General features: G+C 59.4%; 48 protein-coding genes and 1 pseudogene. 23 read left to right on the plus strand and 26 right to left on the minus strand.

Going from position 1 to position 57,498, the window contains the following annotated elements; genetic code table 11:
• Positions 1 to 283: 283 nt before the first annotated feature.
• Positions 284 to 748: a GNAT family N-acetyltransferase gene (locus AACY11_RS01785; RefSeq protein ID WP_339432015.1), complete on the minus strand. Its 465-nt coding sequence runs from the start codon at positions 746 to 748 to the stop codon at positions 284 to 286.
• 369 nt (positions 749 to 1,117) lie between these two features.
• Here AACY11_RS01785 and AACY11_RS01790 point away from each other — a divergent pair, with 369 nt between their 5' ends.
• From AACY11_RS01790 to AACY11_RS01805, 4 genes are all read left to right on the plus strand, one after another.
• Positions 1,118 to 1,468, plus strand: a complete 351-nt coding sequence (locus tag AACY11_RS01790) for a toxin (RefSeq protein WP_339432014.1) — start codon at positions 1,118 to 1,120, stop codon at positions 1,466 to 1,468.
• Entirely contained in the window at positions 1,458 to 1,772 is a 315-nt protein-coding gene (locus AACY11_RS01795; RefSeq protein ID WP_339432013.1) for a helix-turn-helix domain-containing protein, read from the plus strand. Before AACY11_RS01790 ends, AACY11_RS01795 begins: the two co-directional genes overlap by 11 nt.
• A 175-nt stretch (positions 1,773 to 1,947) precedes the next feature.
• Positions 1,948 to 3,273 (plus strand): OprD family porin, encoded by a 1,326-nt coding sequence (locus AACY11_RS01800; protein ID WP_339432012.1) that lies wholly within the window; start codon positions 1,948 to 1,950, stop codon positions 3,271 to 3,273.
• 202 nt (positions 3,274 to 3,475) lie between these two features.
• Positions 3,476 to 4,258, plus strand: coding sequence for a hypothetical protein (locus AACY11_RS01805; RefSeq protein ID WP_339432011.1), 783 nt, complete (start codon positions 3,476 to 3,478; stop codon positions 4,256 to 4,258).
• A 70-nt stretch (positions 4,259 to 4,328) separates the two neighbouring features.
• Here the strand turns inward: AACY11_RS01805 and AACY11_RS01810 are convergent, their stop codons facing one another.
• The 7 genes from AACY11_RS01810 to AACY11_RS01840 form a co-directional block, all read right to left on the minus strand.
• Positions 4,329 to 4,709: a DUF6124 family protein gene (locus AACY11_RS01810; protein ID WP_339432010.1), complete on the minus strand. Its 381-nt coding sequence runs from the start codon at positions 4,707 to 4,709 to the stop codon at positions 4,329 to 4,331.
• A gap of 511 nt (positions 4,710 to 5,220) precedes the next feature.
• Positions 5,221 to 6,963 carry an ABC transporter substrate-binding protein gene (locus tag AACY11_RS01815; protein WP_339493726.1) on the minus strand — a complete coding sequence of 581 codons (1,743 nt, stop codon included), beginning with the start codon at positions 6,961 to 6,963 and terminating at the stop codon, positions 5,221 to 5,223.
• 48 nt (positions 6,964 to 7,011) lie between these two features.
• Complete coding sequence (locus tag AACY11_RS01820; RefSeq protein WP_339432008.1) at positions 7,012 to 7,284, minus strand: DUF2160 domain-containing protein; 273 nt, start codon at positions 7,282 to 7,284, stop codon at positions 7,012 to 7,014.
• 10 nt (positions 7,285 to 7,294) lie between these two features.
• Positions 7,295 to 8,095, minus strand: a complete 801-nt coding sequence (locus AACY11_RS01825; RefSeq protein ID WP_123450806.1) for a carbohydrate ABC transporter permease — start codon at positions 8,093 to 8,095, stop codon at positions 7,295 to 7,297.
• A gap of 9 nt (positions 8,096 to 8,104) precedes the next feature.
• Positions 8,105 to 8,971 carry a carbohydrate ABC transporter permease gene (locus tag AACY11_RS01830; protein WP_339432007.1) on the minus strand — a complete coding sequence of 289 codons (867 nt, stop codon included), beginning with the start codon at positions 8,969 to 8,971 and terminating at the stop codon, positions 8,105 to 8,107.
• The gene (locus tag AACY11_RS01835; RefSeq protein ID WP_339493727.1) at positions 8,968 to 10,083 is read right to left on the minus strand and encodes an ABC transporter ATP-binding protein; all 1,116 of its coding nucleotides are present in this window, start codon (positions 10,081 to 10,083) and stop codon (positions 8,968 to 8,970) included. The genes AACY11_RS01830 and AACY11_RS01835 overlap by 4 nt, the downstream gene beginning before the upstream one ends.
• Entirely contained in the window at positions 10,083 to 11,177 is a 1,095-nt protein-coding gene (locus AACY11_RS01840) for an ABC transporter ATP-binding protein (RefSeq protein ID WP_339432005.1), read from the minus strand. The genes AACY11_RS01835 and AACY11_RS01840 overlap by 1 nt, the downstream gene beginning before the upstream one ends.
• A gap of 374 nt (positions 11,178 to 11,551) precedes the next feature.
• On the opposite strand from AACY11_RS01840, the gene AACY11_RS01845 reads away from it, so the two are divergent.
• Positions 11,552 to 13,387 carry a sigma-54-dependent Fis family transcriptional regulator gene (locus AACY11_RS01845; RefSeq protein ID WP_339493729.1) on the plus strand — a complete coding sequence of 612 codons (1,836 nt, stop codon included), beginning with the start codon at positions 11,552 to 11,554 and terminating at the stop codon, positions 13,385 to 13,387.
• A gap of 129 nt (positions 13,388 to 13,516) precedes the next feature.
• On the opposite strand, the gene cysS is transcribed toward AACY11_RS01845, so the two are convergent.
• Both cysS and AACY11_RS01855 read right to left on the minus strand, forming a co-directional pair.
• Entirely contained in the window at positions 13,517 to 14,899 is a 1,383-nt protein-coding gene (cysS, locus tag AACY11_RS01850) for a cysteine--tRNA ligase (RefSeq protein ID WP_339493730.1), read from the minus strand.
• A 15-nt stretch (positions 14,900 to 14,914) separates the two neighbouring features.
• Positions 14,915 to 16,612, minus strand: a complete 1,698-nt coding sequence (locus tag AACY11_RS01855) for a glutamine--tRNA ligase/YqeY domain fusion protein (protein WP_339493732.1) — start codon at positions 16,610 to 16,612, stop codon at positions 14,915 to 14,917.
• A 250-nt stretch (positions 16,613 to 16,862) separates the two neighbouring features.
• On the opposite strand from AACY11_RS01855, the gene AACY11_RS01860 reads away from it, so the two are divergent.
• Positions 16,863 to 17,369 (plus strand): peptidylprolyl isomerase, encoded by a 507-nt coding sequence (locus AACY11_RS01860; RefSeq protein WP_042559899.1) that lies wholly within the window; start codon positions 16,863 to 16,865, stop codon positions 17,367 to 17,369.
• Positions 17,366 to 18,076 (plus strand): annotated as a pseudogene (lpxH, locus tag AACY11_RS01865) (UDP-2,3-diacylglucosamine diphosphatase); the annotation flags it as partial. The gene AACY11_RS01860 and the pseudogene lpxH, both read left to right, overlap by 4 nt.
• 54 nt (positions 18,077 to 18,130) lie before the next feature.
• On the opposite strand, the gene AACY11_RS01870 reads toward lpxH, so the two are convergent.
• From AACY11_RS01870 to AACY11_RS01905, 8 genes are all read right to left on the minus strand, one after another.
• Positions 18,131 to 19,660 carry a DHA2 family efflux MFS transporter permease subunit gene (locus AACY11_RS01870; protein WP_339493733.1) on the minus strand — a complete coding sequence of 510 codons (1,530 nt, stop codon included), beginning with the start codon at positions 19,658 to 19,660 and terminating at the stop codon, positions 18,131 to 18,133.
• A 143-nt stretch (positions 19,661 to 19,803) separates the two neighbouring features.
• On the minus strand, positions 19,804 to 21,006 hold the full coding sequence (locus AACY11_RS01875; protein WP_339493734.1) for an HlyD family secretion protein: 1,203 nt from the start codon (positions 21,004 to 21,006) through the stop codon (positions 19,804 to 19,806).
• A gap of 15 nt (positions 21,007 to 21,021) precedes the next feature.
• A complete protein-coding gene (locus AACY11_RS01880) occupies positions 21,022 to 22,491 on the minus strand; it encodes an efflux transporter outer membrane subunit (RefSeq protein ID WP_339493735.1) in 1,470 nt (489 codons plus the stop codon).
• Entirely contained in the window at positions 22,481 to 22,963 is a 483-nt protein-coding gene (locus tag AACY11_RS01885; RefSeq protein ID WP_339493736.1) for a MarR family winged helix-turn-helix transcriptional regulator, read from the minus strand. The genes AACY11_RS01880 and AACY11_RS01885 overlap by 11 nt, the downstream gene beginning before the upstream one ends.
• Positions 22,964 to 23,226: 263 nt before the next feature.
• Entirely contained in the window at positions 23,227 to 24,549 is a 1,323-nt protein-coding gene (locus tag AACY11_RS01890; RefSeq protein ID WP_339431997.1) for an HdeD family acid-resistance protein, read from the minus strand.
• 118 nt (positions 24,550 to 24,667) lie between these two features.
• Positions 24,668 to 28,342 (minus strand): translocation/assembly module TamB domain-containing protein, encoded by a 3,675-nt coding sequence (locus AACY11_RS01895; protein WP_339493737.1) that lies wholly within the window; start codon positions 28,340 to 28,342, stop codon positions 24,668 to 24,670.
• Positions 28,339 to 30,066 carry an autotransporter assembly complex protein TamA gene (locus AACY11_RS01900; RefSeq protein WP_339431995.1) on the minus strand — a complete coding sequence of 576 codons (1,728 nt, stop codon included), beginning with the start codon at positions 30,064 to 30,066 and terminating at the stop codon, positions 28,339 to 28,341. The genes AACY11_RS01895 and AACY11_RS01900 overlap by 4 nt, the downstream gene beginning before the upstream one ends.
• Positions 30,067 to 30,132: 66 nt before the next feature.
• Positions 30,133 to 30,783, minus strand: coding sequence for a GNAT family N-acetyltransferase (locus AACY11_RS01905; protein ID WP_221730419.1), 651 nt, complete (start codon positions 30,781 to 30,783; stop codon positions 30,133 to 30,135).
• A 241-nt stretch (positions 30,784 to 31,024) separates the two neighbouring features.
• Between AACY11_RS01905 and xthA the strand changes: the two genes are divergently transcribed.
• Together xthA and AACY11_RS01915 are read left to right on the plus strand one after the other, a co-directional pair.
• Positions 31,025 to 31,837: an exodeoxyribonuclease III gene (gene xthA / locus AACY11_RS01910; protein ID WP_339493738.1), complete on the plus strand. Its 813-nt coding sequence runs from the start codon at positions 31,025 to 31,027 to the stop codon at positions 31,835 to 31,837.
• Between the two features lie 187 nt (positions 31,838 to 32,024).
• Positions 32,025 to 33,359 (plus strand): phosphate ABC transporter substrate-binding/OmpA family protein, encoded by a 1,335-nt coding sequence (locus AACY11_RS01915; protein WP_339431993.1) that lies wholly within the window; start codon positions 32,025 to 32,027, stop codon positions 33,357 to 33,359.
• Between the two features lie 68 nt (positions 33,360 to 33,427).
• Here the strand turns inward: AACY11_RS01915 and AACY11_RS01920 are convergent, their stop codons facing one another.
• A complete protein-coding gene (locus tag AACY11_RS01920) occupies positions 33,428 to 34,657 on the minus strand; it encodes an acyl-CoA dehydrogenase (protein ID WP_221730422.1) in 1,230 nt (409 codons plus the stop codon).
• A gap of 171 nt (positions 34,658 to 34,828) precedes the next feature.
• On the opposite strand from AACY11_RS01920, the gene AACY11_RS01925 reads away from it, so the two are divergent.
• From AACY11_RS01925 to AACY11_RS01935, 3 genes are all read left to right on the plus strand, one after another.
• Positions 34,829 to 35,758 carry a LysR family transcriptional regulator gene (locus tag AACY11_RS01925; protein ID WP_339493740.1) on the plus strand — a complete coding sequence of 310 codons (930 nt, stop codon included), beginning with the start codon at positions 34,829 to 34,831 and terminating at the stop codon, positions 35,756 to 35,758.
• A 73-nt stretch (positions 35,759 to 35,831) separates the two neighbouring features.
• Positions 35,832 to 36,233 carry a MerR family transcriptional regulator gene (locus tag AACY11_RS01930; RefSeq protein WP_339431991.1) on the plus strand — a complete coding sequence of 134 codons (402 nt, stop codon included), beginning with the start codon at positions 35,832 to 35,834 and terminating at the stop codon, positions 36,231 to 36,233.
• Between the two features lie 66 nt (positions 36,234 to 36,299).
• A complete protein-coding gene (locus AACY11_RS01935; protein ID WP_339466306.1) occupies positions 36,300 to 37,199 on the plus strand; it encodes a hydroxymethylglutaryl-CoA lyase in 900 nt (299 codons plus the stop codon).
• A gap of 665 nt (positions 37,200 to 37,864) precedes the next feature.
• On the opposite strand, the gene AACY11_RS01940 is transcribed toward AACY11_RS01935, so the two are convergent.
• Positions 37,865 to 39,562: an AMP-binding protein gene (locus AACY11_RS01940; protein WP_339493741.1), complete on the minus strand. Its 1,698-nt coding sequence runs from the start codon at positions 39,560 to 39,562 to the stop codon at positions 37,865 to 37,867.
• Positions 39,563 to 39,856: 294 nt separating this feature from the next.
• Between AACY11_RS01940 and AACY11_RS01945 the strand changes: the two genes are divergently transcribed.
• The 4 genes from AACY11_RS01945 (at position 39,857) to AACY11_RS01960 (ending at position 45,521) form a co-directional block, all read left to right on the plus strand.
• A complete protein-coding gene (locus AACY11_RS01945; protein ID WP_339431988.1) occupies positions 39,857 to 41,020 on the plus strand; it encodes an isovaleryl-CoA dehydrogenase in 1,164 nt (387 codons plus the stop codon).
• A gap of 12 nt (positions 41,021 to 41,032) precedes the next feature.
• Positions 41,033 to 42,640, plus strand: coding sequence for a carboxyl transferase domain-containing protein (locus AACY11_RS01950; protein ID WP_339493742.1), 1,608 nt, complete (start codon positions 41,033 to 41,035; stop codon positions 42,638 to 42,640).
• Positions 42,641 to 42,756: 116 nt separating this feature from the next.
• Complete coding sequence (locus AACY11_RS01955) at positions 42,757 to 43,572, plus strand: gamma-carboxygeranoyl-CoA hydratase (RefSeq protein WP_339431987.1); 816 nt, start codon at positions 42,757 to 42,759, stop codon at positions 43,570 to 43,572.
• The gene (locus AACY11_RS01960) at positions 43,572 to 45,521 is read left to right on the plus strand and encodes an acetyl/propionyl/methylcrotonyl-CoA carboxylase subunit alpha (protein ID WP_339493744.1); all 1,950 of its coding nucleotides are present in this window, start codon (positions 43,572 to 43,574) and stop codon (positions 45,519 to 45,521) included. The genes AACY11_RS01955 and AACY11_RS01960 overlap by 1 nt, the downstream gene beginning before the upstream one ends.
• A 39-nt stretch (positions 45,522 to 45,560) precedes the next feature.
• On the opposite strand, the gene AACY11_RS01965 is transcribed toward AACY11_RS01960, so the two are convergent.
• Positions 45,561 to 46,217, minus strand: a complete 657-nt coding sequence (locus AACY11_RS01965; RefSeq protein WP_339466311.1) for a LexA family protein — start codon at positions 46,215 to 46,217, stop codon at positions 45,561 to 45,563.
• Positions 46,218 to 46,347: 130 nt separating this feature from the next.
• On the opposite strand from AACY11_RS01965, the gene AACY11_RS01970 reads away from it, so the two are divergent.
• Positions 46,348 to 46,686, plus strand: coding sequence for a DUF6124 family protein (locus AACY11_RS01970; RefSeq protein WP_339431984.1), 339 nt, complete (start codon positions 46,348 to 46,350; stop codon positions 46,684 to 46,686).
• A gap of 217 nt (positions 46,687 to 46,903) precedes the next feature.
• Here the strand turns inward: AACY11_RS01970 and AACY11_RS01975 are convergent, their stop codons facing one another.
• Positions 46,904 to 47,068, minus strand: coding sequence for a hypothetical protein (locus AACY11_RS01975; protein WP_339466314.1), 165 nt, complete (start codon positions 47,066 to 47,068; stop codon positions 46,904 to 46,906).
• 97 nt (positions 47,069 to 47,165) lie between these two features.
• Between AACY11_RS01975 and AACY11_RS01980 the strand changes: the two genes are divergently transcribed.
• Positions 47,166 to 48,317 (plus strand): M14 family metallopeptidase, encoded by a 1,152-nt coding sequence (locus AACY11_RS01980; RefSeq protein ID WP_339493745.1) that lies wholly within the window; start codon positions 47,166 to 47,168, stop codon positions 48,315 to 48,317.
• A 78-nt stretch (positions 48,318 to 48,395) separates the two neighbouring features.
• On the opposite strand, the gene AACY11_RS01985 is transcribed toward AACY11_RS01980, so the two are convergent.
• Both AACY11_RS01985 and AACY11_RS01990 read right to left on the minus strand, forming a co-directional pair.
• Positions 48,396 to 48,941, minus strand: coding sequence for a cytochrome b (locus tag AACY11_RS01985; protein ID WP_339466316.1), 546 nt, complete (start codon positions 48,939 to 48,941; stop codon positions 48,396 to 48,398).
• The gene (locus tag AACY11_RS01990; RefSeq protein WP_339493746.1) at positions 48,938 to 50,032 is read right to left on the minus strand and encodes a catalase family peroxidase; all 1,095 of its coding nucleotides are present in this window, start codon (positions 50,030 to 50,032) and stop codon (positions 48,938 to 48,940) included. The genes AACY11_RS01985 and AACY11_RS01990 overlap by 4 nt, the downstream gene beginning before the upstream one ends.
• A gap of 157 nt (positions 50,033 to 50,189) precedes the next feature.
• On the opposite strand from AACY11_RS01990, the gene AACY11_RS01995 reads away from it, so the two are divergent.
• From AACY11_RS01995 to AACY11_RS02010, 4 genes are all read left to right on the plus strand, one after another.
• Positions 50,190 to 50,696 (plus strand): sigma-70 family RNA polymerase sigma factor, encoded by a 507-nt coding sequence (locus AACY11_RS01995; RefSeq protein WP_339431979.1) that lies wholly within the window; start codon positions 50,190 to 50,192, stop codon positions 50,694 to 50,696.
• Complete coding sequence (locus tag AACY11_RS02000) at positions 50,693 to 51,448, plus strand: anti-sigma factor family protein (protein ID WP_339431978.1); 756 nt, start codon at positions 50,693 to 50,695, stop codon at positions 51,446 to 51,448. The genes AACY11_RS01995 and AACY11_RS02000 overlap by 4 nt, the downstream gene beginning before the upstream one ends.
• A 176-nt stretch (positions 51,449 to 51,624) precedes the next feature.
• Positions 51,625 to 52,755: a cell division protein ZapE gene (gene zapE, locus AACY11_RS02005; RefSeq protein ID WP_339493747.1), complete on the plus strand. Its 1,131-nt coding sequence runs from the start codon at positions 51,625 to 51,627 to the stop codon at positions 52,753 to 52,755.
• Positions 52,756 to 52,870: 115 nt separating this feature from the next.
• Entirely contained in the window at positions 52,871 to 54,184 is a 1,314-nt protein-coding gene (locus AACY11_RS02010) for a protein kinase (RefSeq protein WP_339431976.1), read from the plus strand.
• Positions 54,185 to 54,242: 58 nt separating this feature from the next.
• On the opposite strand, the gene AACY11_RS02015 is transcribed toward AACY11_RS02010, so the two are convergent.
• Positions 54,243 to 54,947 carry a YebC/PmpR family DNA-binding transcriptional regulator gene (locus AACY11_RS02015; protein WP_339493749.1) on the minus strand — a complete coding sequence of 235 codons (705 nt, stop codon included), beginning with the start codon at positions 54,945 to 54,947 and terminating at the stop codon, positions 54,243 to 54,245.
• Positions 54,948 to 55,168: 221 nt separating this feature from the next.
• On the opposite strand from AACY11_RS02015, the gene AACY11_RS02020 reads away from it, so the two are divergent.
• The gene (locus tag AACY11_RS02020; RefSeq protein WP_339493751.1) at positions 55,169 to 56,566 is read left to right on the plus strand and encodes a type VI secretion system Vgr family protein; all 1,398 of its coding nucleotides are present in this window, start codon (positions 55,169 to 55,171) and stop codon (positions 56,564 to 56,566) included.
• 65 nt (positions 56,567 to 56,631) lie between these two features.
• On the opposite strand, the gene AACY11_RS02025 is transcribed toward AACY11_RS02020, so the two are convergent.
• Positions 56,632 to 57,492, minus strand: coding sequence for a LysR substrate-binding domain-containing protein (locus AACY11_RS02025; RefSeq protein ID WP_339493752.1), 861 nt, complete (start codon positions 57,490 to 57,492; stop codon positions 56,632 to 56,634).
• Positions 57,493 to 57,498: the final 6 nt, after the last annotated feature.

Genomic DNA, 57,498 nt, shown 5'->3' on the forward strand with positions numbered 1-57,498 from the left:
GGAGGGAGCAAAAGCGGAAATGGCCTTGGCGGTGAACGCTTACAACCTCAAGCGAGCGATTAGCGTGCTCGGAGCCCGCCAGTTGATGGCGCTAATGGGCTGAAAGGCCTTTTTTCGTCTGTTGCCCACACAAAAACAAACGCCTCGAACAAGTCGGGGCGTTTTGTTGGGCCTTCATCAGTGTGTTTTCACACAGTCTGTTCGGGTGCCGTTTTTGTTTACAGCATTCATGTAGCAAAAAATAACCTGTGGCGAGGGAGCAAGCTCCCTCGCCACAATCACATTACAGTTTCTTAACCATCGGCACGCACGCCAGTTGCAGGCCCGAAGGCGATTGATAAATCGCACTCCCCTCCCCCATGTAACCGCAGCGCCGGTAAAAATCGGCAGCGTTCAATGTCGCGTCCAGGCAGACCTCTGTCAGCCCCAGCGCCCTCGCCAGATCTTCGAGAAAGTGCAGAACCTGTTTGCCCAGTCCGCGCTGCATGAAATCCGGATGAATGAAGATTGCACCGATTTCACGGTGCTCCAAATCAAGCATTCCGGTGGCCACGGGCTTGCCCTCAACCCAGCCCAGATAGAAGTGCTTTTCCATGAGCGTGTCGTAACCGACCTCAGCCGAGCCCCTGGTCCAGTCGTGCATTTGCTGCTCGGTGTAGGCACCGACGCATTGATGCCTGATCGCCAAGCGTCGTATGTCGAATGCAGTTTGGGCGTCATTCGCGGTGGCTCTTCTGATCTCAAACATCTCTCTCTCCATGAGCCATGTGCAGGCAGGAAATGAAAAAGCCCCGTCCATTTCTGGCGGGGCTTCGGGTACACGTCAAATGACAAAAACGTATGACCTTATGGCCCGCCGGAAGCGGTCATGGAGGCGCACATCATGGTCATTCGATTTTGGGTATTCATGGGGCGATAGTGCTGTGGATTGTTCCGACACGTCAATTGCGAAGTCTCTTCGCTACTCAATTGAACGTTCTTACCACGCTGGTCGATTCGTCCTACAGGTGTTTTTACGACCGGCGTCTACCGTTGAAAAAGGGACGAAAAGCAAGGCTAGGAAGCCTTGACCGATTCGATTTTCGAGACAACACTATACGTAGGTAACGTACAGAACATGGATGCTCTATTTATCGAATTACCTGTGTTTCAGAAGCACCGAGACGACTATCTGGATGACGATCTGTTTCGCAGCTTTCAACTGGAGTTGCTGAAAAATCCGGAAGTGGGCGATCTTATCGAGGACACAGGCGGGCTTCGTAAAATTCGCTTTGGCGACCAACGAAGAGGGAAAGGAAAACGCAGCGGATTACGAGTGATTTACTACTGGTGGTCAGGCTTCGATCAGTTCTGGCTCTTTACCGTCTATAACAAAAACGAGCAGGACGATCTGACGCCTGCCCATAAAAAACTTTTCAGAAAAACACTGGATAGAGAACTCAACGCGAGAAGCCACTATGAAACGTGACATTTTTTCCGAACTGATGGATGGACTCGAAGCACTGGCCGATGAACGCCAAGGCAAAATCACCTTGCGTACCCACAAGGTTCAGTTGCCAAAACTGATGCCAATCACTGCGGAGGAAGTGGTAGCCATCCGTCAGCAACTTAATCTTTCTCGGTCAGTATTCGCGATGTATCTACGCACCAACACGCGAACGCTCGAAAACTGGGAGCAAGGACGAGCAACGCCTAATGCTCAGGCCACGACCCTGATCCGTCTGGTCCAGCGTTTTCCGCAGACAATCGAACAACTCGCAGCCCTGACCTGATATCCAAGGCCTTCGCCCCATCCACATGACGAAATTGTAATTCCCCCATCACCTTGGCGTTATCCGCAGCTTGCAACGATGTCACCCCGCGACCATGCCGGCGGGCGCTTGCCCGTCGAACAATAAAACCCACTCCGAAGCACGTTCCCGTTCTGCCGAACCCAAGGAGTGTTTGATGGTTAACAATACAAAAATGTCGATGGCCGCTTTAGCGGTGGTGGTTGGCTCCGGGCCGTCCATGGTGTTTGCAGAAGAAAAAGCCGAAGGCTTTATCGAAGGCAGCAGCCTGACGGTGCTCAACCGTAATTTCTATTTCAATCGTGAGCACCGCAACGGCCAGTCCAGCCCGACCGGCAACGGTTATTCCGAAGCCTGGTCGCATGTGGTGATCAGCAAGTTCGAATCCGGCTTCACACAAGGCACCGTCGGGGTCGGTGTTGATGCGTTTGCCATGATCGGTTTGAAACTCGACACCGGTGACGGCCACAACGGTGGGCGCAGTTCGTTTGATGTGTTGCCGGTCAACAGTGAAGGCGAGGCCCGGGACGAATACACCAAGGTCGGTGGCGCGGCGAAAGTGCGGGCATTTGATACGGTGGTCAGGGTCGGTGATGTATTCCTGGCCAACCCGGTAGTGGCGGCCGGTGACTCGCGTCTGCTGCCAGAAAGCTTTCGCGGCGTGACGGCGACCAACACCAGTATTGAAGGTCTGTCGGTTCAGGGTGGTCGACTGCACGCGATGAGCCAACCGGTGTCCAGCGACATGCGCGAGAACTTCGCAACCTTCTATGCCGGCCCGGTCAATTCGCCGTGGATTGCTTATGGCGGCGGCGATTACGTGCTGAACAAAAATCTCAGTTTCAGTCTGTACTCCAGTCGTCTCAAGGATGCCTGGAATCAGTACTACGCTGGCACTGCGTGGACGTATCCGCTGTCGGATGACTTGTCGCTGTTTGGTGGTTTGAATTACTACAAGGCTGTCGACGAAGGCAAACAACTGCTCGGCGAGTTCGACAACAACATCTGGAGCGGCCGTGTCGGTGTGAAACTCGGCGCGCACTCCGTCGCCCTCTCCCACCAGCGCAACAACGGCAACGACGATTTCGATTACCTGCGCCAGTCCGACTCGATCTTCCTCGACAACTCCATCCAGTACAGCGACTTCAACTCGCCGAAGGAACGTTCGTGGATGGTGCGTTATGACCTCGACATGACCACCTATGGCGTGCCCGGTTTGTCATTCATGACCCGTTATGCGCGCGACACTGACGCCGATTATTCCAATGCCAACGCCGCGTACATGCGCCGCGATGCCGAGGGCAATCCGCTGACGGATCAGAAGCGTTGGGAGCGCGATATAGAAGTCAAATACGTGGTGCAGAGTGGTTCATTGAAGGACATGTCACTGCGCTTGCGCCAGGCCACCACCCGCGCCACGGCGTTCGAGTCGGATCTGGATGAAGTGCGGGTGATTGTCGAGTATCCGTTGGCGATTCTCTGAGTTCACGAGCAATGCGCATTCACCTTTAGAAGCTCCTTGCTCCTTTAGAAAGAGGTGAATTTTTTGGCGTCCTTTGGGGCGCCTTTTTTATATCTGGTGTGTACCTGAGGTTGTAGCCCTGAAAACTATCAGGTAAAGAGTGGCGTACCGACGCGCCCTGCACCTGAATCGGAGTCAGGTGGATCAACAGCAAGGATTAATTGTGACTGACCTCATTTACCTCTCTGCATGGGGAACTGTCCTGCTGCTGGTTTTTCTCGGCGAGGCAATAACGCTGTTTGCCGCCTACTGGCGGCTCGATCAGATGGAACACCACTTCATCGCCTCTCAATTTGTAGCCACTGATCGCAAGCGTTTGGGCAATGGCCCATTGGGGCGAATGAAGAGAGTAAGGCAGATCGGCGCACTCACCGGCCTTGTCACCTACCCACTGATGCTGGAACGCCCGACGGTCATGGAGGCCGAACGCTTTCCAGTACATCTGAAAAAATGGGGGGCGGTGCCGCGAAGCATCCGGCGAATCGCTTTCATGGGCGCCTGCCTACTTTTACTCTGGCTGGGTTTCGAGCGGTTATGCATGATGCTCTCCACACCGACGAGCGATTTGAAGCGGCTGTACGTGGCCGCATTGATCGCCTGTGTTGTTGTGGCAGTGTTGGCACTGCTCGTGCGGACATACGTCAGTTTTTTCAAACTGGCAGCCATCGAGTCTTTTCTGAAAGAGTCCTACTTCGTCGCTCGCAATCAGCGGGTATTGGGAGACAGCGTTTATGGTCGCTCCTGCCGCCTGTACCACATTTCGAACATTCTCTGTCTGGACTACGGCTATCTGCAGGCAAGTGATCCCGAGGTCATACCCGAGATTGACCGCTTTCCGCTGCCTCTGCGGCGTTGGGTCATTATTCCCGCCCGGATGTTTGGCTACTCTGTTCCGGGTTTTGTCGCGGTTTACTGTGCCGCGATGATCTTTGGCGTCTTTGCCTGAGCGTCAACCTTTGAATAAAACGCGGCCCTGACTAGCGCCGCGTTTTTTCTGCCTGCCTGGACAGATCGGATCAGCCAGCAGGGTCGACGTTATCCAATGCTCTGTTCACCGCCAGTTCACCAAGCATGACGACTTGGGCGATACCGAGCAACGTCTTGCGGTGCGTGCCTTCGAGCAGCGCGGCGAAGTCACCGAGCATGACGCTGGCCGAGGACAGGGACTCGCTGGCGTTGGCCAGCAGGGATTCGGTGTCGGCGGTGGGGTTGACCAGGAACATCTGGTTCTGGACATAGGGCGTGGCCATGATGGCGGCCGTGGGTTTGAGGTAAAAGTCGAGGGCGCGGTCGGCGGCTTCGTGGAGTTTGCGGGTATCTTCGCCCGCGTAGGGGGACGTTGTATGGGCGTGCGCTGGAACGGTTGTTTCCGGGGGATTGGGTGTTGGCTTTTTCATGTTGTTTCTCCTTCTGAACGTTGAAGCTGATCCATTCGGTTCCACGCGAAGGGGTGGCAGCTGTACGCAGGTTGGAACCCGGGGAACGGAGAAACCCGGCAGACTCGAAAGTCTCCCGCGTACAGCCGCCATAACAGACTGCACACCATGAAGGTGGGCAAGCATACGTCATGAAAGACGCTTTGGCGTTGATACGTTCTCCGGGGTTCCAATCCCGATCGCTGATTTGGCAGCGACGTTCACAGCCTAGAGAGCCGACGTCCGACGGACAACCTGAAAACATTGTGGGAAGGTTCTGTATTTTCGGAAAATCTTTAAACATCCCGAATCGAAATACTCCGCCGCGCCAGGACTGTTGTGAAGGCAATGACTTGGGCGAGGACATTACCTATTCGGAATGCGTCGCCGCTCTATTGGATCAACGCGAAACCTGTGGGCGCTCGATGGCGGTGGTTCTGGCACAACTGAAAACGGCACCTTGCGGTGCCGTTTGCCCTTCACTCATCAGCTTTTATTTACGCGCATCTGCCCAGGATTTCAGCAGTTCGTTGTAGCTCACGGTCTCGCCCTTCGGCTTCTCGTTCGCCAGTTTCGGTTTCGGCGCGCCCGGTTGATCGAACCAGTATTGCGCGTCGCGTTCCGGGTTCATTTTCGGTGCGCACGTGGCTTGGGCTTTGGAGCGTTCCAGACGCGACATGATCGCGTCCTGATCCTTGGCCAAACCATCCAGCGCTTGCTGCGGGGTCTTCTCGCCGCTGGCCGCTTCGGCGATGTGGCTCCACCACAATTGCGCCAGACGCGGATAGTCCGGCACGTTGGTCCCGGTCGGGGTCCATTGCACGCGGGCCGGGCTGCGGTAGAACTCGACCAGACCACCGAGTTTCGGCGCCAGATCGGTCATGGCCTGCGAGTTGATGTCCGACTCGCGAATCGGCGTCAAACCGACGATGGTTTTCTTCAGCGATACGGTTTTCGAAGTCACGAACTGCGCGTACAACCACGCCGCGAGTTTCTGTTTCTCCGGCGTGGATTTCATGAACGTCCACGAACCCACGTCCTGATAACCGAGCTTCATGCCCTCCTCCCAATACGGCCCGCGCGGCGATGGCGCCATCCGCCATTTCGGCGTGCCGTCGTCGTTGACCACCGGCAGACCCGGTTTGGTCATGTCGGCGGTGAAGGCGGTGTACCAGAAAATCTGCTGAGCGATGTTGCCTTGCGACGGCACCGGGCCGGACTCGGAGAACGTCATGCCCGCTGCTTCCGGTGGCGCGTACGCCTTGAGCCAATCGACGTATTTGGTCGTGGCAAACACTGCCGCCGGGCCGTTGGTGTCGCCGCCTCGGGTCACGCTGGAACCGACCGGGTGGCAATCCTCGACACGAATGCCCCACTCGTCCACCGGCAAACCGTTAGGCAAGCCCTTGTCGCCGCCGCCCGCCATGGAGAACCAGGCATCGGTGAAGCGCCAGCCCAGCGACGGGTCTTTCTTGCCGTAGTCCATGTGCCCGTAAACACGTTTGCCGTCGATTTCCTTGACGTCTTCACTGAAGAATTTGGCGATGTCTTCATAGGCTGACCAGTTCACCGGTACGCCCAATTCGTAGCCGTACTTTTCCTTGAACCTGGCTTTCAGGTCCGCGCGTTCAAACCAGTCAGCGCGGAACCAGTACAGGTTGGCGAACTGCTGGTCGGGCAGTTGATAAATCTTGCCGTCCGGCGCGGTGGTGAACGAAATGCCGATGAAGTCCTTGATGTCGAGGGTCGGCGAGGTGAAGTTCTTGCCTTCGTTGGCCATCAGGTCGGTGATCGATTCGGTCTTGCCGTAACGAAAGTGCGTGCCGATCAGGTCCGAGTCGTTGACCCAGCCGTCGTAGATATTCTTGTCGGACTGCATCACCGTCTGCATTTTTTCCACCACGTCGCCTTCTTGCAGCAAGTCGTGGGTGAGCTTGATCCCGGTGATTTCGCTGAAGGCCTTGGCCAGCACCTTGGACTCGTATTCATGGGTGGTCAGGGTTTCCGAAACCACCTTGATTTCCATCCCGCGAAACGGCTCGGCAGCCTTGATGAACCACTTCAGTTCTTCGAGTTGCTGATCGGCCGTCAGGGTCGACGGTTTGAATTCGCTGCCGATCCACTTTTTCGCAGCGTCCTCGTAGGCATCGGCCCAGGCCGACGCGCTCAAACCGCTGAGTGCCAGCAAGGCTGCCAATGAAATGCTATGTCGCAGCTTATTGTTTTTGTCGAACATAGAGACCTCCTGTTTAGGATTTCGGAGCACGGTTGTCGAGCGACTCGACTAGCCCCAACGCATCACAGCCAACAGCCACACCAGGGACAACGCGGACGCCACCCAGATGCTCCAGTCGGTGGCGCCGACGACCAGCAAATGCAGGTAGGCGCTGCCGAGAAGACCGATAAACAAGCGATCGCCACGGGTGGTGGCAATCGGCAGAAAACCTCGCCGCAGGACGCTCGGCGAACGCAGCTCCCACGTCGTCATGCCCACCAGGAGCAAGCCTATGACGATAAAGAATGCCGCGGTGGGGGTGGTCCAACTCATCCATTCCATCATCAGCTCCTCAGACCCGGCCGAGGGCAAAGCCCTTGGCCACATGGTTGCGAACAAACCAGATCACCAGCATGCCCGGCAAAATGGTCAACACCCCCGCCGCCGCCAGCACGCCCCAATCGATCCCCGAGGCCGATACCGTGCGGGTCATCACCGCCGCAATCGGCTTGGCGTTGACCGAGGTCAACGTGCGCGCCAGCAACAGCTCGACCCAGGAAAACATGAAGCAGAAAAACGCCGTGACGCCGATGCCGGAACCGATCAACGGGATGAAAATCTTCACGAAGAACTTGGGGAAACTGTAGCCATCAATGTAGGCGGTTTCGTCGATTTCCTTCGGCACGCCGGACATGAAGCCTTCGAGAATCCACACCGCCAGTGGCACGTTAAACAGGCAGTGCGCCAAGGCCACGGCAATGTGCGTGTCGAACAGGCCAATCGACGAATACAACTGAAAGAACGGCAGCAGGAACACGGCCGGTGGGGCCATGCGGTTGGTCAGCAGCCAGAAGAACAGGTGCTTGTCGCCCAGGAAGCGGTAGCGTGAAAACGCATACGCCGCCGGCAGTGCCACGCTCAGGGAAATCACCGTGTTCAGGCTCACGTAGTACAGCGAGTTGATGTACCCGCTGTACCAGCTCGGATCGGTGAAGATCACCTTGTAGTTCGCCAGCGTGAAGTCCTGTGGGAAAAGTGTCAGACCGCCGAGGATTTCGGTGTTGCTCTTGAACGACATGTTCAGCAGCCAGTAGATCGGCACCAGCAGGAACAGGATGTAGACCAGCAACGGAATCAGCTTTCTTTTGCTCATGGCCGGGCCTCAGCGGTTGGCGTCGGAGTGCGTCATGGCGGTGTAGAACAGCCAGGACACCAACAGGATGATCAGGAAGTACACCAGCGAGAAAGCCGCTGCCGGCCCCAGGTCGAATTGGCCTACGGCCATTTGCGTCAGCGTCTGACTCAAGAAGGTCGTGGCATTACCCGGCCCGCCCCCGGTGAGCACAAACGGCTCGGTGTAGATCATGAAACTGTCCATGAAACGCAGCATCACCGCGATCAACAGCACGCTCTTTAGCTTGGGCAACTGAATGTGACGGAACACTGCCCAGGCGGACGCCCGATCGATGCGCGCCGCCTGGTAATACACATCGGGAATGGCGCGCAATCCGGAGAAACACAGCAGCGCCACCAGCGAAGTCCAGTGCCAGACGTCCATCACCAGCACCGTCACCCAGGCGTCCATGGTGTTGGCCGCATAGTTGTAGCTGATGCCCATCGCGTTGAGACTCGACCCGAGCAAGCCGATGTCGGCGCGGCCAAAAATCTGCCAGATCGTGCCCACCACGTTCCACGGGATCAGCAGCGGAATCGCCAGAATAATCAGCACCAGCGACGACCAGCGGCCCTTGGTCGGCATGGTCAGGGCAATCGCAATGCCCAGCGGGATTTCAATCAGCAACACGCACGCCGAATAGATGAACTGGCGCAGCAGCGAATCATGCAGACGCGGATCCAGCAGCACCTGCCGATACCACTCAGTGCCGACGAAGTAGCGGCTGGATTGGTCGAAGATGTCCTGCACCGAGTAGTTGACCACGGTCATCATCGGGACGACCGCACTGAACGCCACCAGCAAAAACACCGGCAACACCAGCCACCAGGCCTTGTTGTTCTGCACCTTGTTCATGGCTGCACCTCATTGTCTTCAGTGGCTGGCAGCAGGAATTCGTCGGCATAGACCATCAGCCACTGCGCCGGAAAACTGATGTACGCCGTGCCCTGCGGCACCGGTTTGTCTTCCGCCAGGCGCACTTTCAACGCCACGCCGTCGAGATCGAGGGTCATGATCTTGTAGGTGCCGAGGTCTTCGACGTGTACGACGTGTGCCTGCATCGCGTCGTCAAACGGCTCATCCCAGACATGAATGAACTCGGGACGGATACCGACCTTCAGATTTTTCCACTGACCGTGTTCGATATGACGCTGCAAGGCGTCAGACAGCGGCAGGTGCGTCGAGCCGAAACCGACCCCGCCCGGTTGCGGCTGCACGTCGATCAGATTCATGCCGGGGCTGCCGATGAAGTAGCCGACAAAGGTGTGGCTCGGCCGTTCGAACAACTCCCGTGGCGTGCCGAACTGGACGATCTGGCCGCCGTACATCACCGCGATTTTGTCGGCGAAGGTCGAGGCTTCGAGTTGATCGTGGGTCACGTAGACCATGGTGATGTTGAACTGCTCGTGGATCTGCTTGAGCTTGCGTCGCAGTTTCCACTTCAGGTGCGGATCGATCACTGTCAGCGGTTCATCAAAGAGAATCGCCGACACGTCGTCACGCACCAGGCCCCGCCCCATCGAGACTTTCTGTTTTTCGTCGGCGGTGAGGTTGCGCGCCTTTTTGCTCAGCAGCTCTTGCAGGTCGAGGACTTCGGCAATTTCCTGCACCTTGCTGTGCACTTTCGCCTCGGCCATGCCCTGATTGCGCAGGGGAAACGCCAGGTTGTCGAACACGGTCATGGTGTCGTAGACCACCGGAAACTGGAAAACCTGAGCGATGTTGCGCTTCTCCGGGGTCAGGTCGTTGACCGCTTTGCCGTCGAATAACACATGCCCTTGCGAGGGGCTGAGCAGGCCGGAAATGATGTTGAGCAACGTCGATTTGCCGCAACCGGACGGGCCAAGCAGCGCATAGGCGCCACCCTGCTCCCAAACGTGATCCATCTCGCGGATCGCATAATCCTCTGCACCGCCGGGGGTTTTACTGTAGCTGTGGGCGAGGTGTTGCAAACGGATTTCGGCCATCAGGCAACCCTCGCGACACGCCGCCCCGGTGCTTGCACCAGGCGGCCCTGCGCATCGAAAACAAACAGTTTGTGGGTCGGGATATAAATGCGGATCGGCTCGTCGACGTCGTATTCGTGAACGCCGGACAGGTGCAGCACCAGCAGGAAATGCTCGTTGCGCACATGCAGGAAGGTTTCCGAACCGCTGATCTCGGCGACTTCCACCGTGACGGCCAATTCCAGATCATCATCGTTGCTCGGCACCAGCGAAATGTGGCTGGGGCGCACGCCGAAGCGGAACTCACCTTCGCCCACCGAACGCAGATCAACGTTTAACGGGAAGTGTACGAAGTTGGCAAAACTCACTTCGTTACCGGCGATGCGCCCCGGCATCAGGTTGATCGGCGGCTCGGAGAACAACTCGGCGGCCAGCACGGTTTGCGGCTGGTGATACACCGAGGTCGACGGGCCGCTCTGGATCACCCGCCCCTCGTGAAGAATCGTCGTGGTGCCGCCCAGCGCCAGCGCTTCGTTAGGCTCGGTGGTGGCGTAAATGGCGATGGTATGGCGCTGCTTGAACAACTCGCGCATTTCCTGACGCAGTTCTTCGCGCAGTTTGTAGTCGAGATTGACCAGCGGCTCGTCGAACAGGATCAGTTCGGCATCCTTGACCAGCGCCCGGGCCATGGCGGTGCGTTGCTGCTGCCCGCCGGAGAGTTCCAGCGGATAGCGCTGCAGAAACTTCTCGATGCGCAGCATCTTTGCGGTTTCCTGCACCTTGCTGTGGATGATCTCTTTCGAGACGCCAGCCTGACGCAGCGGCGAGGCGATGTTCTCGAACACGGTCATGGTCGGGTAGTTGATGAATTGCTGATAAACCATCGACACATTGCGCAGACGCACCGGGCGATGGGTGACATCGACGCCGTTCATCAGGATGCGGCCGCTGTCGGGCTTGTCCAGACCGGCCATCAGACGCATGAGACTGGTTTTGCCAGACAGCGTGCGGCCGAGCAAAACGTTGAAGGATCCGGGTTCGAATTTCAGGCACGCATCGTCGATCCAGTTCTGGCCCTCGACGGTGCGGCAAACGTGCTCCAGGGTGAGTGACATGGCTCGGCCTTTTTATTATTGGAGTCAAGCGACCTGTGCAGTAGAGCGACATTCGTGCCAGAAATGGCAAGTTGTTGATTTGTTGTGAAAATCGTTGAAACCGCCGGGAAACGGCGTTCATTGCTGAACACATTTGAACAGTTTGGCGATTGACAATGAACAATAGTGAACAACACTCTATGGATGCTTTTGCCCAATCTCATGACCGCTGAAGATCCCAATGTGGGAGCGCGAATGCGGTGTGTCATTCAACTGATTCATTGACTGATCCACCGCATTCGCGAGCAAGCCCGCTCCCACCGTTTTGAGCTGTGCTGTTTCAGGATTTGGGTTCATAACAACAATAAAAATCGCTGCATCTGAGGCTGACTGCCATGGCCGAACCTGCCCCGCCGCTGTCCCACGACGCGCTCGTCCAGAGCTCCTGGCAACGTTGTCGGGCGTTTGGTCTGGATCATCAAAGCGCTCCGGCGTTCGATCAATTACCCGCCTCGGGTATTGCGCACCTGCTCGACCGCCATCATTCGCTGGTGCAAACCACCCATCAGGAAGTGTTGCCCTACTACGAGAACATCCTGAGCAATTCCAATTGCCTGATCATGCTCGCCGACAACCAGGGCCAGGTGCTGACCTCGTGGGGTACGCAACGGTTTATCGCACCGAATCTGGCCCGAGGCTTTCAGGCCGGGGCGAGCTGGATGGAACGCTGCAGCGGCACCAACGCCATCGGCACTGCGCTGGCCTGCGAGCAAGCGGTACACATCGAACACGATGAACATTTTCTGAAAGCCAACCGCTTCATGACCGGTTCCGCCGCGCCGATTTTCGACGCCGAGCGCAAGGTCATCGCGGTGCTTGACGTGTCCAGCGACAGCTATCTGCCGCCCTCACACACCTTGGGCATGGTCAAGATGATGAGCCAGACCGTGGAAAACCGGCTGATCCTCAACCTGTTCCATGGCCAGCACTTTCAACTGACCTTCAACACCGGGTTGAACAACCTCGACAGTCAGTGGGCCGGCTTGTTGATTTTCGATGAGAGCGGTCAGGTGCTGTCGGCCAATCGCCGGGCCGACAATCTCTTGGGTGTGCGCTTGTCGCGGGTCAGTGTTGAGAGCCTGTTCAAGGTGTCGTTACTCGAGTTGATCAACCAGCCGGACGGTTTGCCGTTTGCCTTGCAGACCTGCGGGAGTAACCGTTTCCAGTGTTTGTTGAAGCGGCCACAACAGGCGCCCATCGAGGCGCGAGTGTTTACGTCTGACCCCAAAGCCGCCGCGCCAACCGCGATCAGCCTCAACACACTCCACTTCGGCGACAGTCGCGTGGAAAAAGCCGTGCGCCAGGCCGAGCGTTTGCTGGAAAAAGACATCCCGCTGCTGATCCACGGCGAAACCGGCGTTGGCAAAGAGGTGTTCGTCAAAGCCTTGCACCAGGCCAGCTCCCGCAGCAAACAGGCATTCATCGCCGTCAACTGCGCGGCGATCCCCGCCGAACTGGTCGAATCGGAATTGTTCGGCTACGAGAAAGGCGCATTCACCGGCGCCAACCAGAAAGGCAGCATCGGCCTGATCCGCAAGGCTGACAAAGGCACGCTGTTCCTCGATGAAATCGGCGACATGCCGTTGCCGACCCAAGCGCGGTTGCTGCGGGTGTTGCAGGAGCGCTGCGTGCAACCGGTGGGCAGCAGTGAGTTGTTCCCGGTGGATCTGCGGATCATCTCGGCGACCAACCGCTCGCTACGGGAGCAGGTGCAACTGGGGCGGTTTCGCGAGGATTTGTATTACCGCATCGGCGGGCTGACCCTGGAGTTGCCGCCATTGAGAGAGCGCAGTGACAAAGAGGCGTTATTCAAACGACTGTGGGAACAGCATCGTGAACCGACGCAATGGGCGGGGCTGAGCCGCGAAGTGTTGGAACTGTTCGATAAGCATCCGTGGCCAGGCAATCTGCGTCAGGTCAGCAGCGTGATGCAGGTGGCGCTGGCCATGGCTGAAGAGCAACCCGTGCGGCCGGAGCATTTGCCGGATGATTTTTTTGTCGATCTGGAAATGGAGCCGGTTGAGCGCGCGCAGCCGCTGGGGCTGGATTTGAATGATGTTGAAGCGTTGAATCGGGAGTTGAAGGCGGCTGGGGGGAATATTTCGCACTTGGCGCGGCGGCTGGGTGTGAGCCGCAACACTCTTTACAAGCGGTTGCGTCAGGCTGAATGACAAGATGTCTGGGCGGGTCTCATCGCTGGCGAGCCTGCAATGACTTCAGCCCTGTCCCTGTAGATTCCTGAGATAACCCAAAAACAAAAACCCGCACAAGGCGGGTTTTGTTTTTAGCGGATCAGCCAATCAGTCAGCCAAACGCCAGGTCGTGCCACCCTTGCCGTCTTCCAGCACCACGCCCATGGCGGTGAGCTGGTCGCGGATGCGGTCGGATTCGGCCCAGTCCTTACCCGCCCGCGCCGCCAGACGTGCAGCAATCAGCGCGTCGACTTCAGCCGCATCGACACGCCCTTCGGCGCCAGCCTGCAGGAAGTCGTCGGCCTCGAGTTGCAACACACCCAGCACGCTGGCCAGTTCTTTCAGACGGGCCGCTAAACCGGCCGCGGCATCGAGATCGCTCTCGCGCAGTCGGTTGATCTCACGCACCATCTCGAACAGCACGGCGCAGGCTTCCGGCGTACCGAAGTCGTCGTTCATCACCGCGGTGAAACGTTCAACGAACGCTTCGCCACCGGCCGGCGCCGCAGTCGGCAGGCCTTTGAGTGCGTGGTAGAAACGCTCGAGTGCGCCTTTGGCGTCCTTGAGGTTGTCTTCCGAGTAGTTGATCGCGCTGCGGTAGTGGCTCGACACCAGCAGGTAACGCACGACTTCAGGGTGGTACTTGTCGAGCACGTCGCGAATGGTGAAGAAGTTGTTCAAGGACTTGGACATCTTCTCGCCATTGATGCGAATCATGCCGCAATGCATCCACGCGTTGGCGTAGGTCTTGCCAGTGGCCGCTTCGCTCTGGGCGATTTCGTTTTCGTGGTGCGGGAACTCAAGATCACTGCCGCCGCCATGAATATCGAACGTCTCACCCAGGCAGCAGGTGGACATCACCGAGCACTCGATGTGCCAGCCCGGACGCCCGGCGCCCCATGGCGATTCCCAGCTAGGCTCGCCCGGTTTGACGCCTTTCCACAGCACGAAGTCCAGCGGATCTTCCTTCGCTTCGTCGACCTCGATCCGCGCACCGATGCGCAGGTCTTCGATCTTCTTGCGCGACAGCTTGCCGTAGCCCATGAACTTGCCGACGCGGTAGTACACGTCGCCATTGCCCGGGGCGTAGGCGTAGCCCTTGTCGATCAGGGTCTGGATCATCGCGTGCATGCCCGGAATGTGATCCGTGGCACGCGGCTCCATGTCCGGCTTCTTGATGTTCAGGCGCGCTTCGTCTTCGTGCATCGCGGCAATCATGCGCTCGGTCAACGCTTCGAACGATTCACCGTTCTCGTTGGCGCGGTTGATGATCTTGTCGTCGATGTCGGTGATGTTGCGCACGTAAGTCAGGTTGTAACCGCTGAACCGCAACCAGCGGGTCACCAGGTCGAACGCGACCATGCTGCGACCATGGCCCAGGTGGCAGTAGTCGTACACGGTCATCCCGCAGACGTACATGCGCACATTGTTGCCATCGAGCGGCTTGAAGACTTCTTTGCTCTTGGTGAGCGTGTTGTAGATCGTTAGCACGTTAAATCCCTTGAATCACTGGCCCCACGAATCACGCAGGGTCACGGTACGGTTGAATACCGGCTGACCTGGTTTCGAGTCCTTCAAATCGGCGACGAAGTAGCCTTCGCGCTCGAACTGGAAACGGTCTTCCGGCTGTGCATTGCCAAGCGATGGCTCAGCACGACAACCGGTCAGCACTTGCAGTGAGTCAGGGTTGATGTTGTCGAGGAAACTGGCGCTGTCTTCGGCCTTCTCAGGGTTGGCCGAACGGAACAGACGATCGTACAGACGCACTTCGCACTCGACGCTGGCAGCGGCCGGCACCCAGTGAACCACGCCTTTGACCTTGCGGCCTTCAGGGTTCTTGCCCAGAGTTTCGGGGTCGTAGGAGCAACGCAGTTCGACGATGTTGCCATCGGCGTCCTTGATCGCTTCGTCGGCACGGATCACGTAGCTGCCGCGCAGACGCACTTCGCCGCCCGATTCCAGACGTTTGTAGCCTTTCGGCGGCTCTTCCATGAAGTCTTCACGGTCGATGTAGATTTCCCGGGCAAACGGCAGCGCGCGCACGCCCATGTCTTCTTTCGGGTGGCGCGGCAGTTCGAGGTTCTCGACCTGGCCTTCCGGGTAGTTGGTGATCACGACTTTGAGCGGACGCAGCACGCACATGGCGCGCGGGGCGCTGTGGTCGAGGTCGTCACGGATGCTGAATTCGAGCATGCCGAAGTCAACCACGCCGTCGGAGCGGTTGGTACCGATCATTTCGCAGAAGTTGCGGATCGACTTCGGCGTGTAGCCACGGCGGCGGAAGCCCGACAGCGTGGACATGCGCGGATCGTCCCAGCCATTGACGTGCTTTTCATCGACCAGTTGCTTGAGCTTGCGCTTGCTGGTGATGGTGTAGTTGAGGTTCAGACGGCTGAACTCGTACTGACGCGGTTGCGCCGGCACTGGCAGTGCGTCGAGGAACCACTCGTACAGCGGACGATGGCTTTCGAACTCCAGGGTGCAGATCGAGTGAGTGATGCCTTCGATGGCGTCCGACTGACCGTGGGTGAAGTCGTAGTTGGGGTAGATGCACCACTTGTCACCGGTCTGGTGGTGATGGGCGTGGCGGATGCGGTACATGATCGGGTCACGCAGGTTCATGTTCGGCGAGGCCATGTCGATCTTTGCGCGCAGCACGCGGGCGCCGTCCGGGAACTCACCGGCGCGCATGCGGGCGAACCAGTCGAGGTTTTCTTCAACCGAACGGTCGCGGAACGGGCTGTTCTTGCCAGGTTCGGTCAGGCTGCCACGGTATTCCTTGGCCTGCTCAGGGGTCAGGTCGTCGACGTAGGCCTTGCCGGCCTTGATCAACTCCACCGCCCAGTCGTGCAACTGGTCGAAATACTGCGAGGCGTAGCGCACTTCGCCGGACCATTCGAAGCCCAGCCATTTGACGTCGCTTTCGATCGCGTCGATGTATTCCTGATCTTCCTTGGCCGGGTTGGTGTCGTCGAAACGCAGGTGCGTGACGCCGCCGAACTCCTGGGCCAGGCCGAAGTTCACGCAGATCGATTTGGCGTGGCCGATGTGCAGGTAGCCGTTGGGCTCCGGCGGGAAACGGGTGACGATCTGGGTGTGCTTGCCCGAGTCCAGGTCTGCCTGGATGATCGGCCGCAGGAAATTGACCGGCACGGCAGGGCCGGACTTGGCATTCGAGGTAGGGTCGACAGTGGGCTTGCTCATAGGATCCTTGACTTACAGGTGCGCGGCCGCAGAGGGGGCCAGACAAAACAAAGCCGCTATCATAGCCGATGCTGTCAAGGGGCTGACAGAGCAGGCCCTATAAAGGCGTGCATTTAATCGCACGGAAATGAAAAACTGCCTCGAAATTCACGCCTGTCACGCTAAACTGCGCACCTCGGCCTTCAGGGGCTGAACCGGTAAAGGGTGTAAATGGCCCATACCCACGAATTCCTTATAAAGAGTAGCGATCATGACTCAAGTAAAACTGACCACTAATTTCGGTGACATCGTCATCGAGTTGAACGAAGAAAAAGCCCCGATCACCGCGGCCAACTTCATCGAATACGTTAAAAAAGGTCACTACGAGAACGTCGTGTTCCACCGTGTGATCAAAGGTTTCATGATCCAGGGCGGCGGTTTCGAGCCTGGCATGAAGGAAAAGAAAGACAAGAGCCCAAGCATTCAGAACGAAGCTGACAACGGTCTGAAGAACGAGAAGTACACCCTGGCCATGGCTCGCACCATGGACCCGCATTCGGCATCGGCCCAGTTCTTCATCAACGCCACCGACAACGGCTTCCTCAACCACACCGCCAAGACCGCTCAGGGTTGGGGTTACGCGGTATTCGGTAAAGTGGTTGCGGGCTTCGACGTTGTCGACAAGATCGAAGGCGTTTCCACCACGTCCAAGGCAGGCCACCAGGACGTACCAGCAGACGACGTGATCATCGAGAAAGCCGAGATCATCGAAGCGTGATACTGCTGATTTCAGACTTGCATCTGGAAGAGGAGCGCCCGGACATTACCCGGGCGTTTCTGAGTTTGCTCGCCGGACGCGCCCGCTCGGCGAGTGCGTTGTACATTCTGGGCGACTTCTTCGAGGCGTGGATTGGCGACGATGCCATGACGCCCTTCCAGCGTTCCATCTGCCAGGCCCTGCGCCAATTGAGCGACAGCGGCACGGCCATTTTTCTGATGCACGGCAATCGCGACTTCCTGCTCGGCAAGGCCTTCTGTAAACAGGCCGGCTGCACGCTGTTGAAGGACCCGAGCGTCGTGCAATTTTACGGTGAGCCGGTGCTGTTGATGCACGGCGACAGTCTTTGCACCCGCGACGTCAGCTACATGAAGCTGCGCCGCTACCTGCGTAATCCGATCACCCGGTTCATCTTGCGCCATCTGCCGCTGAGCACACGCCACAAACTGGCGCGCAAACTGCGAAGCGAAAGCCGGGCGCAGACGCGGATGAAGGCCAACGACATTGTCGATGTCACGCCGCAAGAGATTCCGCGGATCATGCAGGCGTTTGGCGTGAAGACCCTGATTCACGGGCACACCCATCGGCCGGCGATTCATAAGCTGCAGCTCGCCGAGCAGGCGGCGAAGCGGATTGTGCTGGGGGACTGGGACCGTCAGGGTTGGGCGTTACAGGTGGATGAGAATGGGTATGCGCTGGCGCCGTTTGATTTTGCGCCGCCGCCAGCCCTGCCCGCTCCCACATTTTTGACCGCGTTCTACTTAGTGCCCGCTGGCAGCAGGCCCCGCCTTCGCCGCAAACGGCGGCTTCGCCAGCCACACAATCAGAATCAACCCCATGAACCCCCAGCCCAGCAGCGTGAAGTAATCCACGGTGGAGAGCATGTACGCCTGGCTGGTCAGCACATGGTCGAGTTGCGCATACGCCGGAGCACTCGCCCCGCCCAATTGATTCAACGCCTCCCGCGTCGCGGGCTCATAGGTGCTGATGCTTTCACTCATATAGGCATGGTGTTGATCGGCCCGGCGAATCCAGATCCAGGTGGTCAGCGACGCCGCGAAGCTACCGCCCAACGTTCGCAGGAATGTCGCAAGGCCCGCGCCGTCGGCGATCTGGCTCGGCGGCAAGTCCGACATCAGAATGCTCAAGGTCGGCATGAAGAACAGCGCCACGCCAATGCCCATGAACAGTTGCACCAGAGCGATGTGCTGGAAGTCCACCTCGTTGGTAAACCCGGCGCGCATGAAGCAGCTCAGGCCAATCGCCAGAAATGCCAGCCCGGCCAGTAAACGCAGGTCGAACTTGTGTGCGTATTTGCCGACAAACGGCGACAGCAGCACCGGCAGAATCCCGATCGGCGCCACGGCCAGCCCTGCCCAGGTCGCGGTGTAACCCATCTGGGTCTGCAACCATTGCGGCAGGATCAGGTTGATGCCGAAGAACCCGGCGTAACCCAGTACCAGCACCAGTGTGCCGATGCGAAAGTTGCGGTGGGCAAACAGCCGCAGATTGACCACCGGATGCTGGTCGGTCATTTCCCAGATGACGAACACCGCCAGCGCGATCACTGAAATCGCCGCACCAATAATGATGAAGTTCGATTCGAACCAGTCCAGGTCATTGCCCTTGTCGAGGATCACCTGCAACGCGCCGACCCCGATGATCAGCGAGATCAGCCCGACGTAGTCCATCGGCTGACGGCTGGTTTCCACCGGACGCTTGGCCAATTGCGAACGCACGACCATCACCGCAAAAATCCCGATCGGCACGTTGATGAAGAAGATCCACGGCCAACTGTAGCTGTCGGTGATCCAGCCACCGAGAATCGGCCCTGCGATCGGTGCAACCACCGTGACCATTGCCAATAATGCCAATGCCATGCCTCGCCTGGCGGGGGGATACACGGCGATCAACAGGGTTTGCGTCATCGGATACAGCGGCCCGGCGACCAGCCCCTGCAACACGCGAAAGCCGATCAGTTCGGGCATCGACGTGGAAATACCGCAGAGAAACGAAGCCAGCACAAACAGAAGGGTCGCCCAGAGAAACAGCTTCACCTCGCCGAAACGCCGGCTCAACCATCCGGTCAGCGGCAGCGCAATGGCGTTGCTCACGGCAAACGAGGTGATCACCCAAGTGCCCTGCTCCGAACTCACCCCCAGGTTGCCGGAAATCGTCGGCAACGCCACGTTGGCGATGGTGGTGTCGAGCACTTGCATGAAAGTCGCCAGCGACAGGCCGATGGTGCTGAGCAACAGGCTGGGCGGCGTAAAAGAGGCGTTATTGCTCATCGCGAATCCTTTGAAACCTCAATAGCGTTACACCCGCCCTTGTGGGAGCGGGCGTGCTCGCGAAGGCGGCCTGTCAGACAAATCAATCTTGAATGGCACACCGTTTTCGCGAGCAAGCCCGCTCCCACAGGGTCAGTGGTGGATCAGCGTTGCGCGGTTTTGCTGACCGCGGCGCTGTTGTCGTGGATCAGTTGCGCGATCATTGCGTCGGCTTCGGCCAGTTGACGGTCGTAGACGTTGGTGCTGAAAGACGCTTTTTGCGGCGATTGTTGAGCCAGTACCGGGCCGCTCTGGTCATGCAGATTGACCTCGACAGTGGTCGACAGACCGACGCGCAGCGGGTGCTTGGCCAACTCTTCGGCGTTGATGTGAATGCGCACCGGCACACGCTGGACGATCTTGATCCAGTTACCGGTGGCGTTCTGCGCAGGCAACAGGGCGAACGCGCTACCGGTACCGGCGCCGAGGCTGTCGACGGTGCCGCTGTATTTCACGTCACTGCCATAGATGTCGGATTCGATATCCACGGGCTGACCGATGCGCATGCCGCTCAGTTGGGTTTCCTTGAAGTTGGCGTCGATCCACAGTTGATCCAGTGGAATCACCGCCATCAGTGCGGTGCCCGGTTGCACGCGTTGGCCGAGTTGCACGGTGCGCTTGGCAACGTAACCGGTGACCGGCGCGATCAACGTGCTGCGGGCGTTGGTCAGGTAGGCCTGACGCAGTTGCGCGGCAGCGGCCATCACGTCCGGGTGCGACGACACCACGGTGTCATCGACCAGCGCGCTGGTGGTTTTGAGTTGCTGTTTGGCATTGGCCAGGGCGTTTTGCGCCGAGGTCAGATCGTCGCGGGCGTGGGACAGTTCTTCTTTGGAAATCGCCCCGCCAGCGGCGAGATTTTTCCGGCGGTTGTAGTTGTCCTGAGCCTTTTGCACTTCGGCCTGTTGCGCGTTGACCTGGGCTTTCATGCCATCGACGTTGCTGTACAAGCCGCGCACCTGACGCACGGTGCGGGCCAGATTGGCCTGAGCACTTTGCAGGCCGACTTCGGCGTCGTTCGGGTCGAAGTTGATCAGCACCTGGCCTTCGTGGACCAGGTCGCCATCATCGGCGCCAATGCTGACCACGGTGCCGGTGACCAGCGGCGTGATTTCAACGACGTTGCCGTTGACGTAGGCGTCGTCGGTGCTTTCGTTAAAGCGCCCGATGAATTCGTGATACGCCCAGACGCCGCCACAGGCGACAAGGACGATAACAGCCAGCACCAGCAGCATGACTTTGCGCTTGCGTGGATTGCCGGTGTCCGGGGTGTTGTCTTGAGCTTGGGTGTTTTGGGCAGTGGCCATGACAAATACCTTGAATTAGTTGTACGGCGTGGCTGGGGTGGCGTTGGCTGCGGTCAGGTTTTCACTCTGGAAGCCGCCGCCCAGCGCTTGCATCAGTTGAATCGACAGATCGATCTGCTCGGCATTGAGGTTGGCCAACTGACGCTGGGCCTGGAGCAATTGCTGCTCGATGCTGAGCACGTCCAGGTAGTTGCCGATGCCGGAACCGTAACGCTGGACCACGGTGTTGTAAGAATCCCGGGCAATGTCGGTGGCGTGTTGCTGCGCACCGATCTGCCGGCCGATGTCACGCAACTGGTTGATCGTGTCGCTGACATCGCCCAGTGCTTTGACCAGGCTTTTGTTGTACTGCGCCACCGCCAGGTCGTAATCGGCGTCACGCGCATCGAGGTTGGCGCGCAGTCGCCCGCCATCGAAGATCGGCACCGAGACAGTCGGCGCAATGCTGAAGAAGCGACTGGCCGAACCGAACATCGCGTCACCCAACAGGGACTCGGCACCGGCCGAGGCCGTCAGGTTGAGGTTGGGATAGAACCGGGTTTTCGCCGAGTCGATGTCCTTGCTCGCCGCTTCTACACGCCAGCGCGCAGCGACCAGATCCGGGCGACGACCGAGCAGTTCCGCCGGCAGCACCGAAGGCACAGCCACGGCGCTCGCTTGCAGGACGTTCGGGCGGGCGATTTCATTGCCGCGATCCGGGCCTTTGCCGAGCAAAACCGCCAACGTGATTTTCGCGCTGTTCAGGCGTTTTTCCGCATCGATCAGGCTGGCTTCGGAACTGGCTTCCAGGCTTTGGGTTTGCTGGAACTGGTATTGGCTATCGATCCCGGAACTCAGGCGACGCTGGCTCAGGTCAAGCATTTGTTGGGTGCGCTTGAGGTCTTCGCTGGCCAGGTCATAGACGATGTGTGCCTGACCGAGATCGCTGTAGGCCCGGGCCACGTCGGCGGCGAGGGTCAACTGCGCAGCCTGACGGTCGACTTCGGCGGCGCGGGCCTGACCGAGTGCGGCTTCCCAGGCGTCACGCTGACCGCCCCACAGGTCGAAGTTGTAATTGAAGCCGGCGCTGACGTTGCGCACCGTCGAATAAGCCCCACCCTGCCCCAGCGGATCCTGATCCTTGGCCAGGCGCGAACGGCTGATGCCGGCGCTGGCGTCCAGCGTCGGATAGCGCGCGGCATCGGCGGCATACGCGGCGGCGCTGGCCTGATGGGCACGGGCTTCGGCGATCTGCATGTCCGGGCTGTCGTGCAGCGCTTCGCGGATCAGGCCATCGAGTTGCGGATCGCCAAGGCTGGTCCACCAGTCGCTTTTCGGCCAGGCGGCCGGCGACAGGGTTACGCCGTTGAGGGATTGGCCAACCTTGAGGCTGTTCGCTTCGAGGCTTTGGCCTTGGGTGTCGAGGCCGCTGTAGTTGGCGCAGCCGGCGAGGATCATCGCCGACAGCACCAGCGTCAGGCTGCTGCGTAGGGTTTTACCGCTCATTGTGTTCACCTAACCGCTGGAGGGTGATCGGGTCACCGGCTGCCAGCAGAATTTTCTTGAGGATGTATTCCAGGGTTCTCAACTCGTCCGGAGTGACGGCGCCTGCCAGTTCATTCATCGCATCGGCGCCGATGTGCGGCAGGCGATCGGCCAATTGCTGGCCTTGCTCGGTGAGTTTGAGTTGCACCTGACGGCGATCACCTTCGCTGCGTTGGCGGGCCAGGAAGCCTTTCTGCTCCAGACGATCGAGCATGCGCGTCATCGAACCGCTGTCCAGCGACAGATGCCGGCAGAGCTCGGCCGGGGTGTCGACGCCGAATTGGGCCATGATGATCAACACCTTGAACTGCGCGGCGGTAATGCCGTGGGGTTCCATGTGGGTGTCGATGATCCGGTCTTTGAGCAGCGCAGCACGGCCAAGCAACAGGCCGAGGTGGCAGTGTTTGAATTCGTCCGGGGTGAAATGCTTCATGTGCTCACCTAATAACTGCCTAGGCAGTGAATGTATGTCGAGATGTTACTGCCTAGGCAGCGAATGTCAACGTAATAGTTAGGTTGCTTTGTAATTAGTTGACCAGTGGACTGGGGTTTTGCGCGCCTTCGCGAGCAAAGTCGCGCCCAAAGAGGATTTCGCGTCGAACGCAGATCCAGTGTGGGAGCGGGCTTGCCCGCGAAGGCAGCGACTCGTTTTGAGAAATGAAAGCGATCCAGAAATCCGGCTTATAGGGAGGCCGATCAGGACTCGTCGGAAGGATGGGCAGGCGCTGGCGGTTGCACCGGATGCACCTCGCGCCCCCGCAAGGCCGTCAGCGCATAGCCACAAGCACGCTTGGTCACCGCGTAAATGCTGTGCCAGCCCGGTGGCGCCGGCTCGATGGCGGCATGCAATGCCCGCGCATAATCGAGCACCAGCCCGGGGGTCCAGGCCATCACCTCGGCACGCTTGCGCACTTGAGCCGCCACCCAGAACTCGGGGCTGATGATGACTCGGACAAAATCGAGCATGCTTGAATGCCCCCGATTCATCGCCCCTTCAAGGGCCGCTTCGAGACTGTGGGCAACGGCACTGGAGCAATTACGGCTGGTGAGGTTATAAGTGCCGTTCTGCCGATATTGCGCCCAGAACGCATTCAGCCGTCGGGCATCATAGTGGGCAAAACTGACCTGAACCGAAGATGGGCACCAGTCAGCCACCTCGCTCGCATAGTCCGGCAGAAACCTGCCGGCGACATCATTGTTCGGCGTCGCCCGAAGCAAGCGCACGAAATCCCCCGCTGAACGATCAATGTCGTCCTGCGGGTAATGGCTGATGTAGATATCCGGGCCACATTCCAATGCCGCGTGGCCGGCGGAGATCACGCCGTTGATGTCGACCGCTGCGATATAGCGGTTGAGCAGCCGGTTGCGCACCAGGGTGTCATCAACGGTGCCGCTGGGTGTCCAGACGTGGATCACCAGCGCGGCGCTGCATGCCGGCGCACTGACCGAAGCAGGGCTGACCGGCGACTGCCAGTTTTTAAAGCGCAACGCCTGCCGCAAGAGCGCGCAGCCCGAGAGAAAAACGCTCATGCCGATGCAGAACGGTACCGTGCCCTTATAGAGCGTCGGATACGGTTCAAGGATGAACAGGCCAAAGCCGATTTCGAACAACCCCGTCAGCAGGGACACTTGCCAACCGACAAAACGCACCACCAACGCCGCTGCCAGCCGAAAGCCCCCGTCGAGCAAAAACGCCACACCAAACAGCACCGCCAGAATCAGGCCAGCGGCGTGTTGTCTGTCGACGATCAGCAACCCCAACACCAGAAACGCCAGACCTCGCGCCTTGCGCAAAGCGGCTGCGGTCCCGGTTCGAGGTGCCGGCACAAACAGAATGATCAGGGCTTCGAGCAACAACAGATAGCCGAAGAGATGCAACGGGAAATACAGAACGCCGTCCAGCGCATCAATGAAGATGGCCACACCGGCCGCCCCCCAGACAATGCCCGTCAGCGCCAGCGCAGACCAACGCTTGCGGACAAAATCGCTACCGAGCAAGACCCTACTCAAGCGAACCATATGCACCCCTGTTATCTTCGGGCAGCCTTATACCGCAAAGCGTTCGAGTTGCGGTGAGTCTAATTCATTCTGGAAAAGCCGGATCGCAGTGTCGCGACCCGGCTATGGGCAACGCGAGCTAGAAATCGCGCTTGTAGAAGATATCCAGCGAACTGGCGACACCGCTGGCGGCTTCGACATAAACCTTCTTGCTCAACTTGTAGCGCAAGGCAATGGTGCTGGCCGGTTCAAACACGCCAACGCCGTAGCGCAAACTGAGCTTCTCGGAGATGTTGCCGCTGGCCACCACACTGGTGGTGGTGCCGCTGCCCTGGGTGTCGAGCTGGAAGTCCTGAATCCCCAGGTCTTTGGCCAGACTGCTGGTCACCCCGGAACTGCCCATCAAGCCAAGGCCCAACGCCGCTTGCGCGAGCATGTTGTTGTCCTCACCGCTGGTGCTCAGCGGACGCCCCAGGACCAGATAGGACAGCGCCTGCTCCTGGCTCATCGCCGGTTCCGAGAAGATCTGCGTGGTCGGTTGCTCAGCACTGCCGCTCAGGCGAATACCGGCGATCACGTCGTCAGTCTGGCGAATCGCTTCGATGTCCAGATACGGCTGATCGATGGGACCTGCAAACAACAGACGCGCACGCCGCACCGTCAACCGCTGCCCATAGGCGCGGTATCTGCCATCGTTGAGCCACAACTCGCCACGCGTGTCCATGTTGTCGCCGATGTGCACACGCCCTTTCAGGTTGGCCGTGAGGCCGAACCCGGCGAAGCTGAGTCTGTCGTCACCGACCACCACGTCAATGTCCATTTTCATGGCCATCGGCGGTTTGCCCTCTTCGGTCTGCGCGCCGACGATGATCGTGTCATCAGAGACTTTTACCGTCGATGGCGGCAATTCACGCACGGTGATTTCGCCTTTGGGCACCAGCACCTTGCCGGCAATCTTCAGCTCGTCGCCCGCCATGGAAATCTTCAGGTCCGGCGCCACTTCGAGCTTGGCGTACGGTTCGACGTTAACGGGTAACTGCATACCCTTGAGCGCCAGATCGACCATGAGTGCCTGGCCCCAGGCAACGTTGCCATTGAGACTGCCCTGCCCGGTCTTGCCGCTTTTCCAGCCGCCGTCGAGGCGTATCGATTCCCCGGCGATGACCGCTTGCAGTTGCAGATCCTTGAGTTCCATCGGCAACTCGGCACCGGACACTTCGCCTTCACTGAGCTTTACCGTGCCGTTGACCAGCGGCGCCAGCAGCCCACCGGATATCGTGCCGCTGCCGTTGAGGTGGCCGGTGAGTTTCTCGACCATGGGTACAAACGGCCGCGCCACCGACAGATCCAGCCCGGTGAGACGGAAGGTACCGCTCAGGGGTTTGTTCTTCGGCAAGGGATTGAGCTGCGCCTGCACACCCAATTCACCAAGTTTGCCGCCGACGAAGTTGAGGTCGGTGTCAATGCGCTTCGGTGTGAGTTTGCTGGTGAGCTTGAGGGTCTGGTAAGGGAAATCCAGCCACTGATCCTTTTCACGCACGCGCAAGGTGCCGCCGCTGGCATCGACGCTGATCACACCGTTCGGGCCGCTGGCCGGCAGGTCCAGTTTTAGATCGGCGTTGAGCTTGCCCTGCCACGCGAAGTCCTTGGGCAACCACTGCGCCAGGCTTTCAATCGGGAACTGCTTGAGGTGGTAGCGCAGTTTCGGATCGGGCATCAGCCGTTGATCCTCACCGCACAGGCTGGCGCTGCCGGACACCCAGCAATGCGCGCCAAAATTGATTTTGCCGTCGGCCAATCGTTCCAGCCTGGCTGGGGTTTGCAGCTTCCAATCCTGGCCACCGGCCTGAATGTCACCGCTGGCCAGGCGTCCACGCCAGTTGCCCTTGTCCAGATTGCCGTCCAGGCCCAAGGCCAGTTTCAGCTTCGGTCCGAGCAGGTCGAGGCTGAGTTTCTGGTTCTTGATGTCGCCCTGAGCGCTGGCGGTCAACACGCCCAGATTGGTATCGCCGGCCTGAATGCCGCTGCCCTTCAGATCGATTTTCGCCCGCTGTGCACTGTCGAGCGTGGCGTCGAGGTTGAGGCTTTGCAGGCGATTGTCCTGGAAGGCCAGTTGCGAACCTTGCAGGCCGAGTTTGCCTTGCGGCGCTTTCAAGGTGCCGGCGACGTTGACCTGACCGTTGACCTGCCCGCGCAGTTGCGGCCAGAGCTGGGCCAAGCGCGTCAGCTTGATGTCGATCTGCCCGGTGAGTTTCTCTTGCAGGCTGCCCTTGCCGTTGATGCTGTTGCCGCCGAGACGGATGTGCAGGGCGTTGAGGGTCCACTGTTCGCCAGCACCGTCAGCCTTGGCTTGCAGCACGGCCGGTTGGCCACGCAGTTTGCCTTTGAGATCGAGGTCGGCGGTCAGGCTCAGGCGTTCGTTCTTCAATTCACCTTTGCTGTTCAGCGGCCCTGCCAAGGTGCCCGGCAGTTCCGCGACCCAGTACGCCGGGTTCAACGCCGACAGATCTAGCGCGGTGTCCCAGGCAATGCCATCGGCGAACTGCACGTTGACATGACCTTCGGCCTTGCCCTGCCCCGCTTCCATTTTGAATTGCGGGAGGGCGATCTGTTTCAGGCTGCCGCTGAACGGACTGCTCAGGCTGAACGCCCCCGCCGGGCCATCCAGCGCGGCGGCGAAATTACCGATGTATTGACCGTCGGTGTAGGAGACTTCGCCATTGAAGGTGCGCAAAGCGACTTCTGGCTCGTCGATCACCGGATAAAGCCGATGCCACGGAAAGTCCTGCCAATTGATGTTGGCCTGAGCGGTGATGCCTTTGCTCCAGTCAACACTGCCGGTCAGCTTGAGGCTTTGCTTGTCATTGGCGCTCAGGTCAAGGCCGGCGATTTGCGCGCCGCTGGCGTCGACCTTGCCTTTGAGTAACAGTGCCACCGGGCCTTGTTCGGCAGGCAGCGTCGCGTGACCGAGCAACTGGTAACCGTCTTTCAGGTTGCCTTCACCGGTCAGCAGCAGTTGATTGAGTTGCAGGGTGTCTGGCAGGTCGGCGCTCGGTTTGAACGTCTCGCTGGTGATGCGCACTGTGGCCGGCAGATTATCTGCCAGCGGTTGCAGCTCACCACTCAACTGGCCATCGAGGTAGCCACGGCTGTCGGCGTGCAGGTTGAGGGTCTTGAGCAAATCGCCGTCGACTTTCAACGCCAGTGTCCAGGGATCGCTACTCGGCGAAGGTAAAGTCAGATCACCGGCGATGTTCAGCGGCCAGTCGGCGGTCGGCTGCAACAGGCCCGACAGGTTCAGGCTGAGGTCGTCGCGCTGCAATTTCACGCTGTCGATCTGCAGGCCCTTGGCCGTCCAGTGCGCCGCCAGTTTCAGGCCTTTGAGTTGCTCGCTGCCGTTGAACAGCAAACTGCCAACCTCGACGTCGCCCAACTCGATAGCCACCGGCAATTGCAGATCCGGCAGTTTGATCGGGCCGCTTTCGGTGGTCTCTTCGCTCGGCGGGAATTGAAGGATGACCTGATCAGCCTTGAGCTGTTCGATGCACAACGTCATGCGGGTCAGGCACAGCGGTGACCAGGCGAAGATCGGTTTGTCCAGCTCGACACGACTGCTGTCCTGCTGCCACACCAGATGGTCGGCGCTCCATTGTCCGCCGAGGCGACCCTGGAAATTTTCCACGCTCAAGCCCGGCACCCGACTCAGCGCCCAACGGCTGCCAGCCTGCGTACCCAACACCGCAGCGATGCTCAAAACAATCAACATCACCAGCGCCAACAGGGCCAGCGCCGTTATTTTCAAACCACGCTTCACAGCTCAGGCCCCATGGAAAAGTGCAGCCGGAAGCCGCCATCGTCGTCCAGCGCGTGGGCCAGGTCGAGGCGGATCGGCCCCACCGGTGAAACCCAGCGCACACCGATGCCAACCCCGGTCTTGAGGTTCGGCAGTTCGAGTTTGTTGAAAGAGTTGCCCTGATCGACGAACGTCGCGACGCGCCATTTTTCGGCGACCGAATATTGATACTCGACGCTGCCGGCGACCATGTAGCGGCCACCGATGCGGTCACCCTTGGAGTTTTCCGGCGACAGGCTCTGGTAGTCGTAACCGCGCACACTTTGATCACCACCGGCAAAGAAACGCAGCGACGGCGGCACCGAGTTATAGCCATTGGTGGCGCTGCCGCCGACCTGCACGCGACCAAGGAAGCGATGCTTGTCGAACACCGTGGTCAAGCCTTTGACCAACGCGGTGCCATACAGAAGATTGTTGTCGGAGCCGACGCCCTCTTTCGCCACTTTGCTTTCAAAGGCCAGGCGATAACCGTTGTGCGGGTCGATGCGGTTGTCGCTTTTGAGGTACGAATAGCTGATGCCAGGCATCAGCAGGGTACTCAGGCCGGAGTCATCACCGAGTTCGTATTCTTCGCGCTGCCATTTCAGCGAGATCACCCGTTGCCAGCCGCTGGGCAACTTGCTGTGCCATTCCGGGCCGAAGGTCAACAGCTTGCTCGACGTGTCGGAGCCATCAATGTCTTCAAACTGATAACCGCCGGCCCAACGCAGTTTGTCGGTCAGCGGCGGGTCGAGTGGAATGTCATAGAACAGCCCGACGTTTTGCCGCGGCGCCGAGAGTTCGGCTTCCCAGCCATAGCTGTCGCCCTGCGGATTGACCCAGTGGCGCGTCCAGTTGGCCTTGATTCGCGGCCCGACGTCGGTGGAGTAACCGAGGCCCAGGCCCATGGTGCGCGGCTTGCGGGTGTCGAGTTTGACGTCCACCGGGATCACGTCGTTTTTCGCAGCAGTCGGGGCGGCATCGACGCGCACGCCTTCGAAATAGCCACTTGATTGCAGATTGCGGTTCAATTCGGCGATCAACTCGGAATCGTACGGTTCACCTTCCTTGAACGGCACCATGCGTTGCAGCAGGTCTTCGTCGAACGGCGTGTCGCCCTCGAAACTGACGGTGCCCAGCGCATAACGCGGGCCGCTTTCGTAGATCAATTCGACGTCGGCAATCCCGGCGCGGGGATCCACCAAGAGTCTTTGACGGGTGAAGTGGCCGCTGAAAAAACCGAAGCGCGAGGCCTGATTCTGGATCAGCCGTTTGGCGTCTTCGTAACGGCCATGATTGAGTACCGCACCGGGCTTGAGCACGTCGCTTTTCGGCACACGAAAGGATTTGAGAGCGGCTGCGGGGCCGTCGACGCGAATGGTGACATTGCGCAGGCGAATCGGCTCACCGGGATCGATGTTCAGCACCAGGCGCGGTTTGGCCCCGCCCTTGACCTTACTTTCAATCTGCGGCTGGTAATAACCCAATGCCTGAGCGGCCTTGCGCGCCTGCTCTTCGGCGCCGCGACTGAAGCGCTGCAAGGCTTCTTCGTCACGGTCGCCCAAGCCGCCGATATACCCTTCTATATTGGCTTTGAGTTCATCGTTGGACGGTTTGATTCGCACGTCCAATTCACTTTGCGCCAGCGCCGCGCAGCTGGTTAACAGCACGAGCACGCCACTGGTAAATCTTCCTGGAAACTTCATAGGCGCGGATGCTATCACGGGCTTGGGAGCGTGATAGAACAGGAAATTTCCCAAGAAGTTCGATTGTTATGCTGTTGCAGTTTGTAACAGCTGCGGATTGGCGTGGAAAAAAACATGTTCGCGCACCGGACCGACGGCAACTTCGCCAATTTCCTGATAACCCTGACGTTTATAGAAGTCCAGGTAACGCGGATTGCCGGTGTCGAGCACCACGCCTTGGGAGGTTTCGTCCACCGCGCACCAGTTGTGCACAGCCGTCAGCAATTGTTCGCCGAAGTGTTTGCCCTGGAACTGCGGATGAACCCCCAGCAGCGGCAGCATGTGCACCGAATCGCCGGGCACGCACGCGGACACGGCATCGTGATATTCCAGATAGCGCCGAGTGCAACGCAAACCGGTGCTGAGCACCATGCGCAGGCGCCACGCCCAACTGTCGGTGATGCCCAAGCGACGTTGCGGCGGCGCGATCAGGGCGATGCCGATCAAGCGGTCGTTGACCAACAGGCCAATGGCCGGCAGATCCTGCAGGAAGTGTTGCTTGACCAGTTCCCTCACCGTCGCGCGCACCCGCTGCTCATAGCCGGGACGCTCGGCTTCGAACAGGTAGCCGAAGGTCGGCTCGTGGCGATAGGCCTGATACAGCAGTGATCGGGCTTCGCGCGAATAACCGCGGTCGAGCATGTGGATGTCGGCGATGGCGGTCTGGGTTTCAGGCATGACGGTGATTCTCCCCGGGGCGCAGCTCAAATGGCTGCGCTCTTGTTGGTACGAACCTTTTGGTGTTGGCGCAGTTCCCCTCAGGTATAGACCAACTCGGGATCTTCATCGACTGGGCGGGCCTCTTCGCGAGCACGCCCAGGCAACACACATCCCACAGACCAGAATGATTTCTCCCACCCCACACTGGCCCCCATCCCACATGTCAGCTAGCATCGCCCTTTTGCCAGGACTGCCGACCATGAAGATTGTTTCCTTCAACATCAACGGACTGCGCGCCCGTCCGCATCAGCTGGCAGCGCTGATCGAAAAACATCAGCCGGACGTGATCGGCCTGCAGGAAACCAAAGTCCACGACGACCAGTTTCCATTGGAAGACGTGCGCGCCCTGGGCTACCACGTCTCTTACCATGGCCAGAAAGGCCATTACGGCGTCGCCCTGCTCTCGCGCCAGGAACCGATTGCCATCCATAAAGGTTTCGCCACCGATGAAGAAGACGCTCAGCGCCGTTTCATCTGGGGCACCTTCGCCGACGCCAAAGGCGTGCCGGTGACGATCATGAACGGCTACTTCCCTCAGGGTGAAAGCCGCGACCATCCCACCAAATTCCCGGCCAAGCAGCGTTTTTACAGCGATCTGCAAGCACTGCTGGAAAGCCAGTTCCACAACGAACAGCCGCTGGTGGTGATGGGCGATGTGAACATTTCCCCAGAAGATTGCGACATCGGCATCGGCCCGGACAACATGAAGCGCTGGCTGAAAACCGGCAAATGCAGCTTCCTGCCGGAAGAACGCGAATGGATGGCACGCCTGAAAAACTGGGGCCTGACCGACAGCTATCGCCACCTGAACCCGGACGTGACCGACATGTTCAGCTGGTTCGACTACCGCAGCCGTGGTTTTGAAGACGAACCCAAGCGTGGCCTGCGCATTGACGTGATCCTGGCCTCCAACGGCCTGCTGCCACGGGTGAAAGCGGCGGGCGTGGACTATGAATTGCGCGGCATGGAAAAACCGTCGGATCATGCGCCAATCTGGCTTGAATTGAGCTGATCCCGGACATCACACATTCCCCTGTGTGCGGGCATGCTCGCGAATTCGGTGTATCCGTTGACGACAATCCAGCTGATACGCCGCCATCCGCGAGCACGCCCGCGCCCGGGCTGAGGCGCTGTAATCTTTTGGTCATGCGACTGACTTAATCTCCCCGGCAATCCCCTTGGCTTGATTCGGTGCCGGCATGATCCTGCGTGTTCTGTTCGTTTTTCTATTGAGTGCAGGGCTGACGGTCTCTGCCGCTGCCCTGCCGATACCCGAAAACGGCCCGGCGTTGCGCATTCAAGGCTCCAACACCATCGGCGCTGAACTCGGCCCGGCGCTGGTCGAAGGTCTTTTGCAGGAACAAGGCCTGCTGAAAATCCACCGCGAGCCCCCGGATACCGCCAACGAACAACGCATCGTCGGCCTGACCGCACAAGGTAAACGCGTCGTGGTGGAAGTCGCCGCCCACGGTTCCAGTACCGGTTTCGCCGCGTTGAAGAACGCCAGCGCCGATCTGGCGGCCTCCTCCCGCGAGATCAAGGACAGCGAGTTGCTCAGCCTGCAATCGCTGGGCGACCTGAAAAATCCCGCTGCCGAGCAAGTCATTGCCATCGATGGTGTGGCGATCATCCTTCACCCCGACAACCCGCTGCAGCAACTGGACACCGAACAACTGGCGCGCATCTTCAGTGGCGAGGTGAAAACCTGGAAAGACCTCGGCGGTCGTGACGGCCCGATTCATTTATATGCGCGGGATGATCAGTCCGGCACGTACGACACGTTTAAGGAACTGGTCCTCAGCCCTCGTGGGAAAAATCTGAGCATTGAGGCGAAAAGGTTCGAATCCAGCGAGCAGTTATCCGACGCCGTGAGCAGTGACCCGCAAGGCATTGGCTTCATTGGCCTGCCTTATGTGCGTCAGGCAAAAGCCGTGGCAATCGCTGATGGCGCTTCGCAATCGATGCTGGCGCTTAACAATCTGATTGCCACCGAAGACTATCCGCTGTCCCGACGGCTGTTCTTCTATCTGCCGCCAGACAGCAAAAACCTGTGGGCGAGAGCGTTGGTGGCATTTGCGCAAAGCCCTCAGGGCCAGACGATTGTCGCCGCCAACGGCTTTATCAGTCAGACCGTGCGGGCGATGAGCGTCACTCCCAACTCGCTGATGCCCGAGGGCTATCAATCCCTGAGCCGCCACGCCCAACGTCTGACCGTGAACTTCCGTTTTGAAGAGGGTAGCGCCAGCCTGGATAACAAGGCGCGGCAAGATCTGGCACGGGTGCTCGACTATATAAAGGGTCACGACAAGACCGATCGCGCGGTAACACTGGTGGGGTTTGGTGATGCCAAGGATGACCCGGCGCGCGCGGATCTGCTGTCCAAATTGCGGGCGATGGCGGTGCGGCGCGAATTGGTCAAGAACGGCGTGGTATTGCGTGAGGTTCGTGGCTTTGGGGCGCTGATGCCGGTGGCGACCAACAGTGCCGATGAAGGCCGGATCAAGAATCGGCGAGTGGAGGTTTGGGTGTATTGAGTGCTCATTGGCACCTGCATTGACGTCTTCGCGAGCAAGCTCGCGAAGAACGATAACGCGGCGCGGGATCAGCGCTCGCTGCGCAGCATTTCCTTCGGCACATATTTGCCGATCTCGAACTTGCCGATCGCCGCACGGTGCACTTCGTCCGGGCCATCGGCCAGCCGCAGGGTGCGTTGCATGGCATACATGTAGGCCAGCGGGAAATCGTTCGACACCCCGGCCCCGCCGTGGATCTGAATCGCTCGGTCAATCACGCGCAATGCCACGTTCGGCGCGACGACTTTGATCTGCGCGATCTCGCTCTTGGCGACTTTGTTACCCACGGTGTCCATCATGTACGCCGCTTTCAACGTCAGCAAACGGGCCATGTCGATTTCCATTCGCGAGTCGGCGATTTTGTCGATGTTACCGCCCAGGCGTGCCAGCGGTTTGCCAAATGCCGTGCGGTTCACCGAGCGTTTGCACATCAACTCCAGCGCCCGTTCAGCCATGCCGATCGACCGCATGCAGTGGTGAATCCGGCCGGGGCCAAGTCGGCCCTGAGCAATTTCGAAGCCGCGTCCCTCACCGAGCAGGACGTTTTCGTACGGCACGCGCACGTTGTCGAACAACACTTCGGCGTGACCGTGCGGTGCATCGTCGTAGCCAAACACCGGCAGCGGACGGACGATTTTCACTCCGGGGGTATCGACCGGCACGAGGATCATCGAGTGCTGGGCGTGGCGCGGCGCATCAGGGTTGCTCAGGCCCATGAAGATCAGGATTTTGCAACGCGGGTCGCAGGCGCCGGAGGTCCACCATTTCTTGCCGTTGATCACCCACTCGTCACCATCACGCACAGCGCGGGCGGCCATGTTGGTGGCGTCGGACGAGGCAACGTCCGGCTCGGTCATGGCGAACGCCGAGCGGATCTCGCCGCGCAGCAGCGGTTCGAGCCAGCGCTGTTTCTGTTCTTCGTTGGCGTAGCGCACCAGCACTTCCATGTTGCCGGTGTCCGGCGCCGAGCAGTTGAACGGCTCTGGCCCCAGCAAGGAGCGGCCCATGATTTCCGCCAGCGGTGCGTATTCGAGGTTGGTCAGGCCGGCGCCGAGTTCCGACTCGGGCAGAAACAGGTTCCACAGTCCTTCAGACTTGGCCTTGGCTTTGAGCTCTTCCATGATCGCGGTCGGCTGCCAGCGGTCGCCTTCGGCAACCTGGCGTTCAAACACGGCTTCGGCCGGGTAAACGTAAGTGTCCATGAACGCGGTCACGCGCTCACGCAGTTCTTGCACCTTGGGCGAATAAGCGAAATCCATGGGCAGTACCTTCTTTTTCGAGAGGTTGTTCAGGTCATGCAATCGATGCTAGAACAGCGTTGATAATTTACCTAGCCTATTCTCGGCGTGTATAAACATTCATCACCGATATATGATCCAGTGATCGTCAGCCCCTAAAACACCTGCCCTTAAAACAAGAGAAGCCGCGTTATGAATCTGAGCAAGGTCGACCTCAACCTTTTCATCGTCTTTGACGCGATCTACACCGAAGCCAACCTGACCCGCGCCGGGCAGATTGTCGGCATCACTCAGCCGGCGGTGTCCAACGCATTGGCGCGGTTGCGCGAGACCTTCAACGACCCGCTCTTCGTGCGTACGGCCCAGGGCATGGTGCCGACGCCGATGGCGCAGAACATCATCGGCCCGGTGCGCAACGCGCTGTCGCTGTTGCGAGTGTCGGTTCAGGAAAGCCGTATTTTCAACCCGGCGCAAGCGGCCAAGACCTATCGCATCAGCATGACCGACCTCACTGAAGCGGTGATTCTGCCGCCGCTGTTCCAGCGTTTGCGCCGACTGGCACCGACAGTGATCATCGAAAGTTTTCTGTCCAAACGCCGGGAAACCACCAAGGAACTGGCGGCCGGGCGACTGGATTTTGCCGTCGATGCGCCACTCAACACCGACCCGCAGGTGCGCCACGTCAAGCTGATGGAAGACCGCTACGTCTGCGCGATGCGCAAGAGGCACCCGATGGCTGGCAAGGAAAAACTCAGCCTCGATGACTATCTGTCGCTGACGCATATCCACATTTCCAGCCGTCGCAGCGGCTTGGGTTATGTCGATCTGGCCCTGGGCAAAATGGGCATTCAGCGCAAGATCGCCCTGCGCTCCCAGCACTACCTGATGGCATCCCAAGTGATGCAGCAGACCGACATGGTCATGACCGTGCCGGAGCGTTTCGCCCGTCGGCATGAACTGCATGCGTTTAATTTGCCGGTCAACGATGTGCCGCCGGTGGAGACTCACCTGTATTGGCATGAAAGCACCGATCAGGACCCGGCCAACCGCTGGATGCGCGAACAGATGATCGAGTTGTGCCAGCAGGTGACGGCGCATGAGAAAAAACTGGATAAGGTGTAAGGCATTGCGTCGCTTGACGTAAACGTAAAGCAGCCATTAGCTTAGCGCCAAGCCCCTATTTCCGAGCGCTTTCATGAGCAGCCAGACCTACAGCATTTCCGACCTCGCCCGTGAACTGGACATCACCACACGGGCGATCCGCTTTTATGAAGAGCAAGGCCTGCTCAGCCCCGAGCGCCGAGGCCAGGAACGCATCTATTCGCCACGCGACAAAGTCAGCCTGAAGCTGATCCTGCGCGGCAAGCGCATCGGTTTCTCGCTGGCCGAATGTCGCGAATTGATCGAGCTCTACGACCCGTCCAGCGGTAACACCAAACAGCTCAACAGCATGTTGGCGAAAATCAGCGAACGCCGCGAACAGCTAGAGCAGCAGTTGCTCGACATCGAACAGATGAAGCTGGAACTCGATACCGCCGAAGAACGCTGCGTACAGGCACTGGAGCTGACACTCAAGAGCCAGCAGATAGCGCAGTAATTGAACACAACATCTCCCCGCTCCCACGAGGGGGTCATCTCGAATTCAAAAGAACAGGTCCGCCCAATGTCCCTCCCCTCCGAAGTACGCCTGATCGAAGTCGGCCCGCGCGATGGCCTGCAGAACGAAGCCCAGCCCATCAGCGTCGCTGACAAGGTGCAACTGGTCGATGCCCTGAGCGCCGCAGGTCTGGGCTATATAGAAGTCGGCAGTTTCGTCTCGCCCAAATGGGTCCCGCAGATGGCCGGTTCTGCCGAAGTCTTCGCGCAGATCCAGCGCAAACCCGGCGTGACCTACGGCGCACTGGCGCCGAACCTGCGCGGCTTCGAAGACGCTATCGCGGCCGGGGTCAAGGAAGTCGCGGTGTTCGCCGCCGCGTCCGAAGCGTTCTCGCAGCGCAACATCAATTGCTCGATCAGTGAAAGCCTGGCGCGGTTTGCCCCCATCATGGATGCGGCGAAACAACACGGCGTTACCGTGCGCGGTTACGTTTCCTGCGTGCTTGGCTGCCCTTATGAAGGCACGGTCGCGCCAGAGCAAGTGGCCATGGTTGCCCGGGAGTTGTACGCCATGGGCTGCTATGAAGTATCGCTGGGCGACACCATCGGCACTGGCACGGCTGGCGCGACCCGGCGTCTGTTCGACGTGGTGTCGGCACAAGTGCCACGGGACAAACTCGCCGGGCACTTCCACGACACTTACGGCCAGGCCATGGCCAACATCTACGCCAGTCTGCTCGAAGGCATTGCGGTGTTCGACAGCTCTATCGCCGGACTCGGCGGCTGCCCTTACGCCAAAGGCGCGAGCGGTAACGTGGCGACCGAAGACGTGGTGTACCTGCTCAACGGCCTGGGGATCAAAACCGGTATCGACCTGGACGCCTTGATTGACGCAGGCCAGCAGATCAGCGCGGTGCTCGGTCGCCCGAGCGGTTCGCGTGTGGCCAAGGCACGTAGCGCACAGTAATGAGGGACGGTGTTACCGCGGTGTCGCCAATGTGGGCTTAAACGAGTAACACGGAAACAAATTGTCTGGCTTTGACAGAACGAAAAAAACAAGAGAAACGCCAAGCTATTGATTTATATAGCTTTTTTAAAGTTGGCACGCGTTCTGCTATCTCTATGGCATAACAAGAATAAAAAGCAGCAAACCAATAAAAATAAGACGTACCGACTCTGACATAACAAGAACAACACGGCAGAGACGCAGCTAACAGATTTTTTTGGAGAAGGTGTGCTTTTCAGGGTGCTCTCAGGAGTGACCCGCAACCGGGCAGAGAACAATAAAACTACCTTCAGGTAGCTCCCGAATCGGTTGGATCGTTTAACGAGAAAGCAAATCAGCGCTCAAAAAAATACGTTTGCTCTTGACCCCGGATGGGGGTCGCCAAAAAAGCGGTAGAAGGCCACGGTTGCTAAAAACAACAACAGACCGAGCCTCAATAATAAAAAGAGCACGCGACGACAAAATTAAAGGGGAGCCTCGGCTCCCCTTTGTGCTTTCTGCCATTCTTGTTTCACAACCGACCTTTTGTGGGAGCAGGCGTGCTCGCGAAGGCGCAGGTTCCGTCGACACCTATGTTTCTGACACTGCGCTATCGCGTGCAATCCTGCCCCCACCGTTGAATGTTTTCAGGCCTGCTTTTCTCTCAACTCCTCGATACTGATCTCGCGCATCCTGAATTTCTGGACCTTGCCGGTCACCGTCATTGGAAACTCCTCCACGAACTTGAAGTGCCGCGGCGTCTTGAAGTGCGCGATGCGCTCCTTGCACCAGGTTTGCAGTTCCAGCTGCGAAGCGCTGTGACCGGGATGGAATTTGATCCAGGCGACGATCTCTTCCCCGTAACGCGAACAGGGAATGCCGATTACCTGCACGTCCGCCACTGCTGGATGGGTGAAGAAAAATTCTTCCAGCTCGCGCGGATAAACGTTTTCGCCACCCCGGATGATCATGTCCTTGTTACGCCCGGCGATGTTCACGTAACCCTCGTCATTCATGCTCGCCAGATCGCCAGTGTGCATCCAGCCCGCGTCATCGATGGCCTCGGCCGTGGCTTGCGGGTTGCCCCAGTAACCGAGCATTACGCTGTAACCGCGAGTGCAGAGTTCGCCGATGGTGCCTCGGGGTACGAGGTTGCCAGCCTCATCGATGATCTTGCTTTCCAGTTGCGGCTGGGTGCGGCCGACGGTGGTCACGCGCAGTTCCAGTTCGTCATCTGGACCGGTTTGCAGCGATACCGGGCTGGTTTCGGTCATGCCATAAGCGATTTGCACTTCGCTCATGTGCATTTCGTTGATCACCCGACGCATGATTTCAATCGGACACGTGGCGCCAGCCATGATCCCGGTGCGCAGGCTCGACAGGTCGAACCCGGCGCGCTGCGGTTGATCGAGCATGGCAATAAACATGGTTGGCACGCCGTACAGCCCGGTGGCTTTCTCTTCGGCGACGGTTTGCAGGGTCAATAGCGGATCAAAGGCGTCACTGGGGTAAATCATCGTACTGGCGTGGGTGATGCAGCCCAGGTTGCCCATGACCATGCCGAAACAGTGGTACAGCGGCACCGGAATCACCAGCCGATCAAGGGGCGTCAGGCCAATACTTTCGCCGACCATGTAACCGTTATTGAGGATGTTGTAGTGACTGAGGGTCGCGCCCTTGGGAAAACCGGTGGTGCCGGAGGTGTACTGGATGTTGATGGGTTGATCCAAGTGCAGGCTGTTGCTGCGGTCGCGTAATTGCTCCAGGGGGACACTGGCTGCCAGATCGGCCAGTTGCGACCACGGCAGAAAACCTGAAGGGGGCTGCGCATCGAGACTGATCACTCCGCGCAAATCCGGCAGGCGCTCGCTGCGCAACTGGCCGATCGATTGCTCGGCCAGTTCCGGCGCCAGCCCCTGCACCATGGCGTGGTAGTTGGAGGACTTGAACGACCCGGCGCAGACCAGCCATTGGCAGCCGGATTGCTTCAATACGTATTCAAGTTCGGAGCTGCGGTAGGCCGGGTTTATGTTGACCAGGATCACACCGATTTTTGCCGTGGCGATTTGCGTGATGCACCACTGCGCGCCATTCGGCGCCCAGATACCGAGGCGGTCACCCGTCTGCAATCCCAATGCGAGCAAGGCCCTGGCATGCAGATCCACGGCCTCCCCCAGTTGCCGCCAGGAATAGCGCAACTGCTCATGACGCACCACCAGCGCCTCGCCGTCCGGGTATTGCGCCACAGTCTGGTCGAACTGCTGACCGATGGTCATCGCCAGCAAAGCTTGCTCCTGGGAGCCGCGAGTGTAGCTGCGCTGCGGGTTTGCACTGGGTTGATCCATGATGACCCCTATTGTCTTTATTAGTGGGTTTACCGGAGTTCTATTTTTGATGGGAGCGGGCTTGCTCGCGAAGGCAGTGTGTCATTCAACCAATATGGCGACTGAACCACCGCCTTCGCGAGCAAGCCCGCCCCACAAAAGACAATCCGTTTTCGATCTTGAACGACTCCTACTCTCGCTCAAGTTGACGTTAACGTAAAGGGTGATTGACAGTCATTCATCGCAGGCTTACGTTAACGTAAAGGTGAGAGCCGACCGCCCTCCCCACCCTACAAAAAAGCCAAAAGGTGACCCATGAGCTACCCATCCCTGAACTTCGCCCTCGGTGAAACCATCGACATGCTGCGCGATCAGGTTCAGTCCTTTGTCGCCGATCAGATCGCCCCGCGTGCTGCGCAGATCGATCACGACAACCTGTTCCCGGCCGACATGTGGCGCAAGTTCGGTGACATGGGCCTGCTCGGCATCACCGTGCCGGAAGAATACGGCGGTGCAGGCCTGGGTTATCTGGCGCATGTGGTCGCGATGGAAGAAATCAGCCGCGGCTCGGCCTCGGTGGCGCTGTCCTACGGTGCGCATTCCAACCTCTGCGTCAACCAGATCAACCGCAACGGCAACCACGAACAGAAAATCAAATACCTGCCCAAGCTGATCAGCGGCGAGCACGTCGGTGCTTTGGCGATGAGCGAGCCGAATGCCGGCTCCGACGTGGTTTCGATGAAGCTGCGCGCCGACAAACGCGGCGACCGCTTCGTCCTCAACGGCAGCAAAACCTGGATCACCAACGGCCCCGACGCCAACACCTACGTGATCTACGCCAAGACCGATCTGGAAAAAGGCCCGCACGGCATCACCGCGTTCATCGTCGAGCGTGACTGGAAAGGCTTCAGCCGCAGCAACAAGTTCGACAAGCTCGGCATGCGCGGCTCCAACACTTGCGAGCTGTTTTTCGATGACGTCGAAGTGCCGGAAGACAATATCCTCGGCGCCCTCAACGGCGGCGTGAAAGTCCTGATGAGCGGCCTCGATTACGAACGCGTCGTACTGTCCGGCGGCCCGACCGGGATCATGCAGTCGTGCATGGACCTGATCGTGCCGTACATCCACGACCGCAAGCAGTTCGGCCAGAGCATCGGCGAATTCCAGCTGATCCAGGGCAAAGTCGCCGACATGTACACCCAACTGAACGCCAGCCGTGCCTACCTCTATGCAGTGGCTCAGGCTTGCGAACGCGGTGAAACCACGCGCAAGGACGCCGCCGGGGTGATCCTCTACACCGCCGAGCGCGCCACGCAAATGGCCCTCGACGCGATCCAGATTCTTGGCGGCAACGGTTACATCAACGAATTCCCGGCTGGCCGCCTGCTGCGTGACGCCAAGCTGTACGAAATCGGCGCAGGCACCAGTGAGATCCGTCGCATGCTGATCGGTCGCGAACTGTTCAACGAAACCCGCTAAACGGAGCTGACCATGGCTACCCTGCACACTCAGCTCAATCCTCGTTCAGCGGAATTCGCCGCCAACAGCGCAGCGATGCTCAAACAAGTCGACGCCCTGCACACCCTGCTCGCCCAAGTGGCCCAGGGCGGCGGCGCGAAAGCTCAGGAGCGTCACACCTCACGCGGCAAACTGCTGCCGCGTGAGCGGATCAACCGCTTGCTCGATCCGGGCTCGCCGTTTCTGGAAATCAGCCCACTCGCGGCTTACGCCGTTTATGGTGAGGACGTGCCAGCCGCCGGGGTGATTGCCGGGATCGGCCGCGTGGAAGGCGTCGAATGCATGATCGTCGCCAACGATGCGACCGTAAAAGGTGGCTCGTACTACCCGCTGACGGTGAAGAAACACCTGCGGGCCCAGACCATCGCCCAGCAGAACCGGCTACCGTGCATTTACCTGGTGGACTCGGGCGGCGCCAACCTGCCGCGTCAGGACGAGGTGTTCCCGGATCGCGAGCACTTCGGGAGGATTTTCTTCAACCAGGCCAACATGAGCGCGATGGGCATTGCGCAGATTGCCGTGGTGATGGGGTCGTGCACGGCGGGCGGCGCGTATGTGCCGGCGATGGCCGATGAAGCGATCATGGTGCGCAATCAGGCGACGATTTTCCTCGCCGGCCCGCCGCTGGTGAAAGCCGCGACCGGTGAAGTGGTCAGCGCCGAAGAGCTGGGCGGTGCCGATGTGCACTGCAAGATTTCCGGGGTCGCCGACCATTACGCCGAGAGCGACGAACACGCCCTCGCCCTTGCCCGCCGCAGCGTCGCCAACCTCAACTGGCGCAAACTCGGCGAAGTGCAGCAGCGCACGCCGATTGCTCCGCTGTACGCCAGCGACGAGTTGTATGGCGTGGTTTCGGCGGACGCCAAGCAACCGTTCGATGTGCGCGAAGTGATTGCGCGGTTGGTCGACGGTTCGGTGTTCGATGAATTCAAGGCGCTGTTCGGCACCACGCTGGTGTGCGGTTTCGCACATCTGCACGGGTATCCGATCGCGATTCTCGCCAACAACGGCATCCTCTTCGCCGAAGCCGCGCAAAAAGGCGCGCACTTCATCGAACTGGCCTGCCAGCGCGGTATTCCACTGCTGTTTTTACAAAACATCACGGGCTTCATGGTCGGTCAGAAATACGAGGCGGGCGGCATCGCCAAGCACGGCGCAAAACTGGTCACCGCCGTGGCGTGTGCAAAGGTGCCGAAATTCACCGTGATCATCGGCGGCAGCTTCGGCGCCGGTAACTACGGCATGTGCGGCCGGGCCTACGATCCGCTCTTCCTGTGGATGTGGCCGAATGCGCGGATTGGCGTGATGGGCGCCGAACAGGCAGCAGGCGTGCTGGTGCAGGTCAAGCGTGAACAGGCCGAACGCAGCGGCCAGGCCTTCAGTGCGGAACAGGAAGCCGAGATCAAGCAGCCGATCCTCGACCAGTACGAAGAGCAGGGTCACCCGTACTACTCCAGTGCACGCCTGTGGGACGACGGCGTCATCGACCCGGCGCAGACCCGCGATGTGCTGGCCCTGGCCTTGTCCGCGTCACTGAACGCGCCTATCGAACCGAGCCGCTTTGGCGTGTTCCGGATGTGATGTTTTGTGGGCGCAGGTTTGCTCGCGAAGACGGCGGCACATCCACTATGGATGTGACTCAATAGACGCTTTCGCAAGCACGCCCGCTCCCACAAGGACCGTGGAGATGGACGAATATGAGCGATTTCAACACCCTCGAACTGCACAGTGACCCACGGGGTTTCGCGACGCTGTGGCTCAACCGTGCAGAAAAGAACAACGCCTTCAATGCCCAGATGATCCGCGAACTGATCCTGGCCCTCGACAAGGTTGCCAGCGATACCAGCCTGCGCTTCCTGCTGCTGCGCGGCCGTGGCCGGCACTTCAGCGCCGGCGCCGATCTGGCCTGGATGCAGCAATCGGCCGAACTCGACTACCACACCAACCTGGACGACGCGCGCGAGCTGGCTGAGCTGATGTACAACCTCGCCAAACTGAAAATCCCGACGCTAGCCGTGGTGCAAGGCGCAGCGTTCGGTGGCGCATTGGGCCTGATCAGTTGCTGCGACATGGCCATCGGCGCCGATGATGCGCAGTTCTGCCTGTCGGAAGTACGCATCGGTCTGGCGCCGGCGGTGATCAGTCCGTTCGTGGTGCAAGCCATCGGTCAACGCGCAGCACGTCGTTATGCCCTGACCGCCGAGCGTTTTGGCGGCCAGCGAGCGCGAGAACTCGGTTTATTGTCCGAGAGCTATGCGGCCGTTGAGCTGGAGCAACAGGTTGAGCAATGGATCGACAAGCTGCTGCTCAACAGCCCCGCTGCGCTGCGCGCCAGTAAAGATCTGCTGCGCGAAGTCGGCAACGGCTCACTGACCCCGGCCCTGCGCCGCTACACCGAAAACGCCATCGCGCGTATCCGCGTCAGCCCCGAAGGCCAGGAAGGCTTGCGTGCCTTTCTGCAAAAACGTCCGCCGAACTGGCAAGCCGCAACCACCACCAAGGAGCCGCGTTGATGAGCGCACCTGTTCTCACCACCCTGCTGGTGGCCAACCGTGGCGAAATCGCTTGCCGGGTCATGCGCACCGCCAAAGCCTTGGGCCTGACCACTGTCGCGGTGCACAGCGCTACCGACCGTGAAGCGCGGCACAGCCGAGAAGCGGATATCCGTGTTGATCTCGGTGGCAGCAAAGCGGCTGACAGTTATCTGCAAATCGACAAACTGATCGCGGCGGCCAAGGCCTGCGGCGCTCAAGCGATTCATCCGGGTTATGGTTTTCTTTCCGAAAACGCCGGGTTCGCCCGCGCTATCGAGGCGGCGGGCCTGATATTTCTTGGCCCACCCGCGTCCGCCATCGACGCCATGGGCAGCAAATCAGCCGCCAAAGCGCTGATGGAAACCGCTGGTGTACCGCTGGTGCCGGGTTATCACGGCGAAGCACAGGATATCGACACCTTCCGTGACGCCTGCGAACGCATCGGTTACCCGGTGTTGCTCAAGGCCACGGCCGGTGGTGGCGGCAAAGGCATGAAAGTGGTTGAGGACGTCAGTCAACTGGCTGAAGCCCTCGCCTCCGCTCAGCGTGAGGCGCAGTCGTCATTCGGCGACTCGCGGATGCTGGTAGAGAAATACCTGCTCAAACCCCGTCATGTGGAAATCCAGGTGTTTGCCGATCAGCACGGCCATTGCCTGTACCTCAATGAGCGTGACTGCTCGATTCAACGCCGCCATCAGAAAGTGGTCGAAGAGGCCCCGGCACCGGGCCTGTCGCCGCAACTGCGCAAGGCCATGGGTGAAGCGGCGGTGCGTTCGGCACAGGCCATCGGTTACGTCGGCGCGGGGACGGTGGAGTTTTTGCTCGACGCACGCGGCGAATTCTTCTTCATGGAGATGAACACCCGGCTGCAGGTTGAGCACCCGGTGACCGAGGCGATTACCGGTCTTGATCTGGTGGCCTGGCAGATCCGCGTGGCCCGTGGTGAAACGCTGCCGATCACGCAGGATCAAGTGCCGCTTGACGGCCATGCGATTGAGGTCAGGTTGTACGCCGAAGACCCTGCAAATGATTTTCTGCCGGCGACTGGCCGCTTGCAGCTGTATCGCGAATCGGCTGAGGGGCCGGGGCGCAGAGTCGACAGTGGCGTTGAAGAAGGTGATGAAATTTCGCCGTTCTATGACCCGATGCTCGGCAAGTTGATCGCCTGGGGCGAGGATCGTGAACAGGCGCGCCTGCGTTTGTTGTGCATGCTCGACGAATTCGCCATTGGCGGGTTGAAAACCAACATCAACTTCCTGCGACGCATCATCGCTCACCCGGCGTTTGCGGCAGCAGAACTGGATACCGGGTTTATTCCGCGTTATCAGGAGCAGCTACTGCCGCCGCCGGGCGAGTTGAGCGATGCTTTCTGGGATGCAGCGGCGCAGGCGTTCGCGCAGAGTCTGCCGGGCGTTATGCGGGCGGACGATCCTTCTTCGCCGTGGTCGCTTAACAGCGGATTGCGCACCGGCCTGCCGAAGGAATTCACCCTGCACTTGAGCTGTGAGGGCCAGGATCGAGCGCTGACGCTGAGTTCAGGTGGCAACGCCACACTAACGGGCGAGACGCTGGTGGTTGAGCAAGAGAACGTACGTCGCACGTTGCGCGCTATTCGTCAGGGAGATTCGCTGTATCTGCGCTGGGATGGCGAGTTGCGGCGTATCGAGGCGTACGATCCGATCAGTGCGGCCGAAGCCAGTCACACTCATCAGGGCGGTCTGACTGCGCCAATGAACGGCAGCATCGTACGGGTATTGGTCGAGCCCGGGCAGAAGGTCGAGGCCGGTGCGCAACTGGTGGTGCTGGAAGCCATGAAGATGGAACACAGCATCCGCGCACCACATGCCGGGGTGATCAAAGCGCTGTATTGCCAGGAAGGCGAAATGGTCGGCGAAGGCAGCGCTTTGGTTGAACTGGAAGAAGCGTGAGTGAAGGATCGATCCTGCGCCTGGCGAGGATCGATCTGACTAGAAACGCGCCGTAGCCTGTACCACGACGCCGATGATTCGACATTCATCGGTAAACAGGGCCTTGGGCCAGGTCGGATTGAGCGGCACCAGATAACGCTGGCCGCCCTCTTCGTCGAGCTTGCGAAAAATCGCTTCATCGCTGCCCGCCCACTGGGCAATCACCAGCTTACCAGGCACGGCCTCGACCTCTGGATCCACCAGAATAAGCATGCCTTCGGCAATACTCTGACCGCTGGGAGCGGTCATCGAATTCCCTGCCACCGTCAGCCAGAACGCCGCACCACGGGCATGATAATCCGTGAGTGCGAACCGCTGCCTGGCTGACGCCGGGGCATAGGCGGATCCGTTCTCGCGCACCTCGCAGGGTGTCTGCCAGTCGCTGACCGGGTAACGAAAGTACGGGTTGTACTTCTGCGCCAGCGGCATCTCGTCATCCGGCGTCACCTGCGGCTCACGAATCACCAGCACCACTTCAAGGAAATCCATGCCGAGCGCTTGCAGCACGCGGTTCATCTGCGTGATACCGGGTTCGCGACGTTTGTTCAGCCAATGACCGATGCCCCCCTGGGACATGCCGACGCGCTCTCCGAGCTCTGTTTGAGTGATTTTGAGCTCACTCATCTTGGCCTTGACCAACTCAATCCATTTATCCATGTGCGGCACCTTACTCGGACACCTCCGGCCAACAAAACACATATTGTAGTATTAAAAATGTGGTCACAACTACGCATCGTACTATTCTGAAGGCACGGATTATCAATCGAACAAGGAGCGGCCTTTCATCATGAATATCAGCAGCAAAGACTTGCCCGATCTGCAGATGGACACCACGTTTACTTCACCACAAGGCAACGCCGCGGCGCAGCGAGCCTTGGATTATTACTTGAAACCAGCTGTGTCAGAACCCGAGGTCGATGAGCGTTTTTTCGATGTCAAACAGCATCTCAGTGGCGAAGAAGCCTTGGTGCACGCCTCCGATCTGTTGCGCTGCGCGGCCGCCACTGCTTTCAAGGCTGCGGAAAACCTGCAAGGCGCGAATCGCGACCTGGCGTTTTCAGTGGTTCATATGGTGGATATGGCGCGGGCGATGGTTGACCACTCGCTCGATGGCGATGAAGTCTGAGGAACGGGGGACGATCGTGCGGGAAAGAGTTTTCCAATCGCACAGATAAAAACATTTGACTTGCAAATGATAATGATTATTATTGCAAGCAACTGATCGCGAGATCAGTCGATGGACCAGAGACCTTAGGTCGGTCTTCTGGACTATCTCCTCATCAGGCTAATCACGGTTTTTGACCCGGCTTTTTGCCGGGTCTTTTTTTACCCGTTTTTCGGGCTTATGGCTTCAGGCTAATGAAGTCGTTAAGTGCTGCAAATTCAATGACGCCGATAGTATCAAAAGAATATCGCTTGGCAAGCGAAGCCCAGCCACATTGGGGAAAACTAATAGCAATTAGCGCTTGAGAATCAATCGCATAGCCTCTAAGCTGCATGAGCGTCATGGAGGACGCCCCCGCCACGACCCCGCATTTCCCCTCGGTTTCATCTCTGTCTTGCGTGTAAAGTAGCCACCATAAAAATCATACTCAGGAATCGATTATGACCGTGGCCAAATCTTCGTTCGACATCAGTGCCAACTTCGATACCGGCAATATTCAAGTCATCGACATCAGCAATCCGCTCAATCCGGTTCTGGCCATCCGCCCGGACACCCGAAGCGCCCACTTTCAGTGGTTCCACTTCAAGGCCAGCGGTCTTCACGTCGGTCAGGAACACTGGTTTCGCCTCAACAACGCCAGTCAATCTTCGTACAACAAAGCCTGGGATGGTTATCAGGCCGTAGCCTCCTACGATCACGTCAACTGGTTCCGCGTACCCACCATTTTCGAAGGCGACTGCCTGCGTTTCTGCCTGGAAGCCACCCAGACTCACGCCTGGTTCGCCTATTTCGAACCCTATAGCCGCGGCCGTCACGACTGGCTGATCGAACAAGCGCTGATCAAGGCCGGCGCCGAGTTGCTGGCGACAGGTAAAAGTGTCGAGGGCCGCGATATTCAGTTACTGCGCAAAGGCAGCGGCGCGCAAGGTCAGCGCAAAATCTGGATCATCGCCCAGCAACACCCGGGCGAGCACATGGCTGAGTGGTTCATGGAAGGGGTGATCGAACGCCTGGAAAGACACGACGATCCGGTGCTGAATAAACTGCTCGCCAGTGCCGATCTGTACCTGGTGCCCAACATGAACCCGGACGGCGCCTTCCATGGGCATCTGCGCACCAACGCCATGGGGCAAGACTTGAACCGTGCCTGGCAAAGCGCCAGCCAGGAAATCAGCCCTGAAGTCCTTTTCGTGCAGCAGCAGATGGAAAAATACGGCGTCGATCTGTTTCTCGACGTACACGGCGATGAGGAAATCCCTCATGTCTTCACCGCTGGCTGCGAAGGTAATCCGGGGTATACGCCGCGGCTGGAGAAACTCGAAGAACATTTTCGCAGCCATCTGAAACACACCACCAAAGACTTCCAGACCAAATACGGCTACACCCGTGACGAACCGGGCCAAGCCAACATGACCCTGGCGTGCAACAGCGTTGGCCAGAAGTACGATTGCCTGTCACTGACCCTGGAAATGCCGTTCAAGGATCACGACGACGCGCCGAACGCGCAAACCGGCTGGTCGGGCAAACGCTCCAGTCAATTAGGCAAAGACGTGCTGACGACCATTGCCGACATGGTCGACACACTGCGCTGATCCCTTCCCTTGCCTGGTCAAAGGAACGGAGGCTGTCCCGGAAAATGGCGCATCGTCACAATGCGCCATTGCGGTCAGCTAACCGCGATTGCGACCGCGCAACATGCTGTCCAGCACGTCGTCACGGCGCACCCAGCCATGGAACAGCGCCGCCGCCAAGTGCACCAGCACCGTCAGAAACAGCAGATAAGCCAGATAACCATGAGCGCTGCGCAGCAACGCAAACAACTGCGCATCGGCCGGGACAATCGACGGCAACTGCAGCGATGCACTGAGCATCACCGGCTCGCCCGAGGCGCTGATCATCGCCCAACCGAGCAGCGGCAGCACCAGCATCAACGCATAAAGCAACAGATGCGAGGCCTTCGCAGCCATCACCTGCCAGCCCGGCAGATCCACCGGCAGCGGCGGCTGGCGTGTGGAGAAACGTACCAGCAGACGCACGATCACCAGCAGCAGAATCGCAATGCCCAAGGGCTTGTGCAGGTGGATCAGCCATTCATGCCGTTCGGAGACCGAGGTGACCATGCCGGCGCCAATAAACAGCATCGCGATGATCATCAGCGCCATCAGCCAATGCAGCAGTCGCGCCAACAGCGCGAAATGAGTCGGTTGAGCGCTCATGGACGAGTCTCCTGTTTGGCGGCGGGCAACTGGCTGACTTCGCGGGTGCGACGCCGATAGGAATTGGCGTAACCGGCGGAACGGGCCGCGAGCAACGGGTCGTCGGAGCCTTGAATCCCGGCTGGCAACACCAACGGGTCGTAATTGATGTCGCGGCACTCACCGCTCAGTTGCGGCTGAGTCTTTTCCAGCACCAGGGTGCCGGCGTTCACAACCTTGCGCCCTTCGGGCCAGGCCTTGCTGGCGTCGTTCACCGGGTCACCGGCGTTAGCCAACGTGATATTCAACTGAAAACGCAGCGGCGCAGCGGCAAGCCGTTGCACCAGATCCTTTTCCAGAAAGTCAGCGCCCTCAGGTGCGCTGTCACCCGCCGCGTCTTTAGCCAATGGCGTCATGCTCCAGCGCACGGCTTGCCGCTTCCCGCTGGCGTCCACCAGATAGAACGCATTGACACTGTTATAGGTTTCGGTGGCGTAACTGGCCGATGGCTTGGCGGTCTTCACCCAGGTCAGAAACGGCACAGTTTCCGGGTGCGCGGCGAAGAACGCCGGCACCTTGCCTGGGTCAGGTTTGCCTGTGGCCGGATCCGGCGACTGCGCCTGCAGCAACTGATAGAACGCCTCAGGCGTGCCCACCGGGAACACCGGCATGCTGTTCATCCCGGTGCGCCACTGCTGACCATTGGCCTGGGTGAAGCGCAGCGCCAGACTGCGAATCGGCACGCTGCTGTCCGGGGCATAGGGATTACCCGCCGGCAACGCAAACCGCCCCACCACCGGGGTGCGCGGTTCGTTGAACACTTGCGCAGCCGAGAACACCCGTGCCTCGCCACTGCTCTCGAAATGCCCGATCACGCACACACCTTTGGCATGATTGCGGCGGAATCCGGGATGCACGCCGTTGTTTTTCTCCAGCACATCGACCAGCGCCTTGGGCGTCAGACGTTGTGGGTCAAAGGTGCCGTGAACATAGGCAAACGCCCCGGCCACTGCAGCGACTACCGCGGCAATGCCGCCCAGACGCAGTACCACGTTCGCGGCACTCAGTGGCGGGCGCTGCGGCCCGCCTGAGGGTGAAGTGCGATCAACCATGAATAACTCCGGGACCATCGGCCACAAGTAGGAAGAGTCAGCAAGACGCACCCCGTCGGGATTTATTCCACAGTCCGGTATTTATTTTTCCGAACGTGGAATAACCTTCGACGGTGGACGTCTCCCTAGTCCACAGCGTAGTGACCAGCAGAATTTCATGAGCGAATTCGACGAGCAATTGAGAGAAATCATTCCCGGATTGCGGCGTTTTGCCGTGTCGTTGACGCGCAATAGCAGCAGCGCCGACGATCTGGTGCAGGCAAGCCTGGAGCGGGCCTTGTCGAGTTGGGGCGGCAAACGCGTCGACGGTGATCTGCGCGCCTGGCTGTTTGCGATCCTCTACCGACAATTTCTCGATGCTCATCGCCGTTCCCGACGCTATGCGCGGATGCTCGAATTTTTCACCGGGCGCGACGATGCCGAACCTTCGGCGGAGCGCACCGTCATCGCCCGGTCGACACTGCAAGCCTTTGATAGATTGCCCACCGAACAGCGCGCGCTACTGCTGATGGTCTCGGTTGAAGGCCTTTCCTATAAGGAGGTCGCCGAGATCCTTGGCGCCCCGATCGGCACCGTGATGTCGCGCCTTTCCCGCGCCCGCCAAGCCTTGCGCCAACTCAGCGACGGCGAAATCAGCAGCCCTTCTTTGCGGATACTCAAATGATCAGCCTGCCTCCCAGCGAGCATGACCTGCACGCCTACGTCGACCACCAACTCAGCGACGCCGACCGCCGGGTGCTTGACACCTGGCTGGCGAATCACCCAGACCAAGCCGCGCAGGTTCGCGCCTGGCAACGTGACGCCCAGCAATTACGTGCGGCACTGGGGGGCGCGTTGCAGCGGCCGGCCAATCCGGCGCTTGACCCGGCAACGATTCGCCAGCGCCGCATACGTCAGTCACGTCGACACCTGGCCAGCGCCGCCGTGTTGCTGATCGCCGTCAGTGTGGGTGGTTTCAGTGGTTGGCAAGCGCGGGAAATGACCCTCGTGCGCACCTCGGTATTACCGATGACCGACGCCTTGCAGGCCTATCGCTTGATTGCCCAGCAGGGAATGCTCCCGGCCGATTACAAGGTCGACAGTAACGGCGACATGCAGCGCTGGCTCGACCGTTATTTCACGCAGGCGAGTCGCTTGCCGGATCTCAAGGCTGCCGGGTTCGAACCGGTCAGCGGACGGTTGCTCAGCACCGACGAAGGCCCGGCGGCGATGGTGATGTATGAGGATGGGGGTGGGCACAAAGTCAGCTTTTATGTGCGACCGCCGGGACCGAAAAATACCTTTCTGCCGCGTGGCAGCCGCAGCGACGGGGATCTGCAGGCCGAATACTGGTCCGGGCACGGGTATAACTATGCGATGGTCAGCCCGGTTGATACGCCGGTCGCCCCACTGCTCAAGCAGTCCCTGCCATTGTGAAACGCGACATAACACTGTGGGTGCGGACACGACCCATACAGCGGGCCCTGACGCACATTTGTGTTCAATGAACGCCTACTCTCGACCGGCTGCAGTAGAAGGCGTGCTCTGCGTGTGGTTACACTACGCCGCCGCGCTCCGGGGAGCCGGTTTGACGAACACGGAGTCACCACAAAGTGCCCGCCCGACCGCCAAAACGAACGCGATTGATCCAGCGCTGGTCAGCGTTACGCCGCTGGTTCGGCAAACGCCTGCCCGCCAGTGCTGGCCATGACGCCAGCGCCCAGTCGATCCGCGACTACTTCCGGCACAAGGCCCACAGCCAGGGTTACACCCTCAGCCACAGCCAGCAGCGCGTCATCGATTGTCTGGCGCAGCAGGCCAGTCTGCTGTTCGGCGCAAAAGCCCCTACCCCGCCGAGTCTGTATCTGTACGGCGCCGTTGGACGCGGCAAGAGCTGGTTGCTGGATGGCTTTTTCCAGGCGCTGCCGATCAAGCAAAAACGACGCCTGCATTTCCATGAGTTCTTTGCGCAATTGCATCAAGGCATGTTCCGTCATCGTGAACAGGACGATGCCCTCGCCCTCACGCTCGATGATCTGCTGCAAGACTGCCGGGTGCTGTGTTTCGACGAGTTTCATGTGCATGACATCGGTGACGCGATGCTGATCAACCGGTTGTTCAAGGCGTTGTTCCAGCGCGCGATCGTGCTCCTGGTGACCTCGAACTATCCGCCTGAGGGCTTGCTGCCCAACCCGCTCTATCACGCTCGCTTCAAACCCGTCATCGAACTGATCAACTCACGCATGCAGGTCATGGAAGTCGGCGGGCCGCACGATTACCGAAGCCAGGCGCGCAACCAGGCGCATCAATTGTTCACGCAAGGTCACTACGTATGGCCGGCCACGCCTGCTCAGCGCCACGTCCTGAACCTGCCACCACACGATGCTCCAGCGCTTGCCCTAGCGGTCGGCACGCGGCAAATTCAGGCACGGTTGTGTGAAGGTCGGCGGGTCGGTTTTACCTTCAAGGACCTGTGCGAACAGCCGACGGCGGTGATGGATTATCTGGAGCTTTGCCGGCGTTTCGACCACTGGGTCATTGATGATTTACCGGCACTGGCTGAATGCTCGATCGCCGCGCAACAGCGTTTCATCAATCTGATCGACGTGCTCTACGATCAGGACAAATGCTTGACCCTGCTCGGTCAACTGCCGCTGTTTGAGCGTCTGGGCGGCAATGCCATTGACCTGGCCCGCACGCGGAGCCGGTTGGGGCAGTTACAGGAAGTGCGCCTCCTTACCTGACAGACAAAGATCGCGCCCCACAGAGGATCGCAGTGCAGAGGAAGAATTCGACAGTGTTGAATCTGCCGTTATCATGTCGCCCATTCCTTGCGACTCCTCTATGGCGAAGACCTTTATGCATACCCTTGCTCAATTGCGCGCCGGCGAATTGTCAGGCATCACGCGGCTGGATCTGTCCTGCGGGCTGACCGAGTTCCCGCGGCAGATCTTTGATCTGGCCGATACCCTCGAGGTGCTCAACCTCAGCGGCAACGCCTTGAGCAGTCTGCCGGATGATTTGCATCGGCTGACTCGAATGCGCGTACTGTTCTGCTCCGACAATCAGTTCACCGAGCTGCCCGCCTGCCTCGGCCAATGCGCCGCGTTGACGATGATCGGTTTTAAAGCCAACCGCATCGTCGATGTGCCGGGTGCCGCCCTGCCAACGCGGCTGCGCTGGCTGATCCTGACCGACAACTGCATCGAAACCCTGCCGAGCGAACTGGGCGAACGTCCTGACCTGCAAAAACTCATGCTGGCGGGCAATCGCCTGCAATCGCTACCCGCTTCTCTGGGTAACTGCCATCGGCTGGAGCTGATCCGCATCGCCGCCAACCGCCTGAGCCAATTGCCACCCTTTCTGCTGGCGTTGCCGAGCCTGACGTGGCTGGCCTATGCCGGTAATCCACTGGAAACCGAAGCCGACGCCGCCGCCCTTCAAGCCACACCGCAAATTGACTGGTCAACGCTGCGCCTGGAGCAGCAACTGGGCGAAGGCGCTTCGGGGGTGATTTGCCGGGCGACTTGGCAGCACGCCGAGGGCTCGCTGAAACCGGTCGCCGTGAAGTTGTACAAAGGTGAAATGACCAGCGATGGCTCGCCGCTGCATGAAATGAACGCCTGCATCACGGCCGGGCTGCACCCGAATCTGATCCGGGTTGAAGGTCGTATCGATGGCCATCCCGAAGGCCAGCAAGGGCTGGTGATGCAATTGATTGATCCGAGCTTTCGCAATCTGGCGGCATTGCCGAGCCTGGCGTCCTGCTCACGGGACGTTTACGCCGAAGATTGCCGCTTCACGGCCGACGTTGCGCTAAGAATTGCCAAGGGCATCGCGTCGGCGGCCGAACATCTGCATCAACAGGGCATCACCCACGGCGACCTCTACGGGCACAACATTCTGTTGAACGACGAGGGCGATTGTCTGCTGGGAGATTTCGGCGCGGCGTCCTTCCATGCCACCACGGACAACGTCGAGACACGATCACTGCAACGCATCGAAGTGCGAGCGTTCGGGGTTTTGCTCGGGGAGTTGCTGGCGCGGATCGACTCGGGGTTGAGTGATGAGCGGCGTGGGGTGCTGGAGGATTTGCAGCGGCGCTGCTGTCAGGCCGATGTGCTGGGGCGGCCGGGGTTCAGTGAAGTGAGTGCGGTACTGGACAAGCAGTGACCGCAACGCGGTCAATCGCGGGCTTGCCCGCCATTGACGGCGTTACCGGTAAAACCAATCAGCCCGCCAGACCGACAAACATGTCCTGTACGTCGTCATGGTTGTCGAGGCCTTCCAGGAACGCTTCAACCTCAGCCATTTGCTCATCGCTCAAACCGCTGACGGGGTTCTTCGGCTGGTAGCCAAGCTTGGCCGACAGCACGGTAAAGCCTTGCTCCGGCAGGGCTTTCTGCACGGAGTCGAGGTCGGTCGGATCGGTCAGGAACAGGGTTGCGCCGTCTTCACCCTGTTCAAAATCCTGGGCACCGGCTTCGATGGCGGCCATTTCCGGATCGGCGTCCGGGGTGTCCGGCGAGGCTTCGATCATGCCCACATGGTTGAAATCCCAGGCAACGGAGCCGGAAGCACCCAGTTGACCCTTGCGGAACGCCACACGGATTTCCGCGACGGTGCGGTTGATGTTGTCGGTCACGCACTCGACGATCAGCGGTACCTGGTGCGGCGCGAAGCCTTCGTAGGTCACGCGATGGTATTGCACGGTTTCGCCCAGCAGGCCCGCGCCTTTCTTGATTGCGCGATCCAGGGTTTCTTTCGGCATCGAGGCTTTCTTGGCCTGTTCGACCACCAGACGCAGGTGTGCGTTGGTGGCGGTATCGGCACCGTTGCGGGCAGCGATGGTGATTTCTTTCACCAGTTTGCCGAAGATTTTGCCCTTGGCGTTGGCTGCCGCTTCTTTGTGTTTAACCTTCCACTGTGCGCCCATTACTCACTCTCTTGATCTGTGGCGCCGAGACATCTATTGGCCGACGCGTGGCGCCAAGTTTATACGGCCTAAACTCGGCAATCGACCAAAAAAATCCAATGTGGAATCGACTTATTCACCAGACCTTGTAGGGCGATTCTGAAAAACCCCTTTGACATAACCATTCAACGCTGTGGTTTCGTACCCTCTGAGGCCCGTATTGCCTGACAGAGCCTGTTCGAATGCTCAATGACAAGGAAAGTCCGTTCACCCTCACCCTGACCGACAGCGGCTTATGCCTGCCAGTGTTGCGCTTTCAAGGCGAGGAAGCGCTCAACCAGCCCTACCGTTTCGACATTGACCTGATCGGTCTGGCACCCGCCGTGCCCCCGGGTACGCTGCTGCAGCAACCGGCATTTCTGCGCCTGAACGACCATCACGGGATCCACGGCATGATCCACAGTGCCACTTGCGAACACCGTGGCACGCATCGGATTGGCTATCGACTTGTCTTGGTGCCACACCTGCAAAGACTGTCGCGAACGATTAAACGGCGTGTGTTTATACAACTGAGCGTGCCGCAGATTCTTCAGCAATTACTCGTTGAAAATGCCCTGCCGAGCAATAGTTACCGAATTGAAATGACCGTGGGCCAGTACCCGACGCGGCCGTTCTGCATCCAGTTCGAGGAAAGCGATCTGGCGCTGCTGCACAGGCTTTGCGAAGAGGAAGGCATTCACTATCACTTCGAACACCGGGTGGACGGTCACGTTGTCGTGTTCGCCGATGACAGCCTGAGCCTACCGCAAGCCCCCGTTCTGGTGCCGTTCAATGTCGACGAACAAACAGCCTCACCCTGCGTCAGTGCGCTGTACCAGCATCATCACGCCGCGCCCATTGCGACGCTCCACGCCTTGCGCAATCGTGGGCAACAGGCTGTCAGCGAGGCTGCCGCCAATCAGACTTCGCCTATCGCACCGCAGCCCACGTTGTCGCTTGAACAACGTCATGCCGAGCAACGCAGTCGCCGCCATCTGGAGCGACAACGTTGCCAGCATCGCTCGATCAATGGCCGCAGCGACTGCGTCGGTTTGCTCAGTGGGCACTTGTTGCAAGTGACCGAGCACCCGATCAGCACCTTCAACGACCAATGGCGGATCACTGCCATACGCCATCACGGGCAACATCCATCGATTCTTGACCCCACCCCGACCCAGCACCGTTATTACAACGACTTCACCGCCCAGCCCTGGTCAACCGACTATCGCCCGCCCCTCAAAGAACCGCGTCCCAGCGTCGCAGGCTTTCATCTGGCGCAGATACTTGGCGCGTCGGGGCAACCCGCGCAACTTGATGAGCAGGGGCGCGTCGCCGTTATTCTCTGGCCTGCGCAACCCCCGAACACCACTGAAACCGACGCGCTGTGGCTGCCCATCGCCATGACCCGGGCCAACAGACGACTGGCAGCGAATGAACTCCCGTCTGCAGGCAGTGAAGTCTGGGTGAGCTTCCTCGACAGCGATCCGGACCGACCGATCCTGTGCCTCGACAGCAGACGCAGTCCACCGCCACGCGAGACAGTGCCGATGCCTGACAGCAGCCTTCTACTGGATTGGCTGCTCAACAGCACCGCGCCATGACAGTCCTCCCTGCTGGCGTTGTCGCAGCCTGCGACAGTTCCTGCTGGGGGCCTGAAGCGAAACTGTCAGGCCGGCGCCAATGCAAAAAACGCCTGAATCAAACGCAACTCCCGTCGCCGCTCCATGCAGCCGATCATGTGCCGGTTTCCCAGCCCTTCGCCGGCAATCGGAATCGCCACCACCCGAGGGTCGTGGCTGACCTCCACCGAAGACACCACGCCAACCCCCAGTTCTGCGGCAACCGCTTCGGTCACCGCTTCGCGGCTGTCCAGTTCCAGCAAGACCCGTGGCTGAATCGACGCCTGCGCGCAAGCCTGATCAAACGTGCGCCGGGTAATCGAACTCGGCTCACGCAAGACCATGATTACCTGATCCAGTTCTTTGAGCTTCACCTCCCCGGCCCGCGTCGCCCAAGGATGGCCCACTGGCACCAAAGCGCAGATCCGCGACTCGCTCAACGCTTGCAGATGCAAGCCTTTGCGCGGTTCGACTTCGGTCAACACGGCGACATCTGCGTGTTCCGATAACAGCGCTGCCAGCGTTTCCTGCGCATTGCCCAAGCGTAAATTCACCGTAATCCCCGGATACCGCGCCCGCAGACTCGCCAACATCGGCATGACCATGTGCGGCCCATCCGCCGCCACCTCCAGGCGCCCGGTCAGCAGTTGCCGATTGGCCTCCAGCATCGCCTGCGCTTCTTCGGCGAGACCAAACATCGCCCGGGTGATCGCCGCCAGTTTGGTGCCCTCCTCGGTCAATTCCACCCGTCGCGCCGTACGTCGCAGGAGGGTGATCTGGTAGTGCTCCTCCAACGCCTTGATGTGCCCGGTGACCGCTGGCTGGCTGATGAACAAACGCAAGGCGGCGCGGGTGAAGCTGCCCTCCCGGGCTACGGCGTCGAAGGCGCGTAGCTGAAACAGGTTCATGAATAA

This window comes from Pseudomonas sp. RA_105y_Pfl2_P56 (genome assembly GCF_963970845.1).
GTDB lineage: Bacteria > Pseudomonadota > Gammaproteobacteria > Pseudomonadales > Pseudomonadaceae > Aquipseudomonas > Aquipseudomonas baetica_A.

What these genes read in the sequence shown, in the direction of transcription:
- AACY11_RS01785 (WP_339432015.1), bottom strand. Translation starts at nt 748, where the DNA reads ATGTTTGAGATCAGAAGAGCCACCGCGAATGACGCCCAAACTGCATTC.
- AACY11_RS01790 (WP_339432014.1), top strand. Translation starts at nt 1,118, where the DNA reads ATGGATGCTCTATTTATCGAATTACCTGTGTTTCAGAAGCACCGAGAC.
- AACY11_RS01795 (WP_339432013.1), top strand. Translation starts at nt 1,458, where the DNA reads ATGAAACGTGACATTTTTTCCGAACTGATGGATGGACTCGAAGCACTG.
- AACY11_RS01800 (WP_339432012.1), top strand. Translation starts at nt 1,948, where the DNA reads ATGGTTAACAATACAAAAATGTCGATGGCCGCTTTAGCGGTGGTGGTT.
- AACY11_RS01810 (WP_339432010.1), bottom strand. Translation starts at nt 4,709, where the DNA reads ATGAAAAAGCCAACACCCAATCCCCCGGAAACAACCGTTCCAGCGCAC.
- AACY11_RS01815 (WP_339493726.1), bottom strand. Translation starts at nt 6,963, where the DNA reads ATGTTCGACAAAAACAATAAGCTGCGACATAGCATTTCATTGGCAGCC.
- AACY11_RS01820 (WP_339432008.1), bottom strand. Translation starts at nt 7,284, where the DNA reads ATGGAATGGATGAGTTGGACCACCCCCACCGCGGCATTCTTTATCGTC.
- AACY11_RS01825 (WP_123450806.1), bottom strand. Translation starts at nt 8,095, where the DNA reads ATGAGCAAAAGAAAGCTGATTCCGTTGCTGGTCTACATCCTGTTCCTG.
- AACY11_RS01830 (WP_339432007.1), bottom strand. Translation starts at nt 8,971, where the DNA reads ATGAACAAGGTGCAGAACAACAAGGCCTGGTGGCTGGTGTTGCCGGTG.
- AACY11_RS01835 (WP_339493727.1), bottom strand. Translation starts at nt 10,083, where the DNA reads ATGGCCGAAATCCGTTTGCAACACCTCGCCCACAGCTACAGTAAAACC.
- AACY11_RS01840 (WP_339432005.1), bottom strand. Translation starts at nt 11,177, where the DNA reads ATGTCACTCACCCTGGAGCACGTTTGCCGCACCGTCGAGGGCCAGAAC.
- AACY11_RS01845 (WP_339493729.1), top strand. Translation starts at nt 11,552, where the DNA reads ATGGCCGAACCTGCCCCGCCGCTGTCCCACGACGCGCTCGTCCAGAGC.
- AACY11_RS01855 (WP_339493732.1), bottom strand. Translation starts at nt 16,612, where the DNA reads ATGAGCAAGCCCACTGTCGACCCTACCTCGAATGCCAAGTCCGGCCCT.
- AACY11_RS01860 (WP_042559899.1), top strand. Translation starts at nt 16,863, where the DNA reads ATGACTCAAGTAAAACTGACCACTAATTTCGGTGACATCGTCATCGAG.
- AACY11_RS01870 (WP_339493733.1), bottom strand. Translation starts at nt 19,660, where the DNA reads ATGAGCAATAACGCCTCTTTTACGCCGCCCAGCCTGTTGCTCAGCACC.
- AACY11_RS01875 (WP_339493734.1), bottom strand. Translation starts at nt 21,006, where the DNA reads ATGGCCACTGCCCAAAACACCCAAGCTCAAGACAACACCCCGGACACC.
- AACY11_RS01880 (WP_339493735.1), bottom strand. Translation starts at nt 22,491, where the DNA reads ATGAGCGGTAAAACCCTACGCAGCAGCCTGACGCTGGTGCTGTCGGCG.
- AACY11_RS01885 (WP_339493736.1), bottom strand. Translation starts at nt 22,963, where the DNA reads ATGAAGCATTTCACCCCGGACGAATTCAAACACTGCCACCTCGGCCTG.
- AACY11_RS01890 (WP_339431997.1), bottom strand. Translation starts at nt 24,549, where the DNA reads ATGGTTCGCTTGAGTAGGGTCTTGCTCGGTAGCGATTTTGTCCGCAAG.
- AACY11_RS01900 (WP_339431995.1), bottom strand. Translation starts at nt 30,066, where the DNA reads ATGAAGTTTCCAGGAAGATTTACCAGTGGCGTGCTCGTGCTGTTAACC.
- AACY11_RS01905 (WP_221730419.1), bottom strand. Translation starts at nt 30,783, where the DNA reads ATGCCTGAAACCCAGACCGCCATCGCCGACATCCACATGCTCGACCGC.
- xthA (WP_339493738.1), top strand. Translation starts at nt 31,025, where the DNA reads ATGAAGATTGTTTCCTTCAACATCAACGGACTGCGCGCCCGTCCGCAT.
- AACY11_RS01915 (WP_339431993.1), top strand. Translation starts at nt 32,025, where the DNA reads ATGATCCTGCGTGTTCTGTTCGTTTTTCTATTGAGTGCAGGGCTGACG.
- AACY11_RS01920 (WP_221730422.1), bottom strand. Translation starts at nt 34,657, where the DNA reads ATGGATTTCGCTTATTCGCCCAAGGTGCAAGAACTGCGTGAGCGCGTG.
- AACY11_RS01925 (WP_339493740.1), top strand. Translation starts at nt 34,829, where the DNA reads ATGAATCTGAGCAAGGTCGACCTCAACCTTTTCATCGTCTTTGACGCG.
- AACY11_RS01930 (WP_339431991.1), top strand. Translation starts at nt 35,832, where the DNA reads ATGAGCAGCCAGACCTACAGCATTTCCGACCTCGCCCGTGAACTGGAC.
- AACY11_RS01935 (WP_339466306.1), top strand. Translation starts at nt 36,300, where the DNA reads ATGTCCCTCCCCTCCGAAGTACGCCTGATCGAAGTCGGCCCGCGCGAT.
- AACY11_RS01940 (WP_339493741.1), bottom strand. Translation starts at nt 39,562, where the DNA reads ATGGATCAACCCAGTGCAAACCCGCAGCGCAGCTACACTCGCGGCTCC.
- AACY11_RS01945 (WP_339431988.1), top strand. Translation starts at nt 39,857, where the DNA reads ATGAGCTACCCATCCCTGAACTTCGCCCTCGGTGAAACCATCGACATG.
- AACY11_RS01950 (WP_339493742.1), top strand. Translation starts at nt 41,033, where the DNA reads ATGGCTACCCTGCACACTCAGCTCAATCCTCGTTCAGCGGAATTCGCC.
- AACY11_RS01955 (WP_339431987.1), top strand. Translation starts at nt 42,757, where the DNA reads ATGAGCGATTTCAACACCCTCGAACTGCACAGTGACCCACGGGGTTTC.
- AACY11_RS01960 (WP_339493744.1), top strand. Translation starts at nt 43,572, where the DNA reads ATGAGCGCACCTGTTCTCACCACCCTGCTGGTGGCCAACCGTGGCGAA.
- AACY11_RS01965 (WP_339466311.1), bottom strand. Translation starts at nt 46,217, where the DNA reads ATGGATAAATGGATTGAGTTGGTCAAGGCCAAGATGAGTGAGCTCAAA.
- AACY11_RS01970 (WP_339431984.1), top strand. Translation starts at nt 46,348, where the DNA reads ATGAATATCAGCAGCAAAGACTTGCCCGATCTGCAGATGGACACCACG.
- AACY11_RS01975 (WP_339466314.1), bottom strand. Translation starts at nt 47,068, where the DNA reads ATGACGCTCATGCAGCTTAGAGGCTATGCGATTGATTCTCAAGCGCTA.
- AACY11_RS01980 (WP_339493745.1), top strand. Translation starts at nt 47,166, where the DNA reads ATGACCGTGGCCAAATCTTCGTTCGACATCAGTGCCAACTTCGATACC.
- AACY11_RS01985 (WP_339466316.1), bottom strand. Translation starts at nt 48,941, where the DNA reads ATGAGCGCTCAACCGACTCATTTCGCGCTGTTGGCGCGACTGCTGCAT.
- AACY11_RS01990 (WP_339493746.1), bottom strand. Translation starts at nt 50,032, where the DNA reads ATGGTTGATCGCACTTCACCCTCAGGCGGGCCGCAGCGCCCGCCACTG.
- AACY11_RS01995 (WP_339431979.1), top strand. Translation starts at nt 50,190, where the DNA reads ATGAGCGAATTCGACGAGCAATTGAGAGAAATCATTCCCGGATTGCGG.
- AACY11_RS02000 (WP_339431978.1), top strand. Translation starts at nt 50,693, where the DNA reads ATGATCAGCCTGCCTCCCAGCGAGCATGACCTGCACGCCTACGTCGAC.
- AACY11_RS02010 (WP_339431976.1), top strand. Translation starts at nt 52,871, where the DNA reads ATGCATACCCTTGCTCAATTGCGCGCCGGCGAATTGTCAGGCATCACG.
- AACY11_RS02015 (WP_339493749.1), bottom strand. Translation starts at nt 54,947, where the DNA reads ATGGGCGCACAGTGGAAGGTTAAACACAAAGAAGCGGCAGCCAACGCC.
- AACY11_RS02020 (WP_339493751.1), top strand. Translation starts at nt 55,169, where the DNA reads ATGCTCAATGACAAGGAAAGTCCGTTCACCCTCACCCTGACCGACAGC.
- AACY11_RS02025 (WP_339493752.1), bottom strand. Translation starts at nt 57,492, where the DNA reads ATGAACCTGTTTCAGCTACGCGCCTTCGACGCCGTAGCCCGGGAGGGC.